General features: G+C 66.9%; 38 protein-coding genes. 20 read left to right on the top strand and 18 right to left on the bottom strand.

Annotation, left to right across the window (positions count from 1 at the left end):
- Nucleotides 1-153: 153 nt before the first annotated feature.
- Complete coding sequence (gdhA, locus tag PV761_RS19800; protein ID WP_347899365.1) at nucleotides 154-1,491, bottom strand: NADP-specific glutamate dehydrogenase; 1,338 nt, start codon at nucleotides 1,489-1,491, stop codon at nucleotides 154-156.
- Nucleotides 1,492-1,696: 205 nt separating this feature from the next.
- Between gdhA and PV761_RS19805 the strand changes: the two genes are divergently transcribed.
- Entirely contained in the window at nucleotides 1,697-2,398 is a 702-nt protein-coding gene (locus tag PV761_RS19805) for an AmiS/UreI family transporter (RefSeq protein ID WP_347899366.1), read from the top strand.
- Here PV761_RS19805 and PV761_RS19810 read toward each other — a convergent pair.
- Nucleotides 2,375-3,850, bottom strand: a complete 1,476-nt coding sequence (locus tag PV761_RS19810; RefSeq protein ID WP_347899367.1) for an APC family permease — start codon at nucleotides 3,848-3,850, stop codon at nucleotides 2,375-2,377. The two genes, PV761_RS19805 and PV761_RS19810, sit on opposite strands and share 24 nt — an antisense overlap.
- Before the next feature lie 321 nt (nucleotides 3,851-4,171).
- Between PV761_RS19810 and PV761_RS19815 the strand changes: the two genes are divergently transcribed.
- Nucleotides 4,172-5,581, top strand: a complete 1,410-nt coding sequence (locus PV761_RS19815; protein WP_347899368.1) for an aldehyde dehydrogenase family protein — start codon at nucleotides 4,172-4,174, stop codon at nucleotides 5,579-5,581.
- Nucleotides 5,582-5,695: 114 nt separating this feature from the next.
- On the opposite strand, the gene PV761_RS19820 is transcribed toward PV761_RS19815, so the two are convergent.
- From PV761_RS19820 to glnT, 7 genes are all read right to left on the bottom strand, one after another.
- On the bottom strand, nucleotides 5,696-6,316 hold the full coding sequence (locus PV761_RS19820) for an XRE family transcriptional regulator (RefSeq protein ID WP_028271234.1): 621 nt from the start codon (nucleotides 6,314-6,316) through the stop codon (nucleotides 5,696-5,698).
- A gap of 45 nt (nucleotides 6,317-6,361) precedes the next feature.
- The gene (locus PV761_RS19825) at nucleotides 6,362-7,618 is read right to left on the bottom strand and encodes an allantoate amidohydrolase (RefSeq protein ID WP_347899369.1); all 1,257 of its coding nucleotides are present in this window, start codon (nucleotides 7,616-7,618) and stop codon (nucleotides 6,362-6,364) included.
- A 64-nt stretch (nucleotides 7,619-7,682) separates the two neighbouring features.
- Nucleotides 7,683-8,828: an FAD-dependent oxidoreductase gene (locus PV761_RS19830; protein WP_347899370.1), complete on the bottom strand. Its 1,146-nt coding sequence runs from the start codon at nucleotides 8,826-8,828 to the stop codon at nucleotides 7,683-7,685.
- 13 nt (nucleotides 8,829-8,841) lie between these two features.
- Complete coding sequence (locus tag PV761_RS19835) at nucleotides 8,842-10,209, bottom strand: FMN-binding glutamate synthase family protein (RefSeq protein ID WP_347899371.1); 1,368 nt, start codon at nucleotides 10,207-10,209, stop codon at nucleotides 8,842-8,844.
- Nucleotides 10,210-10,219: 10 nt separating this feature from the next.
- A complete protein-coding gene (locus PV761_RS19840; protein ID WP_028271238.1) occupies nucleotides 10,220-10,969 on the bottom strand; it encodes a protein glxC in 750 nt (249 codons plus the stop codon).
- A complete protein-coding gene (locus PV761_RS19845; RefSeq protein ID WP_028271239.1) occupies nucleotides 10,957-11,865 on the bottom strand; it encodes a glutamine amidotransferase in 909 nt (302 codons plus the stop codon). The genes PV761_RS19840 and PV761_RS19845 overlap by 13 nt, the downstream gene beginning before the upstream one ends.
- A gap of 29 nt (nucleotides 11,866-11,894) precedes the next feature.
- Entirely contained in the window at nucleotides 11,895-13,238 is a 1,344-nt protein-coding gene (gene glnT, locus PV761_RS19850; protein WP_347899372.1) for a type III glutamate--ammonia ligase, read from the bottom strand.
- A gap of 303 nt (nucleotides 13,239-13,541) precedes the next feature.
- On the opposite strand from glnT, the gene PV761_RS19855 reads away from it, so the two are divergent.
- A complete protein-coding gene (locus PV761_RS19855) occupies nucleotides 13,542-14,831 on the top strand; it encodes an ammonium transporter (RefSeq protein ID WP_347899373.1) in 1,290 nt (429 codons plus the stop codon).
- A gap of 146 nt (nucleotides 14,832-14,977) precedes the next feature.
- Here the strand turns inward: PV761_RS19855 and nagB are convergent, their stop codons facing one another.
- The 3 genes from nagB to PV761_RS19870 are packed head-to-tail and all read right to left on the bottom strand — an operon-like array spanning nucleotide 14,978 to nucleotide 18,351.
- Nucleotides 14,978-15,784 carry a glucosamine-6-phosphate deaminase gene (gene nagB, locus PV761_RS19860; protein WP_347899374.1) on the bottom strand — a complete coding sequence of 269 codons (807 nt, stop codon included), beginning with the start codon at nucleotides 15,782-15,784 and terminating at the stop codon, nucleotides 14,978-14,980.
- A complete protein-coding gene (locus tag PV761_RS19865; RefSeq protein WP_347899375.1) occupies nucleotides 15,765-17,087 on the bottom strand; it encodes an N-acetylglucosamine-6-phosphate deacetylase in 1,323 nt (440 codons plus the stop codon). Before PV761_RS19865 ends, nagB begins: the two co-directional genes overlap by 20 nt.
- Nucleotides 17,077-18,351, bottom strand: coding sequence for a PTS transporter subunit EIIC (locus PV761_RS19870; RefSeq protein WP_347899376.1), 1,275 nt, complete (start codon nucleotides 18,349-18,351; stop codon nucleotides 17,077-17,079). The genes PV761_RS19865 and PV761_RS19870 overlap by 11 nt, the downstream gene beginning before the upstream one ends.
- A 113-nt stretch (nucleotides 18,352-18,464) precedes the next feature.
- Here PV761_RS19870 and PV761_RS19875 point away from each other — a divergent pair, with 113 nt between their 5' ends.
- The 4 genes from PV761_RS19875 (at nucleotide 18,465) to PV761_RS19890 (ending at nucleotide 21,024) form a co-directional block, all read left to right on the top strand.
- The gene (locus tag PV761_RS19875) at nucleotides 18,465-18,767 is read left to right on the top strand and encodes a PTS glucose/sucrose transporter subunit IIB (RefSeq protein WP_081818893.1); all 303 of its coding nucleotides are present in this window, start codon (nucleotides 18,465-18,467) and stop codon (nucleotides 18,765-18,767) included.
- The gene (locus PV761_RS19880) at nucleotides 18,764-19,297 is read left to right on the top strand and encodes a PTS glucose transporter subunit IIA (RefSeq protein ID WP_347899377.1); all 534 of its coding nucleotides are present in this window, start codon (nucleotides 18,764-18,766) and stop codon (nucleotides 19,295-19,297) included. The genes PV761_RS19875 and PV761_RS19880 overlap by 4 nt, the downstream gene beginning before the upstream one ends.
- Before the next feature lie 4 nt (nucleotides 19,298-19,301).
- Nucleotides 19,302-20,021 carry a GntR family transcriptional regulator gene (locus PV761_RS19885; protein WP_347899378.1) on the top strand — a complete coding sequence of 240 codons (720 nt, stop codon included), beginning with the start codon at nucleotides 19,302-19,304 and terminating at the stop codon, nucleotides 20,019-20,021.
- 145 nt (nucleotides 20,022-20,166) lie between these two features.
- Complete coding sequence (locus tag PV761_RS19890) at nucleotides 20,167-21,024, top strand: prephenate dehydratase (RefSeq protein ID WP_347899379.1); 858 nt, start codon at nucleotides 20,167-20,169, stop codon at nucleotides 21,022-21,024.
- A 71-nt stretch (nucleotides 21,025-21,095) separates the two neighbouring features.
- Here PV761_RS19890 and PV761_RS19895 read toward each other — a convergent pair whose 3' ends face one another.
- A complete protein-coding gene (locus PV761_RS19895; protein WP_347899380.1) occupies nucleotides 21,096-23,012 on the bottom strand; it encodes an FAD-binding monooxygenase in 1,917 nt (638 codons plus the stop codon).
- Nucleotides 23,013-23,210: 198 nt separating this feature from the next.
- On the opposite strand from PV761_RS19895, the gene PV761_RS19900 reads away from it, so the two are divergent.
- From PV761_RS19900 to PV761_RS19945, 10 genes are all read left to right on the top strand, one after another.
- Nucleotides 23,211-24,704, top strand: coding sequence for a fumarylacetoacetate hydrolase family protein (locus tag PV761_RS19900; RefSeq protein WP_347899381.1), 1,494 nt, complete (start codon nucleotides 23,211-23,213; stop codon nucleotides 24,702-24,704).
- Nucleotides 24,697-25,359: a GntR family transcriptional regulator gene (locus PV761_RS19905; RefSeq protein WP_347899382.1), complete on the top strand. Its 663-nt coding sequence runs from the start codon at nucleotides 24,697-24,699 to the stop codon at nucleotides 25,357-25,359. The genes PV761_RS19900 and PV761_RS19905 overlap by 8 nt, the downstream gene beginning before the upstream one ends.
- Nucleotides 25,360-25,381: 22 nt before the next feature.
- Nucleotides 25,382-26,893 carry a 5-carboxymethyl-2-hydroxymuconate semialdehyde dehydrogenase gene (hpaE, locus tag PV761_RS19910; RefSeq protein WP_347899383.1) on the top strand — a complete coding sequence of 504 codons (1,512 nt, stop codon included), beginning with the start codon at nucleotides 25,382-25,384 and terminating at the stop codon, nucleotides 26,891-26,893.
- A gap of 111 nt (nucleotides 26,894-27,004) precedes the next feature.
- Nucleotides 27,005-28,102 carry a 3,4-dihydroxyphenylacetate 2,3-dioxygenase gene (gene hpaD, locus PV761_RS19915; protein ID WP_028271253.1) on the top strand — a complete coding sequence of 366 codons (1,098 nt, stop codon included), beginning with the start codon at nucleotides 27,005-27,007 and terminating at the stop codon, nucleotides 28,100-28,102.
- A gap of 2 nt (nucleotides 28,103-28,104) precedes the next feature.
- On the top strand, nucleotides 28,105-28,890 hold the full coding sequence (gene hpaH, locus PV761_RS19920; RefSeq protein ID WP_028271254.1) for a 2-oxo-hept-4-ene-1,7-dioate hydratase: 786 nt from the start codon (nucleotides 28,105-28,107) through the stop codon (nucleotides 28,888-28,890).
- A complete protein-coding gene (locus tag PV761_RS19925; RefSeq protein WP_347899384.1) occupies nucleotides 28,875-29,708 on the top strand; it encodes an HpcH/HpaI aldolase/citrate lyase family protein in 834 nt (277 codons plus the stop codon). Before hpaH ends, PV761_RS19925 begins: the two co-directional genes overlap by 16 nt.
- 31 nt (nucleotides 29,709-29,739) lie before the next feature.
- Nucleotides 29,740-31,224 (top strand): NAD-dependent succinate-semialdehyde dehydrogenase, encoded by a 1,485-nt coding sequence (locus tag PV761_RS19930; RefSeq protein WP_347899385.1) that lies wholly within the window; start codon nucleotides 29,740-29,742, stop codon nucleotides 31,222-31,224.
- Nucleotides 31,225-31,315: 91 nt separating this feature from the next.
- Nucleotides 31,316-33,496, top strand: a complete 2,181-nt coding sequence (locus PV761_RS19935) for a transglycosylase domain-containing protein (RefSeq protein ID WP_347899386.1) — start codon at nucleotides 31,316-31,318, stop codon at nucleotides 33,494-33,496.
- Between the two features lie 274 nt (nucleotides 33,497-33,770).
- Nucleotides 33,771-35,099: an ammonium transporter gene (locus tag PV761_RS19940; protein ID WP_347899387.1), complete on the top strand. Its 1,329-nt coding sequence runs from the start codon at nucleotides 33,771-33,773 to the stop codon at nucleotides 35,097-35,099.
- A 273-nt stretch (nucleotides 35,100-35,372) separates the two neighbouring features.
- Nucleotides 35,373-35,657: a DUF1540 domain-containing protein gene (locus tag PV761_RS19945; RefSeq protein WP_055807503.1), complete on the top strand. Its 285-nt coding sequence runs from the start codon at nucleotides 35,373-35,375 to the stop codon at nucleotides 35,655-35,657.
- Between the two features lie 140 nt (nucleotides 35,658-35,797).
- Here the strand turns inward: PV761_RS19945 and PV761_RS19950 are convergent, their stop codons facing one another.
- Complete coding sequence (locus tag PV761_RS19950; protein WP_347899388.1) at nucleotides 35,798-36,175, bottom strand: hypothetical protein; 378 nt, start codon at nucleotides 36,173-36,175, stop codon at nucleotides 35,798-35,800.
- Between the two features lie 174 nt (nucleotides 36,176-36,349).
- Here PV761_RS19950 and PV761_RS19955 point away from each other — a divergent pair, with 174 nt between their 5' ends.
- Both PV761_RS19955 and PV761_RS19960 read left to right on the top strand, forming a co-directional pair.
- Entirely contained in the window at nucleotides 36,350-36,514 is a 165-nt protein-coding gene (locus PV761_RS19955; RefSeq protein WP_197024942.1) for a hypothetical protein, read from the top strand.
- A 6-nt stretch (nucleotides 36,515-36,520) separates the two neighbouring features.
- Entirely contained in the window at nucleotides 36,521-36,835 is a 315-nt protein-coding gene (locus tag PV761_RS19960; protein ID WP_347899389.1) for a DUF6221 family protein, read from the top strand.
- Nucleotides 36,836-36,845: 10 nt separating this feature from the next.
- On the opposite strand, the gene PV761_RS19965 is transcribed toward PV761_RS19960, so the two are convergent.
- The 3 genes from PV761_RS19965 to PV761_RS19975 all read right to left on the bottom strand — a co-directional run bounded on the left by PV761_RS19965 (nucleotide 36,846) and on the right by PV761_RS19975 (nucleotide 39,038).
- Nucleotides 36,846-37,598 (bottom strand): hypothetical protein, encoded by a 753-nt coding sequence (locus PV761_RS19965; RefSeq protein ID WP_347899390.1) that lies wholly within the window; start codon nucleotides 37,596-37,598, stop codon nucleotides 36,846-36,848.
- 75 nt (nucleotides 37,599-37,673) lie between these two features.
- Nucleotides 37,674-38,282, bottom strand: coding sequence for a DUF1992 domain-containing protein (locus tag PV761_RS19970; protein WP_347899391.1), 609 nt, complete (start codon nucleotides 38,280-38,282; stop codon nucleotides 37,674-37,676).
- Between the two features lie 144 nt (nucleotides 38,283-38,426).
- Nucleotides 38,427-39,038 (bottom strand): NADPH-dependent FMN reductase, encoded by a 612-nt coding sequence (locus PV761_RS19975; RefSeq protein WP_028271264.1) that lies wholly within the window; start codon nucleotides 39,036-39,038, stop codon nucleotides 38,427-38,429.
- Between the two features lie 787 nt (nucleotides 39,039-39,825).
- On the opposite strand from PV761_RS19975, the gene PV761_RS19980 reads away from it, so the two are divergent.
- Nucleotides 39,826-40,257 (top strand): matrixin family metalloprotease, encoded by a 432-nt coding sequence (locus tag PV761_RS19980; protein WP_231511243.1) that lies wholly within the window; start codon nucleotides 39,826-39,828, stop codon nucleotides 40,255-40,257.
- A 70-nt stretch (nucleotides 40,258-40,327) separates the two neighbouring features.
- On the opposite strand, the gene PV761_RS19985 is transcribed toward PV761_RS19980, so the two are convergent.
- The gene (locus PV761_RS19985; protein WP_028271266.1) at nucleotides 40,328-40,915 is read right to left on the bottom strand and encodes an AAA family ATPase; all 588 of its coding nucleotides are present in this window, start codon (nucleotides 40,913-40,915) and stop codon (nucleotides 40,328-40,330) included.
- Nucleotides 40,916-41,054 lie beyond the last annotated feature (139 nt).

Raw genomic sequence — 41,054 nt, forward strand, 5'->3', positions numbered from 1 at the left:
CCCAAATCAGGGGCAGAATGAAACCAAGCGGGCGGACCGATCCCGTTGTCACACCCAAGGGTACTGACCAGAACACGCCGCTAGACGGCCATTGGTGGCGTTCCACCCGCCCCGCAACCGCGTTGTTCAGCAGCCTCCTAGATCAGCCCCCTGCTAGATCAGCCCCTGGGCCAGCATGGCGTCGGCCACCTTGACGAAGCCGCCGATGTTGGCGCCCAGCACGTAGTTGCCCGGCTCACCGTATTCGTCGGCCGTCGAAGCGCAGCGGTGATGGATCCCCACCATGATGTCCGTGAGCCGCTGTTCCGTGTGTTCGAAGGACCAGGAGTCACGGCTCGCGTTCTGCTGCATTTCCAGCGCGGACGTCGCCACGCCGCCCGCATTGGCTGCCTTGCCCGGGCCGAACAGCACGCCGGCTTCCTGGAAGACCGCCACGGCTTCGCGGGTGGACGGCATGTTGGCGCCTTCGCCGATGGCGACCAGGCCGTTGCGGACCAGCCTCGCGGCAGCATCGCCGTCGAGCTCGTTCTGCGTGGCGCACGGCAGCGCCACCGTCGCGTCGACGTCCCAGACCGAACCGGCCTCCACGTAGGCGACGCCCGAACGGCGCAGCGCGTAATCCTTCAGGCGCCCGCGCTCCAGTTCCTTGACCTGGCGGAGGAGCCCGACGTCGATGCCCGCCTCGTCCACGATGTAGCCGGAAGAGTCGGAGCAGGCCACCACCGTGGCACCGAGCGACTGGGCCTTGGCGACGGCGTTGATGGCCACGTTGCCGGAACCGGAAACCACCACGCGCTGCCCGTCGAAGGACGTTCCGCGGGTCTTCAGCATCTCCTCGGTGAAGATCACGGTGCCGAAGCCGGTGGCCTCGGGCCGGACCAGCGAGCCGCCCCAGGAGATGCCCTTGCCGGTCAGGACGCCGGATTCGTAGCGGTTGGTGATGCGCTTGTACTGGCCGAAGAGATAGCCGATTTCGCGCCCGCCGACGCCGATGTCGCCGGCCGGAACGTCGGTGTATTCGCCGATGTGGCGGTACAGCTCGGTCATGAAGGACTGGCAGAACCGCATGACTTCGGCGTCGCTGCGGCCGCGGGGGTCGAAGTCCGAGCCGCCCTTGCCGCCTCCAATGGGCATGCCGGTGAGGGCGTTCTTGAAGATCTGCTCGAAGCCAAGGAACTTCACAATGCCCAGATAGACGGACGGGTGGAAACGCAGGCCGCCCTTGTAGGGGCCGAGTGCGGAGTTGAACTCCACCCGGAAGCCGCGGTTGATCTGCACGCGGCCCTGGTCATCGGTCCACGGCACCCGGAAGATGATCTGGCGTTCGGGTTCGCAGAGCCGTTCCAGGATGGCCGCTTCAAGGAATTCGGGGTGCCGGTCATGGACGGGGCCCAGGCTTTCGAAGACCTCGACCACCGCCTGGTGGAACTCCGCTTCTCCCGGGTTCCTGGCCAGAACGGTGTCCCTGATGGCCTCGAGCCGTGCATCCATGATGATTCCTAACGTCGAACCGGGCGCGGCAAGTATCCGGCATACGCGGACCGGCACCCTTTTTATTGAAACTTCAACATAGCCAATTGTGACTGCCCGGGCCTCGCATGACCAATCAGCCCTCCACTAACCTCCGTATTGTGACATTCAATTTCCATCAAACGAAAATTACAGGCCTGGTTCAGCGTCCGGCCGGGGACTTCTGATGAACCACATTTGCCTGCTCCTCTCCGGAGCCGCGCTCCTGCTCAACGGCCTCGCGGCGCTGGATCTCCTCCCCCGCCGGGACGCGGCCGTGTTCAGCCTGGTCATCGGCAGCACCCAGCTGCTCCTCGCCGTTGCATACCTGGGGACTGCCTGCGGCGATGACGGTACTGCCGGCGGCGGCGGAACGGCGATTCTGCTCGGAGCGGCCGGGATGTTCCTTTTCGGGCTGACCTACGCCTACGTTGGGCTGGATTTCCTCCTGGGACTGGGGTCCCGGGGCCTTGGCTGGTTCTGCGGGATGGTGGCCGGGTGCGGCCTCCTGCTCGCCGCGGCCTGGTCCGCGGAGGATCCGCTCCTGGCCGTGCTCTGGCTCTGCTGGACCTACCTGTGGCTGCTGTTCTTCCTGCAACTGGCCCTCGGGATTGAACGGCTCACGCCGCTTATTGGCTGGTCCCTGATCCTCACGAGCCAGGCATCGGCCACGGTCCCGGCGCTGCTGGGCATCACCGGGCGCTGGCCCGATGGTCCCGAAGCACCGGCGACGGCGGCAGGCGCCGCAGCGGCCCTGGCCGCGCTTCTGCTGCTGGCCGGTTACCTCGCGTGGCGCGGGCGCCAAACCGCCGCCCGCGCCGCCGTCGTCCTTTCCGTTGCCTGTCCTGATGTCTCTGCCAGCGCGCTACCCGGCGAACTCAAGCGCTGACGCCCGGATCTGCTTTTCCACCCGCATCTCCACCAGGACACCGGCCAGGAACAGTACGGGGACGGCCACCAGCAGGCCCACTGCCGTTTCCGTGCTGCCTCCGATAAGGGACGTGAAGTTGCTGACCACCAGGTACAGCACCCACGCCAGCAGCACGGAAGCCAGCACCGGGGCGATCAGCGTCTGCCATTGCTGGCCGGTCACCCTTTCCCGGCGGAAGTAGGCGACGACGGCAAGGGAGGAGAGCATGTACAGCACCAGCAGCGCCGCGACGGCGAGGCCGCTGAACCAGGAGAAGAGGGTCAGGACCGGGTCCAGCCCCAGCAGCGCGAACGGCGCCACCAGCAGGACCGCAACGATGGTCTGGATCCAGGCCGCCGCAGCCGGGGCGCGGTGCTTGTTGGTCCGGGCAATGACCGCCGGCATGGAGCCGCGCAGGGCCAGCGAGTGCAGGTAGCGGTTGATTCCGTTGTGGAAGGCAATGATGCCGGCCAGCAGCGAGGTCACCAGCAGGACTCCGGCCGTGATCCCTGCCCAGGGTCCGAACATTTCAACGATGGGGCCGATCACGAAGGAGGTGGCGTCCCCCGATTCCAGGGCGGCACCCGCAGCATCCACCACGTGGGACGGCCCGTAGAAGCTGACCAGCATCCAGGTGATGAAGGAGAAGAACACAGCGATGATGCCCACGGACAGATAGGTGGCCCGCGCAACCGTCTTGTGCGGGTCCTTGGCTTCGGCGGAGTAGATGGCCGTGGACTCAAAACCGAACATGGAGGCCACCGCGAACATAATGGCGACCCCGGGGGCTCCGCTGGCGATGGCTTCCGGGGCGAACGACGCGGCGATGTCCAGCCCTTCGGGGCCGCCGCCTTTGAACAGCACGGAGAATCCGAACATCAGCAGGATGGCCACTTCCAGGCCCACTAGGACGGCAAGGACGCGGGCGCCGAGTTCGATGTTCTTGGATCCCAGGACCTGGACGCCAGCCATGGTGATGACGGCGAGCAGCCACCAGGGAACAGTTATGCCGGCGGATGCCAGCAGGCCGGAGAAGGCCGCGCCGTACAGTCCGTACATTGCCGCCTGCACCGTGCTGTAGGCGAGCAGGGCAAGCCAGGCCGCTCCGGCACCGGTCTTGCGCCCGAATGCTGCGGTCACGTAGGCGTAAAAGGCGCCGTTGGTCTGTACTTTCCGGCTCATGGCCACAAAGCCGACGGCGAAGATGACAATGACGATGCCCACCACGAGGTAGGCGCCCGGTGCGCCGGCGCCGTTGCCGAGCGCGGCCGCGAGCGGTGCAGCTCCCACGATGCCGGTCAGCGGGGCCTGGGCGGAGAGGACAAAGAACAGAATGCCCAGGACTCCGATGCTTCCTGCGCGCAGGGCGGTGGAGTGTTCCTGGCGTGAACCGGGTTCCGCGGTTCGGGATTCGGGATTCGAAATACTCATTGGATCCTTCTTAACGGTCATGAGTGCTGGGGAAAAGAGCTGGGGCGAAATTCGTGGGACAGCTGCCGGGCCCGGGCAAAGGTGCCGGTGATGTGCACCGTGTAATCCAGCATGGCAGCCGGCGCCGGACCCGGCTTGTCGTGCAGCGATCAGTTGTTGTTCCTGAGCGCAGCGTGGTTCAGGGCCGGCCGTTCTGTTCGCCACCGGTCAAGCGCCGTACGCGGATACACAAGACCCGCGCCGCCCGCCGGAGCACGCTTAAGGCAGCGCTGTTAGGCCGTTCCGGCCGCGTTCTCTGACCTACTCGAAGTGGAGTACCCCATGGAAACCTACGATGCCCTGCTGGCCTCGATCACCCCGGACACCGGCGAAACCCGGACCATCCTGGACCCCGCCACCGGGGAACCCGTAGGCGAGGCGCCGGTCCACAGCGTCGAGGACCTCGAGGCGGCCATCGCCGCCGCCGCAGCCGCCCAGCCCGCGTGGGCAGCACTGGGCCACGACGCCCGGTCCGCCGCGCTCCTCAAAGCAGCCGACGCCGTCGAACGTTCCGCCGAAGAACTCGCCCGGCTGCTCTCCCGCGAGCAGGGCAAACCGCTGAACGGCCCCAACGCCCGCTTCGAAGTCGGCGCCTGTGCCGCATGGCTGCGCGTCGCCGCCGGCACCCCGCTGGAGGCGGAAGTGGTGGTGGACGACGGCGAAACCCGCGCCGAACTGCACTACCGGCCCATCGGCGTCGTGGGCGCGATCGGGCCGTGGAACTGGCCCATGATGATCACCGTCTGGCAGATCGCCCCCGCCCTGCGCATGGGCAACGCCGTGGTGGTCAAGCCCTCCGAATACACGCCGCTGTCCGTCCTGGCCCTGGCCAAGGTCCTGAACGAGGAACTCCCCGAAGGCCTCCTGACCGTCGTCTCCGGCGGGCGCGACGTCGGCGCCCGGCTGGCCGGACACCCCGCGATCGGCAAGGTCATGTTCACCGGCTCCACCGCCACCGGCAAGGCCATCATTCGCTCGTCCTCGGATACGGTCAAGCGCCTCACCCTGGAACTGGGCGGCAACGACGCCGGCATCGTCCTGCCCGACGCCGACCCGAAAGCCATTGCCGAGGGGTTGTTCTGGGGAGCCTTCATCAACACCGGCCAGACCTGCGCGGCCCTGAAGCGGCTCTACGTGCACGACTCGCTGTATGAGGCCGTGTGCGAGGAACTCACCAGCGTGGCCGCCGCGATGCCCATGGGCAACGGCCTGGACGAAAACAACGTCCTCGGCCCGCTGCAGAACCGGCAGCAGTACGAGATCGTGGCCCGGCTCGTGGACGCAGCCCGGAACTCCGGCGCCCGGATCCTGCTCGGCGGCAACCCGGACCCGGACCAGCCCGGCCACTTCTACCCCGCCACCCTCGTGGCAGAGATCGACAACAACAACCCGCTGGTGGCCGAGGAACAGTTCGGCCCGGCCCTGCCGATCATCCGCTACAGCGACGTGGACGAGGCCGTCACCATGGCCAACGCGCTCGACGTCGGACTCGGAGCCTCCGTCTGGTCCTCCGACCCGGCACGGGCACGCGAAATCGCGGCCCGGCTCGAGGCCGGCACCGTCTGGATCAACAAACACGGCGCCGTGGACCCGCGTATCCCGTTCGGAGGCGCCAAGCAGTCCGGCTACGGCCTGGAATTCGGCGTCGAAGGCCTCAAGGCCCTGGGCGTGCCGCAGGTGATCAACGGCTGATGCGCACGGCCGGGCCGTCCGGCTGTACCGTCACGAATCCGGGGCTTGTCCGCAGATCCTCACCATCAAGGTTAGGAATGGAGGACAAGCCTCGGATGTTTAGCGGAGAACCGGTTACTTCGCGGCGATCGCCAGGAACCTGATGGGCAGGTCCAGCAGTTCCAGCGGGCCGTGGGGGCCTTCGCCGTCGAGAAGCAGCGAGTCACCGGCCTCCATGGTGTATTCGTAGGCACCGTGGCCGTAGACCATCCTGCCGGAGAGCATGTAGATGAATTCGGTGCCCGGGTGCTGGAAGAGCGGAAAGACGTCGGAAGCGTCCGTCAGGGTGACCAGCGTGGGTTCGAGGGCGTCGGTGCGGCCCTTGAGGGTGCCCAGCACGCGGTACTCGTGGCCGTGCTGTGTTCCGCTCCGGACGGTCAGGCTGCCCTGGCCGCTTTTGGTGAAGGTGGCATCCCGGTCCGTGTCGGCGCCTCTGAAGAGCGCGGTGACGGGGATCTTCAGCCCATCTGCCAGCCGCTGCAACGTGGTCAGCGAACAGGACGTGCTGGCGGTTTCGATTTTGGAGATCATCGCTTTGGACAGTCCGGTCCTGGCTGCCAGTTCGGCAGAGGAGAGCCCGTTCGTGGTCCGGTAGTGGCGGACCTGTCCGGCGATGACCCGTTCAAGTTTGCCGGGCCCCTCTTCGGTCGCAGGCCTCTCGGCCGCGGCTCTCTCTTCGCCAGTCTGGTTCGTCATCCTGCCATCTTAGGTGGCTGACCCGCCCCTACCCGAGCACGGTTCCTACCCGAGCCTCCGGGCTTCGCCCACCAGCCCAGCCAGTGTGTCCGCCAGGGCCAGGGCTCCTGCTTCCGCGTCGGCGTCCTCCACCAGTTCCTCGGGTGAATGTGAGATGCCGGTGGGGTTCCTGACGAACAGCATGGCGGTGGGGATGTGGCCGGCGAGGACACCGGCGTCGTGGCCTGCCCCGGTGTCCAGGACCGGCGCGTCCGGGAGCAGGGTCCTGAGCCGGTCACGCAGGCCGGTGTCGAAGTGCACGGTGGGGCTCAGCGATTCCACGCCGAAGCTCACCGCGCACCCTTCTTCGGCGGCAATGACCTGGGCGTTGAGGTGGATGGATTCGACCAGGGCGGCGGTCACTTCGTCCCGCGGGTGCCGCAGGTCGATCCACAGATCCACCCGGGAGGCGATCACATTGGTCCCGCCGGGCACGGGCTGCAGCCTGCCGACGGTGGCCCGCGCGTCCTTGTAGTTCCTCGCCGTGTCCCGGATGCCGATCATGATTTTGGCTGCGGCAATCATGGGGTCCCTGCGGTCCTTCATCAGCGTGGTTCCGGCGTGGTTGCCCTGGCCGGTCACCGAGAGCTTCCACCGGCCGTGGCCCAGGATGGACGAGCCGATGGCCACCGGCTGGCGGAGGTCGGCCAGTCCCCTCCCCTGTTCGACGTGGAGTTCAACGAACATGCCCAGCTGCTGGAGGGTTTTGTGGTCGGCGCCGATGAACCGGGGATCCTGCCCGTTGGCAGCGGCCACGTCGGCGTAGGTGTTGCCGTCCGCGTCTTTGAGGTTGCGCGCCTTGTTCGGGTCCAGGGCTCCGGTGAGCAGCCGGGAGCCCAGGCAGGCGACGCCGAAGCGGGAGCCTTCCTCCTCGGGAAAGACGGCGATTGCCAGCGGCTTCCGGGGGCGCAGGCCCCGGCTCTTCAGGATGTCGACGGCGACCAGCGCCGATGCGACGCCCAGGGGGCCGTCGTACTCGCCGCCGCCGGGGACGGAATCGAGGTGGCTTCCGGTGACGACGGCGTCCCTGCGCGTGCCGGTGGCAGTGTCCCACCAGGCCCAGATGATCCCGTTGTTGTCGGTGCTGACGTCCAGCCCGCGCCGCCCGGCCTGCTCGATGAACCAGCCGCGCAGGTCGGTTTCGGCGTTCGAGAAGACCGGGCGGGAGTATCCGCCGCGGCGCGAGTCTGTGCCGACGCCGGAGATGTCCCGCATCAGGCCGGAGACGGTGTCGGTTGCAGGTTTGGTCGCAGAAGAGGGCACGGGCGGTTCCGTTCGATAGGTGTTGGCAAGTGCAGGAGCTGGCCGTTCAGCCGGCACCGACAGCTCAGTGGGTGCCGATCCGGGCGGTTGCCGGGCGGAAGCGGGCCGGAACATCGCCGGTGCCGGTGGCCAGGCCGGCCGCCCACTGCCCGATCAGCGGCGCGAACTTCGCACCGTGTCCCGAGCACGGGGAGAGGACCGTGATGCCCTCCGCCCGGTCGATCAGGAAGTCCTCATTAGGCGTGTTGGTGAACAGGCACGTGGTCTCGGCATACGGTTCCGGATCGAGGCCGGGGAGGTACTTCTGCACATAGTCCACCACCCGGCGCCGGTTGTCCGGGTCCACCAGGCCGCTTTGCTCGGCGGCGGACGGGATCAGGCCGCCGCCGTTGTATTCGGCCACCTTCTGCCCGGCGAACCCGGCATCCCGTCCGCCAGGCAGCCCATAGGTCTGGATGGCGGCACTCTTGTGGATAAACGTGGGCCACGCCGCAGCGCCGTCGGGATCGCGGTAGCGGAAGTGGAAGGCCTGCTCCTGCCGGACGGTGATCTCCGGCAGCGCGGCAAGGAACCCTGCGGGGAGGTCCAGCTGTCCCAGCAGTGATGGCAGCCAGCCGCCGGCGCTGATGATGACGTTCCCGGCGTCGATCACCTCTCCTGCTGCCGAATGCACGCGGTAGCCGGAGCCCTGCCGTTCCACACGGGCGACGTTCCACCCGGTCAGCAGCGTGGCTCCGTGCTTCACCGCCTGGTCGACCATGGCGTTGACCGAGCTCTCGGCGTCGATCACCCCGGCGCCCGGGTGCCAGAGCACCGGGGTGTCGAAGGAGAACTGCGGCCAGCGCTCCCGGGCCTCGGCCGCGCCGAGGAGTTCGTGCTCGACGCCGGCGCCGGCGAGGACCCGGGCGAGCTGCTCCGGCTGCCGTTCCGGGCCGTAGTCCACCGCGCCGAACGGGGTGATGAGTTCCAGCCCGCTGGCCTGGTCCAGTTCGTCCCAGAGGACCTTCGACTCCTGGACCGCCCGCGTGTAGAACTCGTCCGGGTAGGCGTAGCGGAAAATCCTTGCCGAGCCGTGGGAGCTGCCGTCATGGGCTGCCGGGACTGAGCGTTCCAGGATGGTGACGTTGTGGCCCTGCGCGGCGAGCTGCCAGGCCGTGGCGGCGCCGGCCAGCCCGGCGCCCACCACCACGTATTCGGATGATTCCGTCATCACTTTGCTCCGTTTACTTCGCGCCGGGGATCCAGCTGGTTCCGGCCAGGGGTACGCGCGCCATGGCGGACGCTTCGATGGTCAGCGCCACCAGGTCCTCGGGTTCGAGGTTGTGCAGGTGGGACTTGCCGCAGGCCCGGGCGATGGTCTGGGCTTCCATGGTCAGGACGCGCAGGTAGTTGGCCAGGCGTCGGCCGCCCTCCATCGGGTCCAGGCGGGAGGAGAGCTCCGGGTCCTGGGTGGTGATGCCTGCCGGGTCGCGGCCGTCCTGGAAGTCGTCGTAGTAGCCGGCGGCCGAGCCGAGGGCGGCGTATTCGGCGGCGTAGCGGGGATCGTTGTCGCCCAGGGCGATCAGCGCCGCGGTGCCGATGGCCACCGCGTCGGCACCGAGGGCCATGGCCTTGGCGACGTCGGCGCCCGTGCGGATGCCGCCGGAAACAATGAGCTGGACCTTCCGGTGCACACCGAGCTCCTGCAGCGCCTGAACCGCCTGCGGGATGGCGGCCAGGGTGGGGATGCCCACGTTTTCGATGAACACCTGCTGCGTGGCGGCGGTGCCGCCCTGCATCCCGTCCACCACAACGACGTCGGCTCCGGCCTTCACGGCCAGGGCGGTGTCGTAGTAAGGGCGGGACGCGCCGATCTTGACGTAGATGGGCGTCTTCCAGTCGGTGATTTCGCGCAGTTCGCCGATCTTGATTTCCAGGTCGTCCGGGCCGGTCCAATCCGGATGGCGGCTGGCGGAGCGCTGGTCGATGCCCACGGGCAGGGTGCGCATGCCGGCGACGCGTTCAGTGATTTTCTGGCCCAGGAGCATGCCGCCGCCGCCCGGCTTGGCACCCTGGCCGAGCACGATCTCGATGGCGTCGGCCTTGCGCAGGTCGTCCGGGTTCATGCCGTAGCGGGAGGGCAGGTACTGGTACACGAGGTGCTTGGACTGGCCGCGCTCCTCAGGCGTCATGCCGCCGTCGCCCGTTGTGGTGGAGGTTCCCACCTCGCTGGCGCCGCGCCCCAGCGCTTCCTTGGCGTTGGCCGAAAGCGCGCCGAAGCTCATGCCGGCGATGGTCACCGGGGTCTGCAGGTGCAGCGGCCGGCTCGCGTGCCGGTCGCCGAGGACGACGTCGGTATCGCACTTTTCGCGGTAGCCCTCCAGCGGGTAGCGGGACATGGAGGCGCCGAGGAACAGCAGGTCGTCGAAGTGCGGGACCTTGCGCTTGGCGCCCCATCCGCGGATGTCGTACACGCCGGTGGCGGCCGCGCGCTGGATGTCCGCGATGGTGGCGCGGTCGAACGTTGCCGATTCGCGCAGGCCGAGCTCCTCAGTGTGCTGGGCGGGCGTGGCGGGTGCCTGTGCGGGGGCAGGCAGTGAGGTGATGGTCATGGCGTTGTCCTTAGTACGACGTCGAGTTGTGGACGCTGAAGTGGTAGAGGTTCCGTGCCGATCCGTAGCGCTTGAAGTCCGCCGGGTTGTCGGTGCGGCCGGCCGCGGCCAGCAGTTCGCCGAGTTCGGCCAGGTGCTCCTCCTTCAGGGGCTTTTCGATGCAGTCGGCGCCGAGCGAGGCCACGGTGCCCTTGACGTAGATCCGGGCTTCGTAGATGGAGTCGCCCAGCGCTTCGCCGGCGTCGCCGCAGACCACCAGGCGTCCGGCCTGCGCCATAAACGCGGACATGTGGCCGATGTTGCCGCCCACCACGATGTCCACGCCCTTCATCGAGATGCCGCAGCGGGCGCTGGCGTTGCCGTCGATGACCACGAGCCCGCCGTGCCCGGTGGCGGCGGCCGACTGGGAGGCGTCTCCCTTGACGTGGACCCGGCCGGACATGATGTTCTCGGCCAGTCCGACGCCGGCATTGCCGTTGATGGTCACGTCGCCTTTTTGGTGCATCCCGGCCGCGTAGTAGCCGGCGTGGCCGTTGATGGTGACGCTGACCCGGGCGTCGATTCCCACGGCCAGGCTGTGCTTGCCTTCGGGGTTGGCGACCGTCCAGGACTGCCCGTCAACCGCGTTGTGGAGTGCCTGGTTGAGTTCGCGGACGGGGCTGCCGGCCAGATCCACGCTGAAGGAATCAGTGCTAGCGGCGTGCTGGGCTGCCTCAGCGTTCGTGTCCGTGCTGGTTTCGGGGGCTGTCAGAGTGACCATGTGTAGACCTTTCCGGGTTCCGGTTCAAAGATGCGGGCGTTTTCGATGCCGGGCAGGGCCGCCAGGGCACGGTATTCGGAGGCCATGGCCACGTAGTCGTCCGTTTCGGCGATGATGGCGGGCTTGCAGGCGATGGGGTCGCGGACCACGGCCATGCTGTCCGCGGTGGTGACCACCAGGGTGTAGAAACCGTCCAGCACCTTGCCCAGGTTCACGAGCGCCTCTTCGAGGGTGTCGCCCTGCTGCAGGCGGGAGGCGACGTAGCGGGCGCCCACCTCGGTGTCGTTTTCGGAGTCGAACACCACGCCTTCGCGTTTCAGGTCGCGCCGGACGGTAGCGTGGTTGGAGAAGGAGCCGTTGTGGACCAGGCACAGGTCGTCGGCCACGGAGAACGGGTGGGAGCCGCCGGCGGTCACCGCGGACTCGGTGGCCATCCGGGTGTGGGACAGGCCCTGGCTGCCTGACATGGCCTCGAGCCCGTGCTCGGCGGCGATGTCCATCGGGTGGCCCACGCTCTTCATCACGGCCACGTGCTCGCCGCGGCCGATGATGGTGGAGCCGGGAAGGGTTTCGCTGACCGCTTTCACCAGGAGATCGGTTCCGACGGCGGCGCTCACCAGGGTGGTGTCACCCACCACCCGCACTGCAGCGGCGGCGTCGGCCGGAAGCATCGCGTCAAGGGAGGCCTTGACCTCCGGGAGCGCCATGCCCTGGTCCTTGCCCAGCAGGCTGAGGGTGGAGGTTCCGGCCGAGACCAGGCCCGGGGTGTTGTAGACGGCGAGGCCGGCGGAGTCCGGTCCGCGGTCCACGATCTGGCACATCATCGAGGACAGCAGGCTGCCCATCTGGGGGTGCAGCAGGGGGTTGCGCAGCTGCAGCGCGGCGATTCCGCACATGGTGGGATTCCTTTACTGGGTGGGAGTTGCTAGATCGAGGTGAGGTACGTGCGGACTTCCCAGTCGCTGACCTGGTTGTGCCAGCTGAGGAATTCCTCTTCCTTGGCGTCGGCGTAGTACTTGCCGATCTCCGCGTCTCCGCTGAGGCTGGCCAGGATCACCGGGTCCCGGCGCAGGGCCTCCACGGCGTGCAGCAGGGTGGCCGGCAGCAGGTGGGCGTCCGGTTTGGACTCGCCCGGGCCCGACGGGTGCCCCGGATCCACGGAGTTTTCCACGCCGTCCAGGCCTGCCGAGATGGCCGTGGCAATGGCGAGGTAGGGGTTGGCTGAACCGTCCCCGGAGCGGAGTTCGATCCGTTTGTTGTCCGGCACGCGGATCATATGGGTGCGGTCGTTGCCCCCGAACGAGGCCTTCCGGGGAGACCAGGTGGCTCCGGACGAGCTGGTGGTGGCTCCGGAGCGCTTGTACGAATTGACAGTGGGGGCCAGGAACGCCTGCAGTGCCGGCGCGTGGTCCAAAATCCCGCCGATGAAGGAGTAGGCGAGGGCCGAAAGCCCAAGTCCCCTGCCGCCGTCGTCCGCTCCACCCTCAACCGGGAACAGCGCCTCGGCGCCGGACCACAGCGACAGGTGGAAGTGGAGGCCCGTGCCCGTGCGGTCGGTGAAGGGCTTGGGCATGAAGGTGGCGGTCATGCCGCGCTGTTCCGCGAGGACGTTCAGGATGTAGCGCAGGGTGACCACGCGGTCGGCCGTGGTGAGGGCGTCGGCGTAGTTGAAGTTCTGTTCGAACTGCCCGGCGGCGTCCTCATGGTCGTTGGCGTAGTTGCCCCAGCCGAGGCCGTTCATCGCCTCCGAGATGGAGGTGAGGTGCTCATACATGCGGGTGACGCCGCGCGCGTCATAGCAGGGCCGGGGCGAGTCATCGCGGGCGTCGGCCGTGCTCAGGGAACCGTCGGTGTTCTTGTTGACGAGGAAGTACTCCACTTCCGCCCCCACCTTGGCCTGCATTCCCTGGCCGGCCAGGCGGGCCAGCGTGTTTTTGAGGATGACGCGCGGGGCGTAGGGCCAGGGCTTGCCGTCCACGTGCGGGTCGCAGTGGATGACCGCGAGCCCTTCCTTGATGAACGGCACGGGGGTGAAGGACGCCAGATCGGGAATGGCAATGAGGTCCGAATCCTGCGGCTTCTGCCCGATCAGCCCTGCTGCGTAGCCGGCAAACCCCATGGCGCCGGCCTCAAGCTGGTCTGCGGCTTCGACCGGAACGAGCTTGGCGCACGGCTTGCCCGTCATGTCGACGAACGTGGCCAGAATGAACCGCACGTCATGGGCCCTGGCGATGTCCGCGAGGGAGATGTGGTCAGCCTCGGCCGGCAATGGGGCGGTAGATAGCGCTGGGGCGCTTGGTACTTCAGGGGTTGCGACACTGGTCATCGGAACTGTCCTGTTCAATTGGTGTTACCTGCGGGGAAACATTGTTGAACCACAGTAGTCAAATGGATGTTACAGGCGTGCGCCCCGCTTGTTAAATCGGCGTGACGTGCCCAATCGCGATCGCAACCGGAAATTTACGCCCGCGAAACCCACAATCGTTCACTGTCACGAATCATGGTTTCATCCCACGGTTACTTTTTTGTGCCGCCGTTTCCCCGGCGGATACCCCCTTCTGATTGGAGTTCCATGAATTCTGGAGACGTCGCCTGGATCCTCGCCGCGGGCGCACTACTGTGCATCATGATCCCCGGCCTTGCCTTGTTCTACGGAGGCATGGTCGGTTCCCGCAGGATCCTGAACATGATGATGATGTGCTTCGGCGGAATGAGCATCGTGGCCGTCCTGTGGGCCGTGTTCGGCTACTCCATGGTCTTCGGCAATTCCATTGGTGGCGCCGGACTCCTCGGTGATGTCACCGAGTACTTCGGCATGGAGAAATTGCTGGCCGAGGACCCGAACGCTCCCATCCCCACGGCCCTGTTCGCAGCCTTCCAGCTGTTCTTTGCCGGGATCACCACGGCAATCATCGCCGGAGCTGCCGCCGGACGAATGAAGTTCGGCGCGTGGATGACCTTCGCCGCCCTCTGGGCCACGCTGGTCTACTTTCCGGTCGCCCACTGGGTGTTCGCCTTCACCTCGGCGGACGGCTCTGTGGCCGGCGGCTGGATCGTCAACAGCCTCAAGGCGGTCGACTTCGCCGGCGGTACCGCGGTCCACATGAACGCGGGAATCGCGGCCCTCGCCCTCGCCCTGGTCCTTGGACGCAGCGCCGGCTGGCCCAAGAGCGAACACACCAAACCCAACAGCCGTCCGCTGGTGCTGGTGGGCGCCGGGCTCCTCTGGGCCGGATGGTTCGGCTTCAACGCTGGGTCCGCACTCACCGCCGGCCAGTCCGCGTCCGTGGTATTCCTCAACACCGCCGTCGCCGCGTGTGCCGGCCTGCTCGCCTGGACGCTCGTCGAACGCATCCGCCTGGGCAGCGCCAGCAGCATGGGCGCCGCCTCGGGCCTGATCTCGGCCCTCGTTGCCATCACTCCTGCCTGCGGCGCCGTCAGCCCCCTGGGCGCCCTGGCCATCGGCCTCATCGCCGGCGCCGTGTGCTCCCTGGCCATTGAGCTGAAGTTCCGGCTCGGCTTCGACGATTCACTCGACGTGGTGGGCGTCCACCTGGTGGGAGGCATCCTGGGAACCCTCCTGATCGGCTTCTTCGCCACCGAGGCCGCCCCCAACAAGGTGAACGGGCTGTTCTACGGCGGCGGCTTTGAGCTCCTCGGAGTCCAGACGATCGCCACGCTGGCCGTGCTCGCCTACTCCTTCGTGGTGACGTGGGTCATCGCCAAGGTCCTCAACATGACCATGGGCCTGCGCATCCACGAAGCCGACGAACTGCGCGGCATCGACATCGCCGCGCACTCCGAGGCCGCCTACCTCAGCGACGAAGAGCCCGTGGAGCTCGGCTCGCCCCACCGCGCCTAAGGCCCCCGAGCCGAGCGCGGGAACAGACGTTGGCCGCTGCTCCCGTAATGAATCCGAGGCTTGTCCGCCAAGCCGTACCGTCAAGGTAGGCGATCGCGGACAAGCCTCGGATTCTTGGTGTACTCCTGAGCCGGCTGCGTGTATTCCTAAGCCGGCTGCCGCAGCCACGGCCCGGTGGGCGTTTGGCCCAGCTGGTCGTTGAACTCCTGCGCTTCGCGGTAGTAGTCCAGCAGGCTCAGGCGGGACGCGGCCGCCGGATCCAGGATGACCACGGCCCGGCGGTGAAGCTGCAGCACCGATGCCGGGCAGTGTGCGCTGACCGGGCCTTCCACCATGGCCTGGACGGCATCAGCCTTGTTGTCCCCCATGGCCACGAGCACCGCCAGCCCGGCCTCGCGGATCGTCCCGAGCCCCTGGGTCAGGCACAGCCTGGGAACGTCGCCGGCCGGGAAGAAACGCGCATTGTCGGCGCGGGTGGCTCCGGCAAGGGTCTTCACCCGGGTACGGGAGACCAGCGACGAGGTGGGCTCGTTGAACCCGATATGGCCGTTCGCGCCGATGCCGAGGATCTGGATGTCCACCCCGCCGGCCGCCGTGATGGCTGCGTCGTAGCGCTCGGCTTCCGCGACAAGGTCCGGAGCATCCCCGTGCGGGGTCATGAGTTGCGCCAGCGGCAGGTCCACATGGTCGACGAATTCCCGCCGGATGGTGGAGTAGTAGCTCTGCTCGTGCTCCGGCGGCAGCCCGGCGTACTCGTCCAGGGTGAAGGCCGTGACCTGGCTGAAGCCCAAATGCTCTTCGCGGTGCCGGCGGATCAGCTCCTGGTAGGTGGACTTCGGCGAACCGCCCGTGGCCAGCCCGAGGACGGCCGGGCCCTGGCGGACCCGGGCTTCGATGATGTCAGCGGCCCGGCCCCCTACGTGGTCCGCGGACTCACACAGAATAATCTGCACGCGTTTTCCTTTCCTGCGTTAGTGGTGTGCCGGCGCGGTAGACCTGCAGCAGTTCGAGTTTTTCGGTGGTCACCAGGATGTCGGCGCGGTACCCCTTGGTGAGGGAGCCAATCCGTCCGGCCCCAACCGGCCGGTCGGACCGGGGCTGTCCGGACCCCGGCCGGTCCAGGCCCATCAGGCGGGCGGGTGTGGCCGACGCCGCCGTGACGGCATCAGCCAGGGGCACTCCCCACTCGACGCAGCGGCGGACGTTTTCCAGCAGCAGGCTGGTTGCCCCGGCGATGGCACCGGGCCGGGCATCGCCTTCCGCGGGGACCAGGCGCGCCACCCGGTCCCGGACCAGCACGTCCAGGCTGCCGAGGGTGTAGTGGCCGTCGGACATTCCGGCCGCTGCCATGGCATCCGTAATCAGCGCGACCGAGCCCGGGCCCACCAGGTCAAAGACCATGCGGACGATCTCCGGGTCCAGGTGCACACCGTCGGCGACCAGTTCCAGGACCATCCGGCCCGGCGACTGCCGTGCGGCCTGCAGCAGGACGGGGATTGGTCCGGGCGTCCGGTGCCCCAGCGGGGGCATCCGGTTGAACAGGTGCGTGGCGGACCAGGGACCGTCGCCGCCGGCCAGCGGGCCGGCGTCGTCGCTGTCTAAGGCCCAGCCCAGGGCTTCCCGCGTCTGCGCCGCCGTGGCGCCGGTGTGGCCAAGAGACGGAACCACGCCATAATCCCGGCACAGGGCAACGAGTTCGGCAAAGTACGGCGTTTCCGGTGCCAGCGTGATGGACCGCACCGTTCCCTGCCCCGCTTCAAGCCACTCCTGCAGCAGCGCCGGGTCGCCGTCGATGATGGCCGCCGGGTCCTGGGCCCCGCACATGCTCCTGGTGATGAACGGTCCTTCCAGGTGCAGGCCGGCCAGCGTGCCGTCCTGCACCAGCTCCCGCAGCGCCGTGATCTGCTCGAGCAGTACCTCCGACGGCGCCGAAACGAGCGAGGCGAGCACCGACGTCGTACCCTGCCCGGCGTGATAATCCGCCGCCCGGCGGGCGCCGTCGGCATCCGTGGAGAAGGTGTGCCCCACGGCGCCGTGGCAGTGCACGTCCACCAGCCCCGGCAGGATGACCGGAACCTGCGTTGTTTCGACGTCGACGCCGGCGGGCAGTTCCGCCGTCGGGCCGCACCACTCGATGCTCCCCCCGGCGATCACCACGGTGCCGTCCTCGATCACGCCGTCCCCTGCCCGGCCGGTGACGAGGCGCCCACGCAGCCCCGGCAGGGTCAGCCCCGGTGCGCCGGCTTCAGCTTGCATCGGCTTTGGCCATCGAACCGTTCTCGTCAGTTTCGTCTTCGCGGCCCATGGTGCGGAGGTTCCAGCGCCGGATCACGAAGCGGAACACCACGTAGTACACGGCCGCGTAGCCCAGACCGATGGGCACCAGCCAGAGCGGGTTCTGCGCGATCCCGAAATTGAGGACGTAGTCGATGGCGCCTGCGGAGAAGCCGAATCCGTGATGGATGCCCAGGAAATTGACCAGCATCATGGACGTTCCGGTCAGGACGGCGTGGACGATGTAGAGCGGCCAGGCGACGAACATGAAGGAGAATTCCAGCGGTTCGGTGATGCCGGTGAGGAAGGCGGTGAGTCCGGTGGAGAGCATCACGCCGCCCACGATCTTCTTCTGGGACGGCTTGGCCTCGTGCCAGATCGCGAGGGCGGCCGCGGGCAGGGCGAACATCATGATGGGGAAGAACCCGGTCATGAACACGCCGGCGGAGGGATCACCGGCGAAGAACCGGTTCAGGTCGCCGTGGGCGCCGTTGTAGTCGCCGATGATGAACCAGACGATCGAGTTCAGGATGTGGTGCAGTCCCAGCGGGATGAGCAGCCGGTTGAGCGTGCCGTAAATGCCGCTGCCCACCACGGTGTTGTCCGCCACCGTGTTGCCCACGGCCGTCAGTCCGGAGTTGAAGAACGGGTAGATGAGGGCCATGACCACGCCGATGATGATGGCGGCAAAGGAGGTCAGGATGGGCACCAGGCGGCGGCCGGCGAAGAATCCGAGCCAGTCCGGCAGGGTGGTCCGGTGGAACTTCTGCCACAGCCACGCCGTGGTCAGGCCCATCACGATGCCGGCGAGCACGCCGTAGTTGATGACGGGATCCTTGCCGCCCTCCGGGGCGGCGCCCAGCACCAGCGGTGCCATGACTTTGAAGACGTTGGTCAGGACCAGGAAGCCGACGACGGCGGCCAGCGCCGTTGATCCGTCGCCCTTCTTGGCGAAACCGAAGGAAATGCCGACGGCGAAGAGCAGCGGAAGGTTCTCGAACAGGGCGCCGCCGGCGGCGCCGATCACCTGGGCAACGGTGGTGAGGCTTTCGAACCTGCCCAGCAGGTCGTCCTGGCCCAGGCGCAGGAGGAGCGCAGCGGCGGGGAGGGCGGCGATGGGGAGCATGAGGCTCCGGCCGAATCGCTGCAGGTTCTGCAGCGCTTTGCCGCTGCCCTTGGCCTTGCCCGGGGCCGGTGCGGCCAGCGGGCCTGCCCCGGCGGAAGCGGACGGGTTTTCCGTGGACATGGGGTTCCTCGTTTCGAAAAGGCGGTGCTTGTGCGGGGATGCGGGATTCAGTAGAGTTTTGCTAACTGGTTATAACCAGTGACAATCATCACTGTGAAGTGCACCGGGCTTAGTTGTCAACCTCAGGCAGGAAAAATGCTTCAGGACCGGCCGGACTCACCGCAAAACGACCAACAGGAGTGGACATGTCCAAAGCAGAAATTATCCTCGCCGCCCTGGGCGGGGCCGAGAACGTTGAAGAGATCGAGGGGTGCATCACCCGCCTGCGCACCGAAGTGGTGGATGCCGGAAAGGTTGACGAGGCAGCCCTCAAGGCCGCGGGCGCCCACGGCGTCATGATGTCCGGCACGGTGGTCCAGGTTGTGGTGGGCCCCGAGGCGGAAAGCCTGGCCGAAGACATCCAGGACCTGATGTGAGCACGCCTGAGGTACGCATGGCCGAGGTAGGCACGGCCGGGGCCGCACCGGCCGGGGCGATCAGTGTGGCTTCTCCCCTGCCCGGGCGGCTCATCCCGCTCAGCGAGGTGCCGGACCCGGTGTTCGCCAAGGGGCTCGTCGGCGGAGGTGCCGCCGTCGTGCCGGACGATGACGCCGGGGTGATCACCGCCGTCGCGCCCCTGGACGGCAAGGTCATCAAGGTCATGCCGCATGCGTACATCGTCCAGCACGCCTCAGGACCCGCAGTGCTGGTCCACGTGGGCATCGATACGGTCGGCCTGAAGGGCGAGGGCTTCAGCGTGCTGGCGCGGAAGGGCGACCAGGTCCGCGCCGGCGATCCCATGATCAGCGTTGACGTGGCCTTTGTCCGCTCGAAAAACCTCAGCATGTGCAGTCCCGTGGTGATCCTGGACAGCGCACCGGACGCCATTGAGCCTCCGGCCTCGGGCGGTCGGGTGGAAGCCGGCGGGTACCTGTTCAGCCTGCCCGGGAAAATTCCGGAAAAATAGGGACATGGATACGGCAGGGGAACTCAAACACGTCTGGGTGCGCAGGCAGCTCCAGGACCTGGTGGCCACCACGTTGCGGCCCGGGGACGCCCTGCTGGGCGAACGTCAGCTGGAGGAGCAGTTCGGCGTCTCGCGCATCACGGTGCGCCGGGCCATCTCGGACCTCGTCCAGGACGGGGCCCTGGTCCGGATCAAGGGCAAGGGGACCTTCGTCTCGCACGGGCTGGTCCGTTCAACCCTGCACCTGGCCTCCTTCAATGAGGACATGCGGGCGGCCGGCTTCGAACCCAGCACCCGCGTCATTACGGCCTCCACCGCGGAGCCGCCCGCGGCGGCGTCCGAGCACCTGGGGCTGCCGCCGGGGCAGGAGGCCTACCAGGTCCGCAGGCTGCGACTGGCCAACGGGGCCCCCGTCAGCGTGGACGAATCCTGGCTCCCGCCCCTGCTCCTGCCGGACCTGCTCTCGGAGGACCTGACGGGGTCCCTCTACCGCGTCCTCGCCGCGTCCGGCCATCCGGTGCAGCATGTGGAACAGACCGTGGAGGCCGCCGCCGCCCCGGAGGACACGGCGGCCCTGCTGGACATCGAGCCCGGGGCGCCGGTGCTCCTCTTCAGGCGCCGTTCGTTTACCGGCCAGGAAGACCCGGGCACACCTATCGAGTACTCCATCTCGACGTACCGCTCCGACCGGTACCAGGTCTCGATGCGGCTGGCGCTGGGCTGACCTGCCCCCACGCGACGCCCCGCCCAACGCCGCACCCGACGCCCCGCCCAACTAGGTCGCAGCAGGTGTCGTTTTGGGCCGTCAAAACGACACCTGCTGCTACTCACTTGGGCGGGCGGGCGCGAGTCGTGAAACCATACGGATCGTGACCCAGAAAATTGCGTACCAGGGTGAGCCCGGCGCCAACTCAAATATCGCGTGCATGCAGATGTTCCCCGGCGTGGAAAGCGTTCCGTGCGCCAGCTTTGAAGATGCCTTCGAACTGGTGTCCACGGGAGCCGCCGACTTCGCCATGATCCCCATCGAGAACTCGATCGCCGGCCGGGTGGCTGACATCCACATCCTGCTGCCGCAGTCCCGGTTGCAGATCGTGGGCGAGTTCTTCCTGCCCATTCACTTCGACCTGCTGGGCATCCCCGGCAGCACCATCGAAGGGGCCACCGAGGTCCACAGCCACATCCATGCCCTGGGACAGTGCCGGCGGCTCATCCGCGAAGCCGGGCTGCGCCCCGTTATCGCAGGAGACACCGCAGGTTCCGCCCGTGAAGTCCGGGAATGGAACGACCCCGCCAAACTATCCCTCGCTCCCCCGCTCGCAGCCAGCATTTACGGCCTGGAGGTGCTGGCCTCACGGGTGGAGGATGACCCGTTCAACACCACCCGCTTCGTGGTCCTCGCTCCCGAAAAGGACCTGCCGACCAGGGAGGATCTGCCCGGACCGGCTGTGACCAGCTTCCTGTTCCGGGTCCGCAATGTTCCGTCTGCACTCTTCAAGGCGCTCGGCGGGTTCGCCACCAACGGCGTGAACATGACGCGGCTGGAAAGCTACATGGTGGGCAATGAGTTCGCCGCCACCATGTTCATGGCCGACGTCGAGGGCCACCCGGAGGACCTGCCGTTGAAGCTCGCCCTGGAGGAACTGGACTTCTTCACTACCGAGGTGCGCATCCTGGGCGTCTACGCCGCCGCAGACTACCGGACGGCGCAGGCCACCGCTGCCTGACGGAGTTCCCGGGCGGCCCAGTTTCGTGAACTCCTTGAGCACGTCGGCCAGCACCGGCCGGGCCGTTGCCGTCAGACCCCCGCGCGCTTGCCGGAGGCCAGGAGGGGCGCGAAGAATGCACCAAGTTCAGCCGTCGCGGTCAAGGGAAGGACATCGGCCACGTACTGGTCCGGCCGCACCACCACCACGACGCCGCCGCGGTCCAGCCCGCGCAGCTCGAAGATGTCCGCTTTGGGGTCGGTGGCGTAGACCTTCTCGTAGTCCGTGAGCTGGAACGGCCCCACCTGCGGCTTGAACACCGCCGGAACCGCGTTGATGTCGATGTCCGCATGGGGCTGCTGGTAGATCACCTTCACGTCGAACCAGGCGTCGGGATCAGCGCCCGACGGCGTTGCCGCCAGCGGCGAGTCCGGCGAGTTCGCGATCCACTCGGCGAAGTCGGCCACGGCTGACGCGGCACCCTGCTTTTCGGCGCCCGGGAGGGCGGCGTCAGCGAAGACGTAGATGCGCCACCGCCCGTCCGCCGTGGCATGGTGGCCCAGGTGCAGCGGGTTGGTGTCGCCCACGCGCACCACGGGGGCCGACTTGAAGCGCTTGCCCACGGGGAAGCCTGCGGCCAGGGCCTGGTGTTCGGCTTCGGCGGTGAGCATGGAGGGGGCGTACTGGGTCATGAAGCCGGCGGGGAACTCTGCCGTGCTCACGTAGAAGTCCTCGAGCTCGGAGGGGCTGTCGAATTCCTCGGGCTTCTTGGCCATCATCGTCGACCACTCCTTGTCGAAGTCGATGAGGTTCTTGGCGATGACCTGGCGTTCGTCCGAGTAGGTGGTCAGCAGGCTCTCCGGGCTGCGGCCTTCGAGGACGTGGCCGAGCTTCCAGGCCAGGTTGAAACCGTCCTGCATGGAAACGTTCATGCCCTGGCCGGCCTTGGCGCTGTGCGTGTGGCAGGCGTCGCCGGTGATGAACACGCGGGGCGTCCGGGTGCCGCGCTGCTCCGGAAGGACGTCGTCGAACCGGTCGGTAAGGCGGTGGCCCACCTCGTAGACGCTGTGCCAGGCGACGTCGCGGACATCGAGGGTGTAGGGGTGGAGGATCTCGTTTGCCTTGCGGATGATCTCCTCGATGGAGGTGTTGCGGACGGCACCTTTGTCGCTCGGGTCCACTTCGCCCAGGTCAACGTACATGCGGAACAGGTAGCCGCCCTCGCGGGGAATGTGCAGGATGCTGCCGCCGGAGCCGGACTGGATGGCGCACTTCGTGCGGATATCGGGGAAGTCGGTGACGGCGAGGACGTCCATCACGCCCCAGGCGTGGTTGGCCGCATCGCCGGCGAGGGTGCAGCCGATCGCGTCGCGGACCTTGCTGCGCGCACCGTCGGCGCCGATCACGTACTTGGCCCGGACAATGCGTTCCTTGCCTTCATCGGGGCCGGCGGTGTGGACCAGCGTCACGGTGACGGGGTATTCGCCTTCCTCGGCGACCTCCAGTCCGCGGAATTCAAAGCCGTAGTCGGGAGACATGCGCGTGGGTGAATTGGCCATGAACTCCGCGAAGTAGTCCAGCACCCGCGCCTGGTTGACGATGAGGTGCGGGAATTCACTGATGCCCATCTCGTCGTCCACGGCACGGGCGCCGCGGATGATGCGTGAATAGTCCGCGGGGTCCGGCTTCCAGAACGCCATCTCGGTGATCCGGTACGCCTCGGCGATGATCCGCTCGGCGAAACCGAAGGCCTGGAAGGTCTCCACGCTCCTCGCCTGGATGCCGTCCGCCTGGCCGATGGGAAGCCTCCCGGCGCGGCGCTCCACGATGCGTGTGGTGATGCCCGGGAACTGGGACAGCTGGGCGGCGGCGAGCATGCCGGCAGGACCTGTGCCGACAATCAGGACGTCGACCTCGTCGGGAAGTTCCGCGGGCCGGTTGATGCCAACTCCGGCGGCCGGCTGGACCCTGGGGTCGGTGGACACGTAACCGTGGTGGTGGAACTGCACGGGCTTTCCTCACTTCGTTGTGTGGCTGACTATCGCCAGGATTTGTGTTCTATATTAGAACTTGAAGTTCGATAATAGAAAAATGCTCTTCATTTCAAAACTGTACGCAGATAAACACCCGGAAACAAGGGGTTGACGTTACGCCCGTCGTAGGCAATAGTTTTCGTATACGATTTCGTACTCGATGAGGAGTAACTCTTGGAACAGGTCACCGACCACCTCCTGGCCGCGGCCCGCAAAGTCATCGCGGTGCACATCAACTACCCCAGCCGGGCAGCCCAGCGCGGCCGCACTCCGGAGCAGCCCTCCTACTTCCTGAAGCCCTCGTCCTCGCTGGCAACCGGCTCAGCGGAAGCACCCTCAACAGTGGAACGGCCGGCCGGCTGCGAACTCCTCGGCTACGAGGGCGAGATCGCCCTGATCATCGGCAAGCCGGCCCGCCGCGTCAGCGTGGAGGACGCCTGGAGCCACGTCGAATGGATCACCGCCAGCAACGACCTCGGCGTCTATGACCTCCGCTACGCGGACAAGGGCTCCAACCTCCGGTCCAAGGGCGGGGACGGCTTCACCCCGGTGGGCCCGGGACTGATTGCAGCTGACGCCGTTACTCCCGCACAACTGCGCATCCGCACCTGGCACAACGGCAACCTGGTCCAGGACGACACCACTGAAGACCTGCTCTTCCCGTTCGCGCGGCTCGTGGCCGACCTGTCCCAGCTGCTCACCCTCGAAGAGGGCGACATCATCCTCACCGGCACCCCGGCCGGGGCGTCCGTCGCCAAGCCGGGCGACGTCGTCGAGGTTGAAGTCAGCACTCCAGACGGCGCCCTCACCACCGGCCGACTGGTCACCGCCGTGGAGGAAGGCACGACGCCGTTCGCGGACTTCGGCGCCCGGCCCAAGACCGATGATCTCCAGCGGGAGGAGGCCTACGGTTCGCGGGAAGCGGCCGGTTTGGCACCCGTGGCGGGCGCCGTCGTCGGGGCCGTCCTTTCCCCGGAGCTGAAGACCAAGCTGGAAAGCGTCTGCACCGCCACCCTGTCCTCCCAGCTGCGCAAGCGCGGCCTGAACAACGTCAGCATCGACGGCCTCAGCTCCACCCGGCCGGAGAAGCGGATCGTGGGCCTGGCCCGGACGCTGCGCTACGTGCCCAACCGCGAAGACCTCTTCAAGACCCACGGCGGCGGATTCAACGCCCAGAAGAAAGCCATCGACTCCGTCAACGAGGGCGAGATCCTGGTGATGGAGGCCCGCGGCGAAAAGGGCACTGGCACCATCGGCGACATCCTGGCCCTCCGCGCCCAGGTCCGCGGCGCCGCAGCCATCATCACCGACGGCGGTGTCCGCGACTTCGCCGCCGTGGCCGCCATGGACATGCCCACCTACTACGCCAACCCGCACCCCGCGGTCCTGGGCCGCCGGCACATCCCGTGGGACACGGACATCACCATCGCCTGCGGCGGCACCACCGTGCAGCCCGGGGACATCATCGTGGCCGACTCGGACGGCATCCTGGTCATCCCGCCGGCCCTCGCCGAAGAACTCGCGGACGACTCCATCGCGCAGGAACGCGAGGAGGTCTTCATCGCCGAAATGGTGGCGCAGGGCCACAGCGTGGACGGCCTCTACCCGCTGAATGCAGAGTGGCGGGGCAAGTATGAGCAATGGGAAGCAGGCAAAGCCAATGACTGAGACGGTGGTTGCCGCCGGCAGCAAATCCGAGCAGGCGTACGCCGCCGTCAAGGCACGGATCGTGGACGGCACCTACTCCCCCGGCTACCGGCTGGTGCTGGCCAAGATCGCCGAAGACCTGGGCGTCAGCGTTGTCCCGGTCCGCGAAGCCATCCGCCGGCTCGAAGCCGAGGGGCTGGTGAAGTTCGAACGGAACGTCGGCGCCACAGTATCCGGCATCGACCCCACCGAGTTCCTCTACACGATGCAGACCCTGAGCATCGTCGAAGGTGCGGCCACCGCGCTCTCCGCTCCCCTGATCGGGGCGGCGGACGTGGCCCGGGCCCGGGCCGTGAACGAGGAAATGCGCGACTGCCTGCAGCATTTCGACCCCGTCCGGTTCACCCGGCTGAACCAGGACTTCCACAGCGTTTTGTTCGAGCACTGCCCCAACCCGCACATCCTGGACCTGGTCCACCGCGGCTGGAACCGGCTTGCGTCGCTCCGCTCCTCCACCTTCCGGTTCGTACCCGGCAGGGCCCACGACTCGGTTGACGAGCACGAAGCCCTCCTGAAGCTCATTGAAACCGGTGCCGACGCCGACACCATCGAAAAAGCAGCACGGCTCCACCGCAGCGCCACCCTGGACGCCTACCTCGCACAAACCAAGCAGTAATGACCACCGATAGGACTCAATGATGACGACTGCCGCAGAAACCACCGCCCACTACCTTCCGCAGGACCTGCCCACCCACATCCAGCACTACATCAACGGTGAATTTGTTGATTCGGTGGGCGGCAAGACCTTCGATGTCCTGGACCCGGTGTCCAACACCAACTACGCCACCGCCGCCGCCGGGCAGAAAGAGGACATCGACCTCGCCGTTGCCGCGGCCCGCGAAGCCTTCAAGAACGGGCCCTGGCCGAAGATGAAGCCGCGGGAACGTGCCCGCATCCTGAACAAGATCGCGGACGCCGTCGAAGCCCAGGAGGAACGCCTGGCCGAACTCGAGACCTTCGACACCGGCCTGCCGATCACCCAGGCCAAGGGCCAGGCCCTGCGCGCGGCGGAGAACTTCCGCTTCTTCGCGGACCTGATCGTGGCCCAGTTCGACGACGCCATGAAGGTCCCCGGCTCGCAGATCAACTACGTGAACCGCAAGCCGATCGGCGTCGCCGGGCTCATCACCCCGTGGAACACCCCGTTCATGCTGGAGTCCTGGAAGCTCGCCCCGGCCCTGGCCACCGGCAACACCGTGGTCCTCAAGCCCGCCGAATTCACCCCGCTCTCCGCCTCGCTCTGGGCGCAGATCTTCAAGGACGCAGGCCTGCCGGACGGCGTGTTCAACCTGGTCAACGGCCTCGGCGAGGAAGCCGGCGACGCCCTGGTCAAGCACCCGGACGTCCCGCTGATCTCCTTCACCGGCGAGACCACCACCGGCCAGACGATCTTCCGGAACGCCGCCGCCAACCTCAAGGGCCTCTCGATGGAGCTCGGCGGCAAGTCCCCGTGCGTGGTGTTCGCCGACGCCGACCTGGATGCAGCGATCGATTCAGCCCTGTTCGGGGTCTTCTCCCTCAACGGCGAGCGCTGCACCGCCGGCTCGCGCATCCTGGTGGAACGCGCCATCTACGACGAGTTCTGCGAGAAGTACGCCGCCCGCGCCAAGAACATCGTCGTCGGCGATCCGCATGACCCCAAGACGCAGGTGGGGGCCCTGGTCCACCCGGAGCACTTCGCGAAGGTGGCCTCCTACGTGGAGATCGGCAAGTCCGAAGGCCGGCTGCTCGCCGGCGGCGGACGGCCGGAGGGCCTGCCCGAAGGCAACTACATTGCCCCCACGGTGTTCGCCGACGTCGCCCCTGACGCGCGGATCTTCCAGGAGGAAATCTTCGGCCCGGTGGTGGCGATCACCCCGTTCGAGAACGACGACGAGGCCCTCGCCCTGGCTAACAACACCAAGTACGGCCTGGCGGCCTACATCTGGACCCAGAACCTCACCCGGGCGCACAACTTCTCCCAGAACGTGGAGGCCGGCATGGTGTGGCTGAACAGCCACAACGTCCGCGACCTCCGCACCCCGTTCGGCGGCGTCAAGGCCTCGGGCCTGGGCCACGAGGGCGGCTACCGCTCCATCGACTTCTACACCGACCAGCAAGCCGTGCACATCACGCTCGGTTCCGTCCACACCCCTAAATTCGGCGCCTAGTCACCACCAGCAGCCCAACTGGGTCGCAATTGTTGTCGTTATGAGCCCCCAAAACGACACTTACTGCTACCTAGTTGGGAAAGAAACCCCTTTCAACGAAGAGAGAACACCATGAACAACGTCATCCCGAAGCCCTCCGTCCCCGCTCCGGACATCGTCCGCTGCGCCTACATGGAAATCGTGGTCACCGATCTCGCCAAGTCCCGCGAGTTCTACGTTGACCTCCTGGGCCTGCACGTCACCGAAGAAGACGAAAACAACATCTACCTGCGCTCCCTCGAGGAGTTCATCCACCACAACCTGGTGCTGCGCAAGGGGCCCATCGCCGCCGTCGCCGCTTTTGCCTACCGGGTGAAGTCCCCCGCCGAAGTGGACGCCGCCGAGGCCTACTACAAGGAGCTGGGCTGCCGCACGGAACGCCGCAAGGAAGGCTTCACCAAGGGCGTCGGCGACTCCGTCCGCGTGGAGGACCCGCTGGGCTTCCCGTATGAGTTCTTCTACGAGGTGGAGCACGTGGAACGCCTCACCCAGCGCTACGACCTCTACTCTGCCGGGGAACTCGTCCGGCTGGACCACTTCAACCAGGTCACCCCGGACGTGCCCCGCGGCCGCAAGTACCTCGAGGACCTCGGCTTCCGCGTCTCCGAGGACATCCAGGATTCCGACGGCGTCTCCTACGCCGTGTGGATGCACCGCAAGCAGACCGTCCACGACACCGCCCTCACCGGGGGCAACGGCCCGCGCATGCACCACGTCGCGTTCGCCACGCACGAGAAGCACAACATCATCCAGATCTGCGACAAGATGGGCGCCCTGCGCATCAGCGACCGGATCGAACGCGGTCCCGGCCGGCACGGCGTGTCCAACGCGTTCTACCTCTACATCCTGGACCCGGACGGCCACCGCGTCGAGATCTACACCCAGGACTACTACACCGGCGACCCGGACAACCCCACCATCACCTGGGACGTGCACGACAACCAGCGCCGCGACTGGTGGGGCAACCCCGTGGTCCCGTCCTGGTACACCGAGGCCTCCCTGGTCCTGGACCTCGACGGCAACCCGCAGCCCGTCATCCAGCGCACCGACGCCTCGGAGATGGCCGTGACCGTGGGCGCCGACGGATTCTCCTACACCCGCAAAACAGAAGGAGAAGGTGCCGACGCCGTCGAACAGAAAACTGGCTTCAAGCTCGGGGCGCAGCTGTAGCCATGCTGGATGCCAAGACGATCGAGGCCATCGCGGACGAACTGCTCGAGGCCGGCCGGAACCGCAAGCCGGTGCCCCGGCTGACCTCCCGCTACCCGGAGATGACGGTGGAGGATTCCTACGCCGTGCAGCAGCTGTGGCGGAACCGCAACGAGGACGCCGGCCGGAAGCTCGTGGGCCGCAAGATCGGCCTCACGTCCAAGGCGATGCAGGCCGCCACCGGCATCACCGAACCGGACTACGGTGCCATCTTTGATGACATGGTCCTGGAAACGGGCTGCTCGGTGGAGTGGGACCGGTACACGCATCCGCGGGTGGAAGTGGAGCTCGCCTTCGTCCTGAAGGACGCGCTCAAAGGCCCGGGCTGCACCATCTTCGACGTCTTGAACGCCACCGACTACGTGGTTCCGGCCCTCGAGATCCTGGACTCCAGGATCGAAATGGAGGGCCGGACCATCGTGGACACCATCGCGGACAACGCCGCGATGGGCGCCATGGTGGTGGGCGGCCGCCCGGTCAAGCCCGACGCCGTCGACCTCCGCTGGGTCTCGGCCATCCTCTACAAGAACCAGACCGTGGAGGAGACCGGCGTGGCCGCCGGAGTCCTGGACCACCCCGCCAACGGGGTGCACTGGCTGGCCAACAAGATTGCCGCGCACGGCGACGGGATGAAGGCCGGGGACATCATCCTGGCCGGCTCCTTCACCCGCCCGCTCTGGGTCTATAAGGGCGACACCGTGCACGCCGACTATGGACCCCTGGGAGTTGTCACATGCCGCTTCGAGTAGAGCCTGACGCCACGTTCCGGGACGCACTCCGCAACCAAACCGGCAATGCCGGGCGTCCGCTCGCCGGAATGTGGGTCTGTTCCGGCAGCCCGCTGATCGCAGAGCTGTGCGCCGGGGCCGGGCTGGACTGGCTGCTGATTGACGCCGAGCACAGCCCCAACGGGCTGGAATCCATCCTGGCCCAGCTGCAGGCCGTCCGCGGTTACCCGGTCCAGGTCCTGGTCCGGCCTCCCGTCAACGACACTGTGGTGATCAAGCAGTACCTGGACCTCGGCGTCCAGAACCTGCTGGTGCCCATGGTGAACTCCGCGGCGGAGGCCGCAGCCGCGGTGGCGGCCACCCGGTACCCGCCGCACGGCGTCCGGGGCGTGGGCTCGGCACTGGCCAGGGCGTCCCGGTGGAACCGCATCCCGGACTATCTGGGCCGGGCATCCGAAACCATCAGCGTCACCGTCCAGATCGAGTCCGAAGCTGCCGTTGCAGCGGTCGAGGAGATCCTGGCGGTGGACGGTGTAGACGCGATCTTCCTGGGGCCCTCTGACCTCGCCGCCTCCATGGGCGTCCTGGGACAGCAGGAACACCCGGATGTGCGCGCCGCCGTCGAACGCTGCCTTGCGGCCGCCGCAGCGGCGGGGAAGCCCGCGGGCGTCAACGCGTTCAACAAGGACACCGCCCGCAGCTACCTGGCAGCCGGTGCGTCGTTTGTGCTGGTGGGTGCCGACGTCGCGCTCCTGGCCCGCGGCTCCGAGGCACTCGCCGCCGAATTCGTCCCCAGTGTTCCGGCGCCTGAGCCCGGCGGAACCCCCGCCAGCTACTGACCCTTTCCCACACACTTTCCTGAGGAGCCCCATGACCATTTCCCCTGCCATCTCGCCCGAGCGGGAAGCCGCACTCCTCGCTTCCGTCCCCACCGGGCTGCTGATCGGCGGCCAGTGGACGGATGCGTCCGACGGCGGCACGTTTGACGTGCACGATCCCGCCACCGGGGAGGTACTCGCCACCCTGGCGTCCGCCACCAGCGCCGACGCGCTGGCCGCGCTCGACGCCGCCGACAAGGTGCAGGCTTCCTGGGCGCGCACGGCACCGCGGGAACGCGCCGAGATCCTGCGCCGCGCTTTCGACCTGGTGACCGAACGCGCCGAGGACTTTGCCCTGCTGATGACCCTGGAAATGGGCAAGCCCCTGGCCGAAGCCCGCGGCGAAGTCACCTACGGGGCCGAGTTCCTGCGCTGGTTCTCCGAAGAGACGGTCCGGGATTACGGCCGCTACCTCACCACCCCCGAGGGCAAGAACAAGATCCTGGTCCAGAAGAAGCCGGTGGGTCCATGCCTGCTGATCACGCCGTGGAACTTCCCGCTCGCCATGGCCACCCGCAAGGTGGCCCCGGCCGTCGCCGCCGGCTGCACCATGGTCCTCAAGCCGGCCAAACTCACCCCGCTGACCGCCCAGTACTTCGCGCAGGCCATGCTCGACGCCGGCCTGCCCGCCGGAGTCCTGAACGTGGTGGCCTCCTCCAGCGCCGCCGGGATCTCCGGACCGCTGCTGGCCGACCCGCGGCTGCGCAAGGTCTCCTTCACCGGCTCAACGCCGGTGGGCAAGCGCCTGATGGCCGACGCCGCGCAGAACGTGCTGCGGACCTCCATGGAACTGGGCGGGAACGCCCCGTTCATCGTGTTCGGGGACGCCGACCTGGACAAGGCCGTCGAAGGTGCCATGGCCGCGAAGATGCGGAACATGGGCGAAGCCTGCACCGCGGCGAACCGGTTCCTCGTCCACGAATCCGTCGCAGCCGAGTTCACGGAAAGGTTCGCCGCCGCCATGGGCGCACTCACCACCGGCCGCGGCACCGAACCGGCCACCCAGGTGGGTCCGCTCATCGACGCCGGCGCCCGCGACGACGTGCACGCCCTGGTGAGCGCCGCCGTCGACGCCGGAGCAGTTGCCGTCACCGGCGGTTCCCCGGCAGAGGGACCCGGGTACTTCTACCAGCCCACCGTCCTGGGGAACGTGGCGAACGACGCCGAAATCCTGCGCCAGGAAATCTTCGGCCCAGTCGCCCCGGTCACCACCTTCAGCACCGAGGAGGACGCCATCCGGCTCGCCAACAACAGCGAATACGGCCTGGCCTCCTACCTCTACAGCCGCGACTTCAACAAGCTCCTGCGCGTGGCCGAACAGATCGAATTCGGCATGGTGGGCTTCAACGCAGGTGTCATCTCCAACGCCGCCGCCCCGTTCGGCGGCGTCAAACACTCCGGGCTCGGCCGCGAAGGCGGCTCCGAGGGCATCGCCGAGTACACCACCACCCAGTACATCGGCATCGCCGACCCCTAGGCGAACTGACGGACCGCCCGCCGGACTCTGGCTGGCGGGCGGCCGCCCGGCGTAGTCTGGACACACGTCTCTCGCGTGATAGCTGGACAAAATGGCGCCGAAGAAGCGATTGGGTTCACGTCTGGCCGCGGCCTTGGGAAGGCTCGTCGGATTCTTTGCCGTGAGCGCCATCTGCGGGGTGCTGGCCGCCAGCCTGGTGGTTCCGAGCGTGGCGGCCGCCGGGGTGACGGTCAGCAGTTCGATTACATTCTTCAACAGCCTGCCTGGCGACCTCACGGTCAACGTTCCGTCGCAGGCCACCAAGATGGTCACGGCGGACGGCCAGCCGATCGCCACGTTCTACGCGGAAAACCGGGTGCGGGTCGCCCTGGACCAGATGTCCCCGTTCATCAAGGACGCGATCATCGCGATCGAGGACAGCCGCTTCTACGACCATGCCGGCATCGACCCACAAGGCATCCTGCGTGCACTGACGTACAACCTCACCCAGGGCGGCCGGCAGGGTGCGTCCACGCTGACCCAGCAGTACGTCACCAACGTCATCAATGAGTCGTACCTTTCCGCGGACCAAAGCGAGCAGGTGATCCTCAGCGGCCAGAAGAGCGTTGGCGACAAGCTTCGGGAGATGAAGCTTGCCATCGAGCTGGAAAAGAAATACACGAAGGACCAGATCCTCGAGGGCTACCTGAACATCGTGTTCTTCAACCGTGACGCCTACGGCATCGAGGCCGCGGCACGGCACTTCTTCAGCACGTCCGCCAAGGAGCTCACCCTGCCGCAGGCCGCGCTGCTGGCCGGGCTGGTGAACAGCCCCAGCTTCTATGACCCCGCCGTTCACCCGGAGAACTCGCTGCAGCGCCGCAACCAGGTCCTGGGCAACATGCTGGAACAGAGGAAAATCACCCAGGCCGAACACGACGCCGCCGTGGCCACCGGCGTGGACCTGAAAATCACCCCGGGCAGGCAGGGCTGCGCCGCCGCCGTCATCGCACCGTACTTCTGCGACTACGTGTCCCATCTGATCCTCAACAACCCGGCCTACGGTGTGGAACTCAAAGACCGGGAGAGGCTGCTGTACCGCGGCGGCCTGACCATCGTCACCACCCTGGACAGCAGGCTGCAGGCCGCCGCCCAGGCCCAGGTGGATGCCACCGCGGGAGCCAACCCGGACACCTGGGGTGCAGCCTTGGTGACCATCCAGCCCGGCTCCGGCCGGATCCTGGCCATGGCCCAGAACACCGTATTCCTTCCGGCGGACGGGAAATTCGACACCCAGCTGAACTTCAACGTCGATTCCATGGATGCCAACGGCAATGACCTGAACGGAGCCGGCGGATTCCAGCCCGGATCCACCATGAAGCCGTTCACGTTCGCGGAGTGGCTGAATGAGGGAAAACCCCTGAACGCGATGATCGATGCGTCCCGGCGGACCTACCCGCTGAACTTTCCGTGGCGGTCCAGCTGCGGCAAGGTGCTCGGCGCCTACAGCACGGCTGAAAAGAACGCCGGGCTGGGGGCTGAAGACGACCTTCAAAACAACGACCTCGGATACTACCGGCCCATGCCCATCAACTACGGCCTGTACAACTCCATCAACACGGCAACCTTCGCCGCCGCCACGCAGCTGGATTTCTGCGGAATCCAGAAGATGGTGGATGCGGTGGGGATCCACAGCGGCCTGGACGGAGCCCAGGTGAACATGCATCAGCTGGGCAATCTGCTGGGCGCCATCGGGGTGGCTCCCCTGCACCTGGCGAACGCCTTTGCCACGTTCTCCAATGACGGCCGGTACTGCACTCCCATCGGCGTCGCGGACGTCAGCGACACCGCAGGGCGGCATTATCCGGCCGAGGCCACGCAGTGCCGCGCCGCCGTCAAGCCCGAGGTGGCCCGCGGGGTCAACGCCGTGCTGCAGGACGTCCTGAAGATGGGATCCGGGGTCTACATCAACCCGAAGGTCCAGAGCCGGGTTCCGGTAGCGGCGAAGACGGGAACGTCCAACAACAACGGCGCCACCTGGGTGGTGGGCTACACCTCGGGCCTGGCCACGGCGTCGTTCTTCGGCGACACCCTGCAGGGCCAAAAGAGGGCCGGCCAGAACATCACCATCAACGGCAACTTCTACAAGGCCATTGACGGCTACATGCTGGCCGGGCCGCAGTGGGCCAACTACATGATGGAAGTTGCCGGGCTGTACCCGGCAGAGCTCTTCCCTCCGCCGCCGCCGTCCATGTACATCCCGCAGGGACCGACGCCGGCACCCTCCCGCTAGCCCGCAGCCGGCGGGCCAGCCGCCTGCGGTGAGCCGCCCGTCATCTTGCCGAAACGCAACCTGCAGTCGCCCTCCCGTCACGCCGTCGAAGCGCTCCAGTTAACATGCCCGAAACAAGACGGTCACGTGATCTTCACGCTGGCCCCGTTCCTGTAACTTACCCGCAACCTAGCGCCCCATTATCGGAAACACAAAGCGGGAAACATTGAGCGGGGGCGTGGCCCGGAATCACTCGAGGTCCCGTACGGAAGACTTGATGAGAAGGGACACGCAGGTGCAAATCACTGCGGAAAACGTCTGGCTGATGCTGTCGTCGGCCATGGTGCTGTTCATGACCCCCGGCCTCGGCCTGTTCTACGGCGGCATGACCCGTGCCAAGGCGGCGCTCAACATGATCATGATGAGCTTTATCTCGGCCGGCATCGTCGGCGTCGTGTGGGTCCTGTGGGGCTACTCCATGACCACCGGCGACGGCATCCTCGGCCTGTTCGGCAACCCCTTCGCCAACTTTGGCCTGCAGAACCTGATGGGCTCGCCGGACCTCATGAAGGCGGCCTTCAGCGCCACCTTCGCCATCATCACCGTGGCCCTCATCAGCGGCGCCATCGCGGACCGCGCCAAGTTCAGCGCCTGGGCGCTCTTCGTCCCCATCTGGATCACCCTGGTTTACTGCCCGCTGGCCTACATGATCTGGGGCGGCGGCCTCATGAGCGCCGGCGGCGCCATCACCGCCATCTTCGGCCAGGTGATCGACTTTGCCGGCGGCGCCGTCGTCGAGGTCAGCTCCGGAACCGCAGCCTTCGTCCTCGCATTGATCGTGGGAAAGCGCCAGGGATTCGCCAAGGACCCCAACCACCGGCCGCACAACATCCCGTTCATCATGCTCGGTGCCGCCATCCTCTGGTTCGGCTGGTTCGGCTTCAACGGCGGTGCCGCCACCACTGCCGAGCAGGCCGGCCTCATCTGGGTCAACACCCTGGTGGCACCGGCCGCGGCCATGCTGAGCTGGCTGGTCACCGAAAAGATCCGCCACGGGCACCCCACCTCCCTCGGCGCCGCTTCAGGTGTAGTTGCCGGCCTGGTGGCCATCACCCCCTCCTGCGCCAACATCAGCCCCCTCGCAGCCCTGGGCCTGGGCCTCGTGGCCGGCGCGGCCTGCGCGGTCTTCGTCGACCAGAAATACCGGTTCGGCTTTGACGATTCGCTGGACGTCGTGGGTGTCCACTTCGGAGCCGGCGTCATCGGCACGCTCTCTCTTGGCTTCATCGCCCTGCCGGTGGACGGTGTGGGCGGCGGCCTCCTGTACGGCGGCGGCGCACAGCAGCTCGTGGCCCAGCTCGTCGCCGTCCTCGTCACCATCGCCTTGTCCGGCCTGGGCACGTTGGTCATCGGCCGTGCCATCCACAGGGCCATCGGTTTCCGGGTCAGCGAGGAAGCCGAAAACGCGGGCGTGGACCTCTCCGAGCATGCCGAGACGGCCTACGCATTCGGCGAACTGTCGCGCAGCCGGTTCAACCCTTTCCATCACGCACTGCCCGCTCCGGCAACAACCAACGCTCCGGCAACTGCCCAGGCACAGGAAAAGCAAGACAGCCTGGTGTAGCCGCCTTGCTGTTGGCAGGTGAGCCTGTGGGAGGTGAGGGGCCGGCGGCGGTCTTTGGGAAGGCCCCCCGGACGTGCCGGGAGTCGTGCCGTCGGCCCTACGTCCATCATAAGAAGCGGCGCGTTGCCGGACCATAGGCCGTAATGCCCTAACCAGTCGCAGGAACCCGGCAATTAGGTCACACGTTTGGGTCTTTTTGATCCGGCCGGACAGGCTTACCGTGGGTCACAGGGAGCAGCCCGCCCGGGCAGCCGAACCACGGAGGATCTTCCTATGACAACGCACGTCGCAGACTGCAGTGTTTCCAACTGTTCCTTCAACGACCACTCGAATTGCAACGCCGCCGCCATCACCGTCGGCGGGACCCAGGACCATGCATCCTGCGCTACCTTCATCGACACCGGCATGCACGGCGGACTGCCCAAGGTCCTGGCCGACGTCGGAGCCTGCCAGCGCTCCGAATGCGTCCACAACGACCACCTGATGTGCAAGGCCCCGGAGGTTCATGTGGGTCCGGGCGCAGACAATGCGGACTGCCTGACGTACTCGCACGCGTAGCGGGGCGGGGACTCCCCCTGCATCGGGACCAGACACCAGCAACTGAAAGCAGAGGACGACGGCGGGACTTCCCGCCGTCGTCCTCTTGCGTTAGTGGCTGCCTGCAGTCAGCCGCGGCGGACGCCGGGTGTCAGCCGCCGTCAGTCATCGCTGGACGGCGGTTCCGGTTCGGGCTCTTCCAGCCAGTTCACTACGCTGCTGCCGCCGTGCGCCCGGTTAAGCGTCTCCTGCAGGGCATCGGCTTCCTGCGCCGCAAGGTCCAGTTCGGACACGGCGATCATCACGCCGCGGGCGCTTTCGTTGTGCGGGCGGGCGTAATGCGTTCCCGCGGCCGCCGCCCGGTGCCATGCGGCCAGTTCCCGGATGGCCTGCGCGATGGACCCCTGCGTTTCGGTGAGGCTGCGGAGGATTTCGTGGCTGTCCGATGGCGCGTCCAGGTTCCGGGTGGCACGGGCCAGATAGCGGGCCGCCTCCTGCATCTGCTGCGCCGCGCGCCGTGGTCCGTTTGTCTCTGACACCGTCCTGCTCCTTCGCCTGGGCCGTCATCCGATGGACCCATTGTCCCCCACTCCGTCAGCCCGGCAGGGCCGGAATGGTTCTTGACAGCGCTGCGGCTCCGGGCGCTAGATGATCAGTAGTGGGGGTCCCACGTCACCGCAGAAACCACAGCAACCGCAGCAAAAGGAGCGGACATGAGCGAGAATCCAAAGACGTCGGAGCGTGTCCACAGCGAGGCTCCGGCCGAAGGCGACGTGAACGCGGATCCGCGGGACATCCGGGCGCATTCGCAGGACCCCGCCGAAGGAGCCGACATCACAGTCGCCGACCTTGCAGACGGGGCAGCCGCCGAAAGCTGAGTGGTTGTGGACATTGTCGAGTTCCTGTCCGAGCGCATCAGGGAAGACGAGGCAGCGGCCCGGAAAATCCTCAGTGACCGCACGGTCTCCGAATCAGGGCGATGGTACGAACACCGCCTGCTGCTGGAGTGCGAGGCGAAGAAGAGGGTCATCCGGACCGTCGAATCTGCCCGGCAAACGGCGCTTGCAACCATGGTCAGCGACCCCTTCGAGGAGGAGTCCCGCTGGATCCCCGAAGCCATCGAGTGGACCACCCGATCGCTGAAGGCGCTGGCGCTGCCCTATGCCGATCACCCGGACTTCGAGGAGGACTGGCTCTAGGCCCGCGCAGCTATCCCGCGGGCCGCAGGGAGGTAATCATGCGCTTGATGCTGCGGTACTCCGAGGTCTCCAGGTAGATCTTGGCTTTCTCCAGGTAGGGCAGGGACTCGTCCGCGGGAGTGTCATTGTTCGCCGGATCGTAGAAGGCCCCGAACATGGCCGCGTTCGGCGGCCACGTGAAGAACTGGAAGATGGCGCAGGCCGAGTCCCCGGCCGGCGGAGGACCGGACGTGATCCCGTACGCCGCAGCCGGAGTGTCTGCCGGCCCCGGGGCGGTGGCGTTTCCCCTGGTCTCATAGACGAACCGCGGCGTGGCGCCTTTAAGGGTCAGCGCCGTCAGGTCCTGGGAGTCGAGCACGGAGTACGGGTACCGGTCCACGCAGGTGGACCCTGTTGCCATGTTGGTCCGCAGCGTCGCCAACGGTTTTAATGCAGTGTTGGTGACCTCCGCGAAGGCGCCTCCGCCCTCCGCCAGTTCCCCCGCGGGATCCCTGACGCTCCACGTGGCGGGAAGGTCGAACGTGAGCTGGCCGTCCGCCGTCGTGTAGCTGGTCCACGCTACGGACTCAGGGGCCGCGGGCTCAGTGGAGGTCCCGCCGGCAGCCGGCGTTTTCGTGTTGTCCGGGGTTTGCGTCGCGCCTGACGGGGCGCTGGCTGGCGCGGACGCCGGGAGGTCACTCGCCGATTCCGTAGGCGGCCCGGGAGGTCCGGGTTGCTGGCCGCAGCCGGCCAGCAGGAAGGCGAAGACGAGAACGACAGGCAATGCTAAGTGGGACGATGCCGACGCGCGCATGCCAACCTCAAGGGGCCGCGAGATAGTCCCTCTATTGTGGCCCTGTCACGACCCCCCGTTCCAGATCCGCCGCCACCAGGATCGCTTCAGTTCAGGCTCCGCCGGCTGCGCGGCCGCAGCTGCAGCGCGCTCAGCGCGGCGTTCGCGCCAGCGCTCCACTTCAGCCTCAATGTCACGGGTCTTCGTGATGACGGGTGGTCCGCCCTGGAGCTGGCGGCGGGCATCGATCACGCGCTTGTTGAAGTCCGCCAGGATGTCGCGGACCTGCTTCTCGGCAAACTGGGCGTCGAGCCGGGCGTCCAGCTCGGAGTCTTCGGTCCGCAGGAGGATGGCTTTCGGCCCCATGCCGGTGAGGTTCTCGCGCTGGATCAGGCCCTTGACCCACCATTCGGGGTCGTAGGCCTCGCCCAGCCCCGGGATGGGTTTGCCGGCGTACTTCAGGTTGTCGAACTTCCCCTGGGCCATGGCGTCCCGGATCAGGTATTCGGCCCGTTTGGCGTCGTCCACTTTCCGGCGCTTTTCCCGCTCTTTTTCCTCAGCGGCGGCGAGCTCGGCTTCCTCCGCGGTTGTCATGCCGGTTGCCCGGACAGCGCGCAGTTCGACGGCTCGTTCCAGGCGGCGCTTGAACGCGCTGCCGGCTCCTTCGCTGGTCATGTCCACACCGCCCCTGGCCGATCCTGAATAACCTGCCTTCCAGTATTCAGAGGACCGACGGGAGTTTCAACAACATGGCTAAGAAGCAATGCCAAAGCGGTCGACGGCGGGACCTCCCGCCGTCGACCGCTTTCGTTTTGTTCCTTAACGCGAGAGCTTGGCCTCGTCCGGTTTGGGGTCGCCGATGTGGCCGGGAGCGTTGGCGGCGAGGACCCGTTCCACGAACGCGCCGTATTCCTCCATGTAATGGCGCAGGAAGTCCGCGGTGCCCTGGTTGGTGACGGTTCCGTCCTCGGCGAAGTCGGCGGGATTGAACTTCAGGTAGGCCTCGGGGGCGTTGAGCTGGGGCGCGTCGAGGAAGCTGAGGACTGCGCGCATGGAGGACTGCATGACCGCGGTGCCGATGCTGCCCGGTGAGGCGCCGAGGATGCCGGTCGGTTTGCGGGCGAACGAGTTGGTGCCCCAGGGGCGGGATCCCCAGTCGATGGCGTTCTTGAGGGCGCCGGGGATGGAGCGGTTGTATTCGGGGGACACGAACAGGATGCCGTCCGAGCCCTCGATCGCTTCCTTCAGCGCACGTCCGGCCGGGGGAAAATCGGCGTCGTAGTCGTAGCTGTAGAGCGGGAGGTCCTTGATGGGAATCTCGGTGAACTCGAGGTCCTCCGGAGCCAGTTTGATCACGGCGTTGGCGAGTGTGCGGTTGATGGAGCCGCGGGCCAGGCTTCCTACGAAGTAGCCGATCTTGAACGTTGCCATGCGACAGATCCCTTCTTTGGGCCGGCCTGAGCCGGCTGGCCGACTGGTGGGCCATGCCTGACACAGGCTCGGCCCGTCAGCCAGTCCAGCACAGAACGCGTGCGGGGGCTAGGGGCGCGGGACCGCATTCACCGACGCAGCCCGTATGCTGGCATCATCCGTCAGGGACGACGGAATTCGTGCAGTCAGGGGGACACTGTTGCGTTCGTTTTCCACTAAGCGGGGCAATCCGCCCGCCAACCGCCAAAGCGCCAGCGGATTGCCGCCAGCCGTCCGTCGCTCAGCCAGCGGAAGAATACCGCAATGGGCAATTGACGAAGCACTGGGCCGCGCAACGGACAACGACCCGTGGCGTGCGGGCTCCGCGTCCCCTCAACGGGCTAAGAAACCGGGATTCTTTCGGCGCCCGGCATGGACCCGCGTGACCCGAAGGGCGAGAAGAAAGTCCACGGCGGGCTTGGCGATCGCACTCATCGTCGGCCTTTACTTCACTCCATCGCTGCTGGAAAGGTTCGTTCTGCCAGCCGTTCTGCCGTACCTTCCGGGCTCCAAGGTGCCACCGCCAGGCTTTGAGGCTGCAGCTTCCCCGCTGGGCCGGCCGCCCGCTACGACCGGATCGCGCTCATACTTGCTCCAGCCGTCGCCTGATGCAGACCAGCCATTCGCCGCGTACGATCCCTGCCGCCCCGTCCACTATGTTGTCCGGCCAGACAACGCGCCGCCGGGCGCGGATTTGCTGTTGGCGGAGGCCGTTGCTGAGGTTTCCGCCGCAAGCGGTCTCCAGTTTGTGAACGATGGAGCAACGAGCGAGGGTCCCAGCGACGAGCGGAAACCGTACCAGCCGGACCGTTACGGCCAACACTGGGCTCCGGTTCTCATCGCGTGGTCCACTCCGGAGGAGTCACCTGGGCTCGCCGGAAAAGTCGCGGGGCTGGGAGGCAGCACCATGGTCAATGCCTTGGGCTCGCCCTATGTGCTGGTCGCAGGACAGGTGCGCCTTGATGCCCCGACTCTCTCGGAGATCATGCAATGGCCGGAGGGATCAGCCCACGCACGCGCCGTCATCACTCACGAACTCGGACACGTTCTGGGCCTCAGCCACGTCGATGACCCCAGCCAATTGATGTATGGCGAGGGAAACAATGTGACTGGCCTTGCCGACGGCGACCGTGCGGGCCTAGCAGTGTTGGGCACCGGCCAGTGCGTGCCGCAGTTGTAACACATCGAGAAGCGATGCTGAGGACGGCAGAAATCCCGCCGTCCTCAGCATCGCTTGAAGTTCTCTGACCTCAGGCCACCCCTGCAGTCAGCGCCGACGCGAAGTCCGTAATGTCCGCTGCCGCGGCGCTGTTGTCGAAGTCCACGTGGCGGGCTTCCTTCCATTGGCAGGAATTGGCCTGCGCCCCGGCCCAGAAGGTTTCCCAGTTGGCGAGTTTCCACTCGTCCCGCGGGTAGCCCCTGGAAATCAGGCGCTGACGGAGTGCCTCGCCCGCCAGCTTCACGTGGACAACCACCAGTTCCGCCTCCGGCCACTGGTGCTGGCAGCGGATCTTGGACAGGTAGTCGTCGTCCGTGAAGAACTTGCCGAACGGCGCGTCCAGCACCACGGAGTTTCCGGCCATCAGGTTGTCCCGGGTGAGGTCCAGGATGGACGCGTACTCCAGCGGCATGATGGTGCTCTGGTAGAACTCGTTGTTGTCCCGCTCGTTGGGGTCCGAGCCGTTGAGCCGCAGCAGCAGCTCGGTGAACCGGATGGTGGCGGTGTCCTTGTCGATGTACGCAGCCCCGAACCGCTGGGCGATGAGCCTGCTAACGCTGGACTTTCCGGAACCGGCCGGGCCGATCACAAAGAACACTTTGGGGATGGTGGTAGTCAACTGCCTGTTCTTCCTCGAACCGTGGAACTTGAAACGTAGAACCGGTACCGCGCCGTGCCTAGTAGTACTTTGTTAGGTTGGCGGGGCGTGTTGGCAGTAGGGGCAGCGGCGGAGCTGTCGGATGAGGATCCGTTGGAGT

It is taken from the genome of Arthrobacter sp. CC3 (genome assembly GCF_039907775.1).
Classification (GTDB): domain Bacteria; phylum Actinomycetota; class Actinomycetes; order Actinomycetales; family Micrococcaceae; genus Arthrobacter.

Coding starts and splice junctions, on each gene's coding strand:
- gdhA (WP_347899365.1), bottom strand. CDS start 1,491: ATGGATGCACGGCTCGAGGCCATCAGGGACACCGTTCTGGCCAGGAAC.
- PV761_RS19805 (WP_347899366.1), top strand. CDS start 1,697: ATGAACCACATTTGCCTGCTCCTCTCCGGAGCCGCGCTCCTGCTCAAC.
- PV761_RS19810 (WP_347899367.1), bottom strand. CDS start 3,850: ATGAGTATTTCGAATCCCGAATCCCGAACCGCGGAACCCGGTTCACGC.
- PV761_RS19815 (WP_347899368.1), top strand. CDS start 4,172: ATGGAAACCTACGATGCCCTGCTGGCCTCGATCACCCCGGACACCGGC.
- PV761_RS19820 (WP_028271234.1), bottom strand. CDS start 6,316: ATGACGAACCAGACTGGCGAAGAGAGAGCCGCGGCCGAGAGGCCTGCG.
- PV761_RS19830 (WP_347899370.1), bottom strand. CDS start 8,828: ATGACGGAATCATCCGAATACGTGGTGGTGGGCGCCGGGCTGGCCGGC.
- PV761_RS19835 (WP_347899371.1), bottom strand. CDS start 10,209: ATGACCATCACCTCACTGCCTGCCCCCGCACAGGCACCCGCCACGCCC.
- PV761_RS19840 (WP_028271238.1), bottom strand. CDS start 10,969: ATGGTCACTCTGACAGCCCCCGAAACCAGCACGGACACGAACGCTGAG.
- PV761_RS19845 (WP_028271239.1), bottom strand. CDS start 11,865: ATGTGCGGAATCGCCGCGCTGCAGCTGCGCAACCCCCTGCTGCACCCC.
- PV761_RS19855 (WP_347899373.1), top strand. CDS start 13,542: ATGAATTCTGGAGACGTCGCCTGGATCCTCGCCGCGGGCGCACTACTG.
- PV761_RS19865 (WP_347899375.1), bottom strand. CDS start 17,087: ATGCAAGCTGAAGCCGGCGCACCGGGGCTGACCCTGCCGGGGCTGCGT.
- PV761_RS19870 (WP_347899376.1), bottom strand. CDS start 18,351: ATGTCCACGGAAAACCCGTCCGCTTCCGCCGGGGCAGGCCCGCTGGCC.
- PV761_RS19885 (WP_347899378.1), top strand. CDS start 19,302: ATGGATACGGCAGGGGAACTCAAACACGTCTGGGTGCGCAGGCAGCTC.
- PV761_RS19905 (WP_347899382.1), top strand. CDS start 24,697: ATGACTGAGACGGTGGTTGCCGCCGGCAGCAAATCCGAGCAGGCGTAC.
- hpaE (WP_347899383.1), top strand. CDS start 25,382: ATGACGACTGCCGCAGAAACCACCGCCCACTACCTTCCGCAGGACCTG.
- hpaD (WP_028271253.1), top strand. CDS start 27,005: ATGAACAACGTCATCCCGAAGCCCTCCGTCCCCGCTCCGGACATCGTC.
- hpaH (WP_028271254.1), top strand. CDS start 28,105: ATGCTGGATGCCAAGACGATCGAGGCCATCGCGGACGAACTGCTCGAG.
- PV761_RS19925 (WP_347899384.1), top strand. CDS start 28,875: ATGCCGCTTCGAGTAGAGCCTGACGCCACGTTCCGGGACGCACTCCGC.
- PV761_RS19930 (WP_347899385.1), top strand. CDS start 29,740: ATGACCATTTCCCCTGCCATCTCGCCCGAGCGGGAAGCCGCACTCCTC.
- PV761_RS19935 (WP_347899386.1), top strand. CDS start 31,316: ATGGCGCCGAAGAAGCGATTGGGTTCACGTCTGGCCGCGGCCTTGGGA.
- PV761_RS19945 (WP_055807503.1), top strand. CDS start 35,373: ATGACAACGCACGTCGCAGACTGCAGTGTTTCCAACTGTTCCTTCAAC.
- PV761_RS19955 (WP_197024942.1), top strand. CDS start 36,350: ATGAGCGAGAATCCAAAGACGTCGGAGCGTGTCCACAGCGAGGCTCCG.
- PV761_RS19970 (WP_347899391.1), bottom strand. CDS start 38,282: ATGACCAGCGAAGGAGCCGGCAGCGCGTTCAAGCGCCGCCTGGAACGA.
- PV761_RS19975 (WP_028271264.1), bottom strand. CDS start 39,038: ATGGCAACGTTCAAGATCGGCTACTTCGTAGGAAGCCTGGCCCGCGGC.